General features: G+C 60.0%; 51 protein-coding genes. 30 read left to right on the forward strand and 21 right to left on the reverse strand.

Annotated elements, in window-relative coordinates:
* Positions 1–26: 26 nt before the first annotated feature.
* The 4 genes from AC3WMT_RS24060 to AC3WMT_RS24075 all read right to left on the reverse strand — a co-directional run bounded on the left by AC3WMT_RS24060 (position 27) and on the right by AC3WMT_RS24075 (position 3,946).
* Positions 27–644, reverse strand: a complete 618-nt coding sequence (locus AC3WMT_RS24060; RefSeq protein ID WP_103306615.1) for a C40 family peptidase — start codon at positions 642–644, stop codon at positions 27–29.
* A 226-nt stretch (positions 645–870) separates the two neighbouring features.
* A complete protein-coding gene (gene hda, locus AC3WMT_RS24065; RefSeq protein ID WP_003223042.1) occupies positions 871–1,575 on the reverse strand; it encodes a DnaA regulatory inactivator Hda in 705 nt (234 codons plus the stop codon).
* Positions 1,576–1,782: 207 nt separating this feature from the next.
* Positions 1,783–2,856: an AI-2E family transporter gene (locus AC3WMT_RS24070; RefSeq protein ID WP_103306614.1), complete on the reverse strand. Its 1,074-nt coding sequence runs from the start codon at positions 2,854–2,856 to the stop codon at positions 1,783–1,785.
* Positions 2,857–2,890: 34 nt separating this feature from the next.
* Complete coding sequence (locus AC3WMT_RS24075; protein ID WP_103306613.1) at positions 2,891–3,946, reverse strand: DUF2066 domain-containing protein; 1,056 nt, start codon at positions 3,944–3,946, stop codon at positions 2,891–2,893.
* Between the two features lie 373 nt (positions 3,947–4,319).
* On the opposite strand from AC3WMT_RS24075, the gene purM reads away from it, so the two are divergent.
* Genes purM through AC3WMT_RS24090 form a run of 3 tightly spaced genes read left to right on the forward strand, consistent with a single transcriptional unit; the run spans position 4,320 to position 6,750 of the window.
* Positions 4,320–5,378 carry a phosphoribosylformylglycinamidine cyclo-ligase gene (gene purM, locus AC3WMT_RS24080; RefSeq protein WP_103306611.1) on the forward strand — a complete coding sequence of 353 codons (1,059 nt, stop codon included), beginning with the start codon at positions 4,320–4,322 and terminating at the stop codon, positions 5,376–5,378.
* Complete coding sequence (gene purN / locus AC3WMT_RS24085; RefSeq protein ID WP_103306610.1) at positions 5,378–6,028, forward strand: phosphoribosylglycinamide formyltransferase; 651 nt, start codon at positions 5,378–5,380, stop codon at positions 6,026–6,028. The genes purM and purN overlap by 1 nt, the downstream gene beginning before the upstream one ends.
* An 8-nt stretch (positions 6,029–6,036) precedes the next feature.
* On the forward strand, positions 6,037–6,750 hold the full coding sequence (locus tag AC3WMT_RS24090; RefSeq protein WP_103306609.1) for a DUF3108 domain-containing protein: 714 nt from the start codon (positions 6,037–6,039) through the stop codon (positions 6,748–6,750).
* Between the two features lie 286 nt (positions 6,751–7,036).
* Here the strand turns inward: AC3WMT_RS24090 and AC3WMT_RS24095 are convergent, their stop codons facing one another.
* Positions 7,037–8,662, reverse strand: a complete 1,626-nt coding sequence (locus tag AC3WMT_RS24095; RefSeq protein ID WP_103306608.1) for a methyl-accepting chemotaxis protein — start codon at positions 8,660–8,662, stop codon at positions 7,037–7,039.
* Between the two features lie 130 nt (positions 8,663–8,792).
* Positions 8,793–9,848 carry an amidohydrolase family protein gene (locus tag AC3WMT_RS24100; RefSeq protein WP_103306607.1) on the reverse strand — a complete coding sequence of 352 codons (1,056 nt, stop codon included), beginning with the start codon at positions 9,846–9,848 and terminating at the stop codon, positions 8,793–8,795.
* 129 nt (positions 9,849–9,977) lie between these two features.
* Between AC3WMT_RS24100 and AC3WMT_RS24105 the strand changes: the two genes are divergently transcribed.
* Both AC3WMT_RS24105 and AC3WMT_RS24110 read left to right on the forward strand, forming a co-directional pair.
* Positions 9,978–10,394: an OsmC family protein gene (locus tag AC3WMT_RS24105; protein WP_103306606.1), complete on the forward strand. Its 417-nt coding sequence runs from the start codon at positions 9,978–9,980 to the stop codon at positions 10,392–10,394.
* Between the two features lie 61 nt (positions 10,395–10,455).
* Positions 10,456–11,319, forward strand: a complete 864-nt coding sequence (locus AC3WMT_RS24110) for a pirin family protein (RefSeq protein ID WP_103306605.1) — start codon at positions 10,456–10,458, stop codon at positions 11,317–11,319.
* Positions 11,320–11,382: 63 nt separating this feature from the next.
* Here AC3WMT_RS24110 and AC3WMT_RS24115 read toward each other — a convergent pair whose 3' ends face one another.
* Positions 11,383–12,477, reverse strand: coding sequence for a PLP-dependent cysteine synthase family protein (locus AC3WMT_RS24115; protein ID WP_103306617.1), 1,095 nt, complete (start codon positions 12,475–12,477; stop codon positions 11,383–11,385).
* A gap of 252 nt (positions 12,478–12,729) precedes the next feature.
* Here AC3WMT_RS24115 and nhaA point away from each other — a divergent pair, with 252 nt between their 5' ends.
* The 4 genes from nhaA (at position 12,730) to AC3WMT_RS24135 (ending at position 15,765) form a co-directional block, all read left to right on the forward strand.
* Positions 12,730–13,917 carry a Na+/H+ antiporter NhaA gene (nhaA, locus tag AC3WMT_RS24120; protein WP_103306604.1) on the forward strand — a complete coding sequence of 396 codons (1,188 nt, stop codon included), beginning with the start codon at positions 12,730–12,732 and terminating at the stop codon, positions 13,915–13,917.
* Positions 13,918–14,093: 176 nt separating this feature from the next.
* Positions 14,094–15,284: a colicin E3/pyocin S6 family cytotoxin gene (locus AC3WMT_RS24125; RefSeq protein ID WP_103306603.1), complete on the forward strand. Its 1,191-nt coding sequence runs from the start codon at positions 14,094–14,096 to the stop codon at positions 15,282–15,284.
* The gene (locus AC3WMT_RS24130) at positions 15,281–15,511 is read left to right on the forward strand and encodes a DUF7683 domain-containing protein (RefSeq protein WP_103306602.1); all 231 of its coding nucleotides are present in this window, start codon (positions 15,281–15,283) and stop codon (positions 15,509–15,511) included. Before AC3WMT_RS24125 ends, AC3WMT_RS24130 begins: the two co-directional genes overlap by 4 nt.
* Positions 15,508–15,765 (forward strand): DUF7683 domain-containing protein, encoded by a 258-nt coding sequence (locus AC3WMT_RS24135; protein WP_249412104.1) that lies wholly within the window; start codon positions 15,508–15,510, stop codon positions 15,763–15,765. The genes AC3WMT_RS24130 and AC3WMT_RS24135 overlap by 4 nt, the downstream gene beginning before the upstream one ends.
* Positions 15,766–15,825: 60 nt before the next feature.
* On the opposite strand, the gene AC3WMT_RS24140 is transcribed toward AC3WMT_RS24135, so the two are convergent.
* Positions 15,826–16,290, reverse strand: a complete 465-nt coding sequence (locus AC3WMT_RS24140) for an outer membrane lipoprotein (protein WP_007969461.1) — start codon at positions 16,288–16,290, stop codon at positions 15,826–15,828.
* Positions 16,291–16,466: 176 nt separating this feature from the next.
* Here AC3WMT_RS24140 and AC3WMT_RS24145 point away from each other — a divergent pair, with 176 nt between their 5' ends.
* A complete protein-coding gene (locus AC3WMT_RS24145) occupies positions 16,467–16,703 on the forward strand; it encodes a hypothetical protein (RefSeq protein ID WP_103306601.1) in 237 nt (78 codons plus the stop codon).
* Positions 16,704–16,708: 5 nt separating this feature from the next.
* Here the strand turns inward: AC3WMT_RS24145 and pdxH are convergent, their stop codons facing one another.
* The 5 genes from pdxH to dinG form a co-directional block, all read right to left on the reverse strand.
* Positions 16,709–17,356: a pyridoxamine 5'-phosphate oxidase gene (pdxH, locus tag AC3WMT_RS24150; RefSeq protein WP_103306600.1), complete on the reverse strand. Its 648-nt coding sequence runs from the start codon at positions 17,354–17,356 to the stop codon at positions 16,709–16,711.
* A gap of 24 nt (positions 17,357–17,380) precedes the next feature.
* Complete coding sequence (locus AC3WMT_RS24155) at positions 17,381–18,478, reverse strand: OmpA family protein (protein WP_103306599.1); 1,098 nt, start codon at positions 18,476–18,478, stop codon at positions 17,381–17,383.
* A 113-nt stretch (positions 18,479–18,591) separates the two neighbouring features.
* The gene (locus AC3WMT_RS24160; protein WP_103306598.1) at positions 18,592–19,737 is read right to left on the reverse strand and encodes a serine hydrolase domain-containing protein; all 1,146 of its coding nucleotides are present in this window, start codon (positions 19,735–19,737) and stop codon (positions 18,592–18,594) included.
* Between the two features lie 142 nt (positions 19,738–19,879).
* Complete coding sequence (locus AC3WMT_RS24165; protein WP_103306597.1) at positions 19,880–22,375, reverse strand: beta-galactosidase; 2,496 nt, start codon at positions 22,373–22,375, stop codon at positions 19,880–19,882.
* Between the two features lie 93 nt (positions 22,376–22,468).
* Positions 22,469–24,613, reverse strand: a complete 2,145-nt coding sequence (dinG, locus tag AC3WMT_RS24170) for an ATP-dependent DNA helicase DinG (RefSeq protein WP_103306596.1) — start codon at positions 24,611–24,613, stop codon at positions 22,469–22,471.
* A gap of 365 nt (positions 24,614–24,978) precedes the next feature.
* Here dinG and AC3WMT_RS24175 point away from each other — a divergent pair, with 365 nt between their 5' ends.
* Positions 24,979–25,443, forward strand: a complete 465-nt coding sequence (locus AC3WMT_RS24175; RefSeq protein WP_103306595.1) for a DUF2269 family protein — start codon at positions 24,979–24,981, stop codon at positions 25,441–25,443.
* Between the two features lie 154 nt (positions 25,444–25,597).
* Here the strand turns inward: AC3WMT_RS24175 and AC3WMT_RS24180 are convergent, their stop codons facing one another.
* From AC3WMT_RS24180 to AC3WMT_RS24195, 4 genes are all read right to left on the reverse strand, one after another.
* Positions 25,598–26,356 (reverse strand): hypothetical protein, encoded by a 759-nt coding sequence (locus AC3WMT_RS24180; RefSeq protein ID WP_103306594.1) that lies wholly within the window; start codon positions 26,354–26,356, stop codon positions 25,598–25,600.
* On the reverse strand, positions 26,349–26,630 hold the full coding sequence (locus AC3WMT_RS24185; protein ID WP_103306593.1) for a DUF1145 domain-containing protein: 282 nt from the start codon (positions 26,628–26,630) through the stop codon (positions 26,349–26,351). The genes AC3WMT_RS24180 and AC3WMT_RS24185 overlap by 8 nt, the downstream gene beginning before the upstream one ends.
* Positions 26,631–26,791: 161 nt before the next feature.
* Positions 26,792–27,514, reverse strand: coding sequence for a PA1041 family peptidoglycan-binding anchor lipoprotein (locus tag AC3WMT_RS24190; protein WP_103306592.1), 723 nt, complete (start codon positions 27,512–27,514; stop codon positions 26,792–26,794).
* 89 nt (positions 27,515–27,603) lie between these two features.
* The gene (locus AC3WMT_RS24195) at positions 27,604–28,299 is read right to left on the reverse strand and encodes a PA1041 family peptidoglycan-binding anchor lipoprotein (RefSeq protein ID WP_103306591.1); all 696 of its coding nucleotides are present in this window, start codon (positions 28,297–28,299) and stop codon (positions 27,604–27,606) included.
* Positions 28,300–28,498: 199 nt separating this feature from the next.
* Between AC3WMT_RS24195 and AC3WMT_RS24200 the strand changes: the two genes are divergently transcribed.
* The 4 genes from AC3WMT_RS24200 (at position 28,499) to AC3WMT_RS24215 (ending at position 30,286) form a co-directional block, all read left to right on the forward strand.
* Positions 28,499–28,996 carry a DUF6231 family protein gene (locus tag AC3WMT_RS24200; RefSeq protein WP_103306590.1) on the forward strand — a complete coding sequence of 166 codons (498 nt, stop codon included), beginning with the start codon at positions 28,499–28,501 and terminating at the stop codon, positions 28,994–28,996.
* 4 nt (positions 28,997–29,000) lie between these two features.
* Positions 29,001–29,477 carry a YchJ family protein gene (locus tag AC3WMT_RS24205; RefSeq protein WP_103306589.1) on the forward strand — a complete coding sequence of 159 codons (477 nt, stop codon included), beginning with the start codon at positions 29,001–29,003 and terminating at the stop codon, positions 29,475–29,477.
* 114 nt (positions 29,478–29,591) lie between these two features.
* The gene (locus tag AC3WMT_RS24210) at positions 29,592–30,086 is read left to right on the forward strand and encodes an LEA/WHy family protein (protein WP_103306588.1); all 495 of its coding nucleotides are present in this window, start codon (positions 29,592–29,594) and stop codon (positions 30,084–30,086) included.
* The gene (locus AC3WMT_RS24215; RefSeq protein ID WP_003198420.1) at positions 30,083–30,286 is read left to right on the forward strand and encodes an SEC-C metal-binding domain-containing protein; all 204 of its coding nucleotides are present in this window, start codon (positions 30,083–30,085) and stop codon (positions 30,284–30,286) included. The genes AC3WMT_RS24210 and AC3WMT_RS24215 overlap by 4 nt, the downstream gene beginning before the upstream one ends.
* Positions 30,287–30,528: 242 nt before the next feature.
* Here the strand turns inward: AC3WMT_RS24215 and AC3WMT_RS24220 are convergent, their stop codons facing one another.
* Entirely contained in the window at positions 30,529–31,086 is a 558-nt protein-coding gene (locus tag AC3WMT_RS24220) for a cysteine hydrolase family protein (protein ID WP_103306587.1), read from the reverse strand.
* A gap of 335 nt (positions 31,087–31,421) precedes the next feature.
* On the opposite strand from AC3WMT_RS24220, the gene AC3WMT_RS24225 reads away from it, so the two are divergent.
* The 10 genes from AC3WMT_RS24225 to pdeM all read left to right on the forward strand — a co-directional run bounded on the left by AC3WMT_RS24225 (position 31,422) and on the right by pdeM (position 44,845).
* Positions 31,422–33,872, forward strand: a complete 2,451-nt coding sequence (locus tag AC3WMT_RS24225; RefSeq protein ID WP_103306586.1) for a penicillin acylase family protein — start codon at positions 31,422–31,424, stop codon at positions 33,870–33,872.
* 365 nt (positions 33,873–34,237) lie between these two features.
* Positions 34,238–35,272: a ligase-associated DNA damage response exonuclease gene (locus AC3WMT_RS24230; RefSeq protein WP_103306585.1), complete on the forward strand. Its 1,035-nt coding sequence runs from the start codon at positions 34,238–34,240 to the stop codon at positions 35,270–35,272.
* Positions 35,269–36,957, forward strand: coding sequence for an ATP-dependent DNA ligase (locus AC3WMT_RS24235; RefSeq protein ID WP_103306584.1), 1,689 nt, complete (start codon positions 35,269–35,271; stop codon positions 36,955–36,957). The genes AC3WMT_RS24230 and AC3WMT_RS24235 overlap by 4 nt, the downstream gene beginning before the upstream one ends.
* Positions 36,958–37,347: 390 nt before the next feature.
* Positions 37,348–38,130 carry a transporter substrate-binding domain-containing protein gene (locus AC3WMT_RS24240; RefSeq protein WP_008083900.1) on the forward strand — a complete coding sequence of 261 codons (783 nt, stop codon included), beginning with the start codon at positions 37,348–37,350 and terminating at the stop codon, positions 38,128–38,130.
* A gap of 56 nt (positions 38,131–38,186) precedes the next feature.
* Positions 38,187–38,915, forward strand: coding sequence for an ABC transporter permease (locus tag AC3WMT_RS24245; protein WP_103306583.1), 729 nt, complete (start codon positions 38,187–38,189; stop codon positions 38,913–38,915).
* A complete protein-coding gene (locus AC3WMT_RS24250) occupies positions 38,912–39,622 on the forward strand; it encodes an ABC transporter permease (protein WP_103306582.1) in 711 nt (236 codons plus the stop codon). Before AC3WMT_RS24245 ends, AC3WMT_RS24250 begins: the two co-directional genes overlap by 4 nt.
* A gap of 11 nt (positions 39,623–39,633) precedes the next feature.
* A complete protein-coding gene (locus AC3WMT_RS24255; RefSeq protein WP_103306581.1) occupies positions 39,634–40,752 on the forward strand; it encodes a succinylglutamate desuccinylase/aspartoacylase family protein in 1,119 nt (372 codons plus the stop codon).
* Positions 40,753–40,765: 13 nt separating this feature from the next.
* Positions 40,766–41,530, forward strand: coding sequence for an ABC transporter ATP-binding protein (locus AC3WMT_RS24260; protein ID WP_103306580.1), 765 nt, complete (start codon positions 40,766–40,768; stop codon positions 41,528–41,530).
* Positions 41,531–41,702: 172 nt separating this feature from the next.
* Complete coding sequence (locus tag AC3WMT_RS24265) at positions 41,703–44,192, forward strand: ligase-associated DNA damage response DEXH box helicase (protein WP_103306579.1); 2,490 nt, start codon at positions 41,703–41,705, stop codon at positions 44,190–44,192.
* Positions 44,189–44,845, forward strand: a complete 657-nt coding sequence (gene pdeM / locus AC3WMT_RS24270) for a ligase-associated DNA damage response endonuclease PdeM (protein ID WP_103306578.1) — start codon at positions 44,189–44,191, stop codon at positions 44,843–44,845. The genes AC3WMT_RS24265 and pdeM overlap by 4 nt, the downstream gene beginning before the upstream one ends.
* A gap of 46 nt (positions 44,846–44,891) precedes the next feature.
* On the opposite strand, the gene AC3WMT_RS24275 is transcribed toward pdeM, so the two are convergent.
* Together AC3WMT_RS24275 and dcd are read right to left on the reverse strand one after the other, a co-directional pair.
* Positions 44,892–45,101 carry a hypothetical protein gene (locus AC3WMT_RS24275; protein WP_103306577.1) on the reverse strand — a complete coding sequence of 70 codons (210 nt, stop codon included), beginning with the start codon at positions 45,099–45,101 and terminating at the stop codon, positions 44,892–44,894.
* Positions 45,102–45,208: 107 nt separating this feature from the next.
* Positions 45,209–45,775 (reverse strand): dCTP deaminase, encoded by a 567-nt coding sequence (gene dcd, locus AC3WMT_RS24280; protein WP_007904652.1) that lies wholly within the window; start codon positions 45,773–45,775, stop codon positions 45,209–45,211.
* 352 nt (positions 45,776–46,127) lie between these two features.
* Between dcd and AC3WMT_RS24285 the strand changes: the two genes are divergently transcribed.
* Positions 46,128–46,337, forward strand: coding sequence for a cold-shock protein (locus AC3WMT_RS24285; protein ID WP_002554837.1), 210 nt, complete (start codon positions 46,128–46,130; stop codon positions 46,335–46,337).
* A gap of 118 nt (positions 46,338–46,455) precedes the next feature.
* On the opposite strand, the gene AC3WMT_RS24290 is transcribed toward AC3WMT_RS24285, so the two are convergent.
* Positions 46,456–47,463: a DUF481 domain-containing protein gene (locus tag AC3WMT_RS24290; RefSeq protein ID WP_103306576.1), complete on the reverse strand. Its 1,008-nt coding sequence runs from the start codon at positions 47,461–47,463 to the stop codon at positions 46,456–46,458.
* Between the two features lie 165 nt (positions 47,464–47,628).
* Between AC3WMT_RS24290 and AC3WMT_RS24295 the strand changes: the two genes are divergently transcribed.
* From AC3WMT_RS24295 to AC3WMT_RS24310, 4 genes are all read left to right on the forward strand, one after another.
* The gene (locus tag AC3WMT_RS24295) at positions 47,629–47,982 is read left to right on the forward strand and encodes an MGMT family protein (protein WP_103306575.1); all 354 of its coding nucleotides are present in this window, start codon (positions 47,629–47,631) and stop codon (positions 47,980–47,982) included.
* Positions 47,983–48,025: 43 nt separating this feature from the next.
* Positions 48,026–49,585, forward strand: coding sequence for an AmpG family muropeptide MFS transporter (locus AC3WMT_RS24300; RefSeq protein WP_103306574.1), 1,560 nt, complete (start codon positions 48,026–48,028; stop codon positions 49,583–49,585).
* A 129-nt stretch (positions 49,586–49,714) separates the two neighbouring features.
* Positions 49,715–51,430, forward strand: a complete 1,716-nt coding sequence (locus AC3WMT_RS24305; RefSeq protein ID WP_103306573.1) for a proline--tRNA ligase — start codon at positions 49,715–49,717, stop codon at positions 51,428–51,430.
* Positions 51,431–51,447: 17 nt separating this feature from the next.
* Positions 51,448–52,401 (forward strand): hypothetical protein, encoded by a 954-nt coding sequence (locus tag AC3WMT_RS24310; RefSeq protein WP_103306572.1) that lies wholly within the window; start codon positions 51,448–51,450, stop codon positions 52,399–52,401.
* Positions 52,402–52,588 lie beyond the last annotated feature (187 nt).

Below are 52,588 nucleotides of genomic sequence, written 5' to 3' on the forward strand. Positions count from 1 at the left end.
CCACGGACGTGGCCACAACCGGGAAATTACTTGCGCGCGGTGACCACGGTCGGGGCCATGGCGAGTGCACGCTTGGCTTCGATGAAGGTCTTGCTCCAGTAGCTGTCACCCAGGCTGTCGATGCGAACACCGCCGCTGCGACGACTGCTGGAATGGATGAACTGATTGTCACCGAGATAGATCCCGGCGTGGCTGACACGACCGCGACGACCGTTGGTGGCGAAGAACAGCAGATCGCCCGGCTCGAGGTTGCTACGCGATACCAGCGGCGCATCCACGTTGATCATTTCGCGAGTGGAGCGTGGCAGGTTCATGCCGGCCTCTTCGCGGAACAGATAGCCGATGAAACCGCTGCAATCGAAACCGGCTTCAGAGGTACCACCGAAACGGTAACGGGTACCGATCAGGGACATGCCGCGTTCGAGGATGCTGTCGGCCAGAACTGGAAGCTGGTAAGGCTTGTTGCCGTTGAAGTCCGACAGTTCTTTTTCGGTGTCCAGCTCTTCCTGGTAAATAACGGAAGACTGGGCAGTGGCAGAATTTTTAACCTGTTGTGGCTGCTCTTGAACTGGAGAATTAGCAGCGCAACCGAACAACAGGGTGAGGAGTGCGAGAGGCACGAGGGGTGCGAAGCGCTTTAGCATGGGCACGACCGTGGCTGATAGTTGTAAAGAAGCCGAGACTATGCCCGCTATCGACCTCATTTGCAAATTCAATCGATCTTTTTGTGACTTCTCGGTTTCTCGTTTACATCTAAGCGCTTAAGCCCATTTGAACGAATACGCGACCTGCAAGCGGTGCAGGAACGCGGATTTTCTGGCGCCTGAAATATGCCGAAACACGCTGAAAGCCGCAGAACCAAAGGGATGGCTACCAGCCGAGGGTTTCTTTGAGGAAGGGAATGGTGAGCTTGCGTTGCGCCTGCAACGAGGCCTGATCGAGCTGTTCGAGCAAGTCGAACAGTGCACTCATGCTGCGGGTGCCGCGAGTCAAAATAAAATGCCCGACTTCGTCAGTCAGGTGCAAACCACGACGCGATGCGCGCAATTGCAAAGCACGCAATTTGTCTTCATCGGAGAGTGGGCGCATCTGAAAGATCAGCGCCAGGGTCAGACGCGATTTCAGGTCAGCCAGTTTGACCGGCAATTCACGCGGCGAGGTCGAGGCAGCAATCAGCAGGCGCCGACCGCTGTCACGCAGACGGTTGAACAGATGAAACATCGCCTCTTCCCAGTCCGCCTTGCCGGCAATCACCTGCAAGTCGTCCAGGCAGACCAGTTCGTACTGCTCAAGATTGTCGAGAATTTCGATACCGCGATCCATCAACTCGGCCAACGGCAGATACACCGCCGGCTCGCCCATCTGCTCGAAACGCAGACACGCGGCCTGTAACAGATGCGTACGCCCTACGCCGTGTTTGCCCCACAGGTAGATCAGGCTTTCTGTCCAGCCGGCGTCGGCTTCGCATAGGCGCTCGACATAGCCGAGTGCAGCGGCATTGGCGCCTGGGTAGTAGTTGATGAAGGTGGCGTCGTCACGCAGACGCACACCTAGGGGCAGCTGAATCGGTTTCATGCTGACTGAACAGTTCCCAAGGAACCGTTAGTGGCCTCTGTGTAAAGTTTGCGAAGTTTATACCCGTGAAGCTGAGCGCACAATGCAACAGAGTCCAGCCAAATCAAAGGTTTGCGTTAACACACTGGTTTTATGACAGATTCTCTGACGCCAACACCTGCATGACACGGGCCAACCCGGCGATTTGCCGGGTGGCCGTCACTGCCACTACAACTCGGGCTCGTCCGCCCCGCTATAGATGTCGGAGTCCTTGTACAAGTCGTGTACGTGGCGCACCAGCACCATGATCACCGCCGCCACTGGCAACGCCAGCAGTACCCCGGTAAACCCGAACAACTCGCCACCGGCCAGAATCGCAAAGATCACCGCCACCGGGTGCAGACCAATGCGGTCGCCCACCAGCAAAGGCGTCAGCACCATGCCTTCCAGCGCTTGGCCGACCATGAACACCGCAACAATCCCGATCATCGGGTAAAGATCACCGCCGAACTGGAACAACCCGGCAATCAGCGCCGCGCCGATGCCGATCACGAAGCCCATGTAAGGCACAATCGCCGCAAGGCCCGCGATCAGACCGATCAACAGCCCCAGTTCCAGACCGACAATCATCAAGCCCGCCGCATAGATCACGCCCAGCGCCAGCATGACCAGCAATTGCCCGCGCACGAACGCACCCAGCACCTCATGGCACTCACCGGCCAACGAGACGATGGTTTCTTCACGATCGCGCGGCAGCAGGCTGCGGATCTTGGCCATCATCACGTCCCAGTCGCGCAGCAGGTAAAAGCTCACCACCGGGATCAGCACCAGATTGGCCAGCCAGCTGATCAGCGCCAGGCTCGACGCCGTTGCCTGACTCAGCACCACACTGACAATGTCAGTGGTCTGACCCATGTGCTCGCTGATCGCCGCCTTGACCTTGTCGAACTTCCAGAAGCCATCCGACAGCCCGAGCTTCGCCTGCGCCCACGGCAACGCCGTGTGCTGCAACCAGTCGAGCATCTGCGGCGCCAGTTCGTACAAGCGCAGCAACTGTTTGGCGAGCATCGGCACCAGCACCAGCAACAGCGCCGTGACGATCAGGGTGAACAAGGCAAACACGGCAATCACGCCCCAGGTGCGCGACAGACCGAGGCGCTCCAGACGATCCACCAGCGGATCGAACAGATACGCCAGCAGCAACGCCACCAGAAACGGCGTGAGGATCGGATGCAACAACCATACAAACGCGCAAAGCAGGACTACCCCACCGAGCCAGAACCAACGCCGCGTATCGGCCATGTACCACTCCTGTTGCTTCTATATAAGGAAAGACTTACCAGCGAAACCGCAACGACGGGGCCGCCGGTGTCGGGGCCGGAGCCACAACGGGCGGAGCACCTGCTACTGCCGGCTGTGGCACCACCGGGGCTGGCGCTTCGGCGGGCAGTTCCTGCAACTTCGCCAGCGACAACTGCGCACGCATCTGATCAGCACTGCCATTGACCCGATAGACGATGCGATCGCCATCGACACTTTGCAGACGCACGCCGAACGGTTCGAGTAACCGCAGCAGCGTGGCGTAATACTCAAGATTCATGCCCTGCACTTCCAGGGTCTGCTGCCCCGACGCCCCGGGTTTGGCAACAAAACGTGGCGCCAGACGCTCGGCCACCGCCAGCATCACCGCATCGGCCACGGCGGCCTGATCGGCGCCCTGCACGCTGCCCGCTTCTTTTTGATCGCCCAGCCACAAGTGCCATTTGGCTTGCCACTGCCCGCCCTCTTCGCGCGCATGCACGGCCAGCAGGGCATCCGCGTTGTAGCGCTCCGAAGCCCCACGCAATGGCGCCGGATCATTACCTTCCAGCGCAGGTGCCGTGGCAACCAGCTGCTCACTCAGATCGGCCAGCGGCAAACGCAGCGGCAAACCACGGTGCTGAGCAGCCGTACGCAACGGCGCGGCCGCGGCCTGACCGTCACCGACCAGACTCGAACCTTCGGTGGAATCGTTCAGCCACCAGCTCAGAATCGAAGGTCGACTGGCGCCCCACAAGGACAACCCGGCACGGCGCAGGGCCTGTTCGGTGGTCGCCGGATCGAAGTCGACCTTCAGCATCTCCGGCGGCCCGGCATCAAAACCGAACTGGCTGATGATCTGCTGCGGATCTTTGCGAATCGCCGCCAGCCCTGGACTCTGCGGGGCTTTTGGGTCGCCGGTCAGGCGCAGGACCAGCGTATCCAGCGCAGCCTGAGTCGCGCGATCACGTTCTTCCGGTGCCTGGCCGTGGACCGGCTCACGTACTTGATAGAGGCCTTTGAGGTTTTCGGCATGACTCGCCAGGCTGACCACAGACAAACAGCCCACAAACAACAATTTACAAAAACGCATGGAAAATTCCCGTCGACAGGAGCGGCTGGAACAGGCCGCGTGAACCGGTTGAGCAAGGCTGTGACCCTCGGCCGTTGCAAAACATTCACACGGCGGCGGTAAGTTTTTGCACAGTGATAACGATAGACGGTTAATTGCCACACCTTATACAGGCACCCGTGCGCCTCAATTGCAAAAAATTTCCGCCGATATGGCCCTGCCCGTCGGTGCGAGGATGGCCGCTGCCCCTCAAGCCTGATAAAATCGCGCGCCTTCGCAGACCGGCAACAGCCGGGCACCTCGAAACTCGCGTGAGGCCATCGCCCCCTCGATTTCGATGTTCCCGCTGAACTCGGTCGTTACCCCTGAATCCCCTCCCCTAAAGGCCTGGATCATGAGCAAGCAACCCTCCCTGAGCTACAAGGACGCCGGTGTAGACATCGACGCCGGTGAAGCATTGGTCGAACGCATCAAGAGCGTCGCCAAGCGCACTGCGCGCCCGGAAGTCATGGGCGGCCTGGGCGGTTTCGGCGCCCTCTGCGAAATCCCGGCCGGCTACAAGCAGCCTGTACTGGTTTCCGGCACCGACGGCGTCGGCACCAAGCTGCGTCTGGCGCTGAACCTGAACAAGCACGACAGCATCGGTATCGACCTGGTTGCGATGTGCGTGAACGACCTCGTCGTTTGCGGCGCTGAGCCACTGTTCTTCCTCGACTACTACGCCACCGGCAAACTCAACGTCGACACCGCTGCCCAGGTGGTTACCGGCATCGGCGCTGGCTGCGAACTGTCCGGCTGCTCGCTGGTCGGCGGCGAAACCGCTGAAATGCCAGGCATGTACGAAGGCGAAGACTACGACCTGGCCGGCTTCTGCGTCGGCGTCGTGGAAAAAGCCGAAATCATCGACGGCTCGAAAGTCGCCACCGGTGACGCCCTGATCGCGCTGCCATCGTCCGGCCCGCACTCCAACGGCTACTCGCTGATCCGCAAGATCATCGAAGTGTCCGGTGCAGACATCGAAACCATCCAGCTCGACGGCAAACCGCTGACCGACCTGCTGATGGCTCCGACCCGCATCTATGTGAAGCCGCTGCTCAAGCTGATCAAAGACACCGGCGCGGTCAAAGCCATGGCCCACATCACCGGTGGCGGCCTGCTCGACAACATCCCGCGCGTTCTGCCAAAAGGCGCTCAGGCCGTGGTTGACGTGGCCAGCTGGACTCGCCCGGCCGTCTTCGACTGGCTGCAAGAGCAAGGCAACGTTGACGAGACCGAAATGCACCGCGTCCTGAACTGCGGCGTCGGCATGGTCATCTGCGTGGCTCAGGAGCACGTTGAAGTCGCCCTGAACACCCTGCGTGACGCTGGCGAGCAGCCTTGGGTCATTGGTCAGATCGCTGTAGCTGCCGAAGGCGCTGCTCAGGTCGAACTGAAGAACCTTAAGGCTCATTAATGTCCGCAACCTGTGATGTCGTGGTGCTGTTGTCCGGCACCGGCAGTAACTTGCAGGCTTTGATCGACAGCACGCGGACCGGCGACAGCCCGGTTCGCATCGCTGCGGTGATTTCCAACCGTGCCGACGCCTACGGCCTGCAACGCGCCAGTGACGCGGGTATCGCCACCCGCTCGCTGGATCACAAGGCATTCGAGGGTCGCGAGGCCTTCGACGCTGCCTTGGTCGAACTGATCGACGAATTCAATCCGAAGCTCGTGGTGCTGGCCGGTTTCATGCGCATTCTCAGCGCTGATTTCGTTCGCCACTATCAGGGTCGCCTGCTCAATATCCATCCGTCGCTGCTGCCCAAATACAAAGGGTTACACACTCATCAGCGCGCGCTGGAGGCCGGCGATACGGAACACGGCTGCTCCGTACACTTCGTCACCGAGGAACTCGATGGCGGACCACTGGTCGTACAGGCAGTATTACCGGTAGAGTTGCACGACACGCCGCAGAGTCTGGCGCAGCGAGTGCATGTTCAGGAACACCTGATCTATCCGATGGCGGTACGCTGGTTTGCCGAAGGGCGACTGGCACTCGGTGAGCAAGGTGCTTTACTGGATGGCCAGTTACTCGCGGCCAGCGGCCACTTGATTCGACACTAGGAGATATTATGCGTCGCGCCCTGCTCTTCGCTTGCGCACTGCTCGCCCTGCCTTTTGCGCAGGCGGCAGACCTTCAACCGTTCTCCGCCAGCTACACCGCCGACTGGAAGCAGCTGCCCATGAGCGGCACTGCCGAACGCAGCCTGACCAAAGGTGCCAACGGCGTCTGGACGCTCAGTTTCAAGGCCTCGATGATGATCGCCAGCCTGACCGAACAAAGCACCCTGACCCTGGACAAGGACACCTTGCTACCGCAGTCCTACCACTTCGAACGTGGCGGTCTGGGCAAAGCCAAGAAAGCTGATCTGGATTTCGACTGGAACAGCAAAATGGTCACCGGCACCGACCGTGGCGACGCGGTGAAAATCCCGCTGAACCGTGGCATGGTCGACAAGTCGACCTATCAACTGGCACTGCAACATGACGTGGCTGCCGGCAAAAAGACCATGAGCTATCAAGTGGTCGATGACGGCGAAGTCGATACCTATGACTTCCGCGTGCTGGGTTCGGAAAAAGTCGAGACCAAGGCTGGCAAGATCGATGCGATCAAGGTCGAGCGCGTACGCGACCCGACACAAAGCAAGCGCATCACCGTCCTGTGGTTCGCCAAGGATTGGGATTACCTGCTGGTCCGCCTGCAACAGGTTGAAACCGACGGCAAGGAGTACAACATCATGCTCCAGGACGGTACGGTCAACGGCAAGGCTGTCAAAGGTAGCTGATCCGATCGATGTGAAAAGCCCCGCAGATGCGGGGCTTTTTATTGCCTGCGTTTAGCCCGAGTTTTTGTGTCACATTCACCCCCTCACCCCAGCCCTCTCCCGAGGGAGAGGGAGCCGACCGAGATGTCTGGCGCCATGAATCGACCTGAAAGATCGAGTCGATTATGGATTCACTAACGAACGCTCAAGTCAGCGTAATTCTCTAATTTCCCACGATCAGTCCCCTCTCCCTCTGGGCGGCCCGACGTTTCGGGAGGGTTAGGGTGAGGGGCTTTTCAGCCAAACCTCAAACCGAGAATTTGGCCACCATATTGTTCAAATCCACCGCCAACCGTGACAACTCCTGACTCGCCGCACTGGTCTGATTCGCCCCCGCCGACGTCTGCATGGCCAGATCGCGAATATTCATCAAATTGCGATCCACCTCCCGCGCCACCGCCGCCTGCTCCTCCGATGCACTGGCGATCACCAGGTTGCGCTCATTGATCAGCGTAAACGCCGAAGCGATCTCCTCCAGCGCAGTCCCGGCAGCCTTGGCCAGTTCCAGCGTCGAGCGCGCTCGAACATTGCTCTGCTGCATCGAACTGACCGCCGAATCCGTTCCTTGCTGGATCCCGCCAATCATCTGCTCTATTTCCTGTGTCGATTGCTGCGTGCGATGCGCCAGTGCCCGCACTTCGTCCGCCACAACCGCAAACCCGCGCCCGGCATCACCGGCGCGCGCGGCCTCAATTGCCGCGTTCAGCGCCAACAGGTTAGTCTGCTCGGCAATCGACCGAATCACGTCCAATACCTTGCTGATGCCATGAACCTTCTGTGCCAGGTCTTCCACCTGACTGGCATTGCTGGTCACATCCTCAGCCAGAAACTCAATCGACGACACCGTCTGCTGCACCTGCTCGCGGCCGTGCTGGGCAATCCGATCGGATTCACGCGAGGCCTCGGAGGTCGCCACCGCATTGCTGGCCACCTCCTCCACCGCTGCGGTCATCTGATTCACCGCCGTGGCCGCTTGCTCGATCTCCAGACTCTGTTGATGCAATCCGCGCGTGGCGTCTTCGGTGACGCAACTCAGCTCTTCCGAGGCCGAGGCCAGTTGGCTGGAAGACTCCGAGATCTGCCGGATCGTCTCACGCAGATTGTGCTGCATGCTTTTCAGCGCATGCAGCAGCCGCGCCGGTTCATCCTTGCCGGAGATCGTGATGTCGCCAGTCAGATCGCCGCCCGCTACCACTTCCGCGACACCTAGCGATTGCGCCAGCGGCAGCACGATGCTGCGGGTCAACAGCAGCGCCAGCCCGATGGTGATCAGTGCAGTGACAGCGATCATGACACCGACCCACACCCGCGAATTGATGAAAACCAGTCGTGCAGCCTCGGTCGCGAGATTCGCATTGTGCTTATTGAGCTCGACTAGTTCACGAAGGGTGACCGCCATGTCGTCGGCCAATGGACTCATCTCGCCATTGAGAATCGCAGCAGCCTCCTCGACTCGATCCTGAGCAGACAACTGCATCACCTGCGCTTGGAACTCCAGATACTTGTGCTCGGCGACTTTGAAGCGATCAAACAGCTTGCGCTCCTCGGGCAACACGATCAGCACGTCATAACGCTGCTGGGCTTCACTCAGCACGCCGCGTAGTTCATTGAGCTTGGCGACGTTCTGCGCCAATGCCTGCGGATCGCGATTAAGCAACAGACGCATGGTCAGCGCCCGCAGGCGCAGCATGTCCTGACTCATCTCGCCGACGGCCATCACGCTGGGCAGCCAGTTGTTGTCGACCTCATCAGACTGCGCGCGCATGTTCGACATTTGCAGCAGGGCGAACGCGCCGAGGGCAAATACCATCAGGGCCAACAGGCCAAAACCCAGTCCGGCGCGCGGGGCAATATTGAGACTACGGATACTCATTGCTCTGGTTCCTTCCAAAAGCGCTGCATCAACCCTGCAGCTGGTTGCTGTAGAAGGTATCGGCCCGGCGAGAATTTGCGTAAGACGAAAAAGTGATATCAAAAGGCCTTAATACTTCGAACGCTCGGCATTAACGATTCAGCGCGGTTTTGCCGGACTTGAACTCCATTCGCGGCAAGATCGCCAAAAAGTTATCTCGCGAAACTTTGCGGGCAACGTCTTCCGGCAATGCGTCGAGGAATGGCCTGAAGCTATGCATTTCCTGCCCAAGTTTGTTGAAACGCCCCACGACGTCTGAACCGAGCATGAAGCGCTCCGGGTATTTCTCCACCAGCGCAAGCCATTCCGGACGCGGCTTGCCCTGTTCGTCCAGCAGATAGGGCGTGAGCATGCTCCACGACAAGTCGATAAACAGATTGGGGTAAGCCTCAAGCATGCGCGTGAGGGTGGGCAGGAGAAAATCCAGTTGCGTCTGGTGTCGATGAATCTCGGCGCTGGTACCGGCGTGGGCCCAGATGAACCGTGTGTGCGGGTGATTACGCAGCGGCTCCTCGATTTCCTTCAGGTACAGCGGATTCTTCTCACGCTTGGAGGTGATGTTGGAGTGCAGCATCACCGGTAAATCGTTTTCCGCCGCCAGGTGATAAATCTTGGTCATGGCCTCATTGTTGGCGCGCGGCGTGTCACCGGAAGTCAGCGCCGTAAGATCGTCATGTCGGGTAAATACTTCGCCAATGCCCTGCCATAACCCCGGATACAGATCGAGCATGCGCTGAATGTGCGCGGCGGAGTTCTTGTCGTTGGGGTTGAAGCCGGAAAGGAATGGATGAAAGTACGGACGCTTCTCAGGTGTCAGTTTCTGTACGGCGTCGGCGACGATCACGTCGGTGGCGCTGTACCAATAGGCATCAGCGTCATCGCCGGCGTAATAACGTGGCCGCTTGGGTTCGTCTTCGTGCCACTTCTTCGCTACAGGGATGCCGGAAATCATCACATGCTCGATGGAGCTTTCCTTCATCGCCGTCAGCAGTTTCGCCATGCCGGCGGTTTCCTGGAAAAAATCCACGTAGTGCAGGTGTGCATCGCTGTAAGTGTATTCGCGGGCGCTGGCAGTACCGGCGAACACCAGGAGGCAGGCGAGACTCAAACGAAACAAAGACACAATTAATCTCCGACAAGTAGGCATAGCCTAGACCCCGCCCTGATGACAAGGGTTCATCCCGCAGGAAAGTGGAACGCGTACCGGTGGGAATGCTCTATAACTGCAAGGTCTTTTTTGATCGAACGACTTTTTCCTACTGCTTGCGAGGTTCCCATGACCGTTACCGTCAATACCGTCTCCGCTGAAGGTTTTCGTCACACCGTACAGATTGATGACCACGAACTGTTTGCCGACGTACCGAAATCCGCCGGTGGCGAAGGCTCGGCACCTGAGCCGCACGACTACTTCGATGCCGCCCTCGGTGCCTGCAAAGCGCTGACCCTGAAGATGTACGCGAAGAAAAAAGACATCCCGTTGACCGGCGTCGGTGTCGAAGTGAAACGCGACAACAGTGAGGAGCAGAAAGGCAAATACGCCCTGCACGTCACCCTCACCCTCAAAGGCGTGTTGACCGATGCCCAGCGTGAAGAATTGCTGCGCGTCGCCGACCGCTGCCCGATCCACAAACTGATGACCACCAGCGAAGTGACCATCGAAACCCACGCCCCACAAGGCTTTGACAGCCAGTAATCACTACAGCGCCAGCGGCGGGTTATGCTTCTGGCATCACCCGCTCAGCCTGGAATGCACCATGGACACGCAACCTCTGATCATCCGCCCGCGCGCCGAAGACGTCGAAGGCCAGCCGATTCTGCGCCCGTTGCCGTCAGCCAAATGCCGTAGCGTCGGGCCTTTCGTGTTTTTTGATCACATGCTCGAAACCGTGTATCCGACCGGCAAAGGCATGAACATCCGACAGCACCCGCACATTGGTCTGTCGACCCTCACGTATCTGTTTGAAGGGCAGATCCAGCACAAGGACAGCCTCGGCTCCGATCAGGTGGTCAGCGCTGGCGATGTCAGCTGGATGACTGCCGGCAGCGCCATCGCTCATGTTGAACGCACACCTGAGCCGCTGTGGGAGCAGAGCTTCACGATGCACGGCCTGCAAATCTGGCTGGCCTCGCCCAAGGATCACGAGCAGGGCCCCGGACATTACAGCCATCACCCGGCAGCGACCTTGCCGGTCAGCGATAACCTCGGCGTGCAGATTCGCATGATTGCCGGGTCAGGCTTTTGCCTGGAATCGCCGGTACCGGTGCTTTCTCCTACGTTGTATGCGCAAGTGAAGATGCAAACCGCGACCACGCTGCTGATTCCCACCGAACATGAAGAGCGGGCGGTATATGTATTGAGCGGTGATGCGCAGTTGAATGGCGAAGCGATTGAACCGCACGCACTGGTGGTGTTGCCGGCCGGGGCAGAGATGAGCCTGTTTGCCGACAGCGATTTACATGCAGTGATATTCGGCGGCGCACCGCTGGACGGGCCTCGGCGGATCAACTGGAATTTTGTGGCGAGTGATCCGGCGGCAATTGATGAGGCGCGGCGCAAGTGGGCGGCCGGGGATTGGCCGACGGTGCCGGGGGAAGTTGAGCGGATTGAATTGCCTTAGTTCTGTCTCGCCTGTGAGTCAGTCATCGCTGGCAAGCCAGCTCCCACATTTGATTCAGGTGTGTCAGATATTGGCGCGCAACACTGAAGTCGGCAGCGCCTCACCGCGTTCGGCAGTCGCCACTACCGCCGCGATCAACCCACTCAACTCATACCCCTGCACCTTGAGCCAGTCCTGATCGTAATAAGTGTCGGCATAACGTTCGCCGCCATCGCACAAAATCGCCACGATCGACCCCGACTCCCCCGCCACTTTCATCTGCTGCGCCGCCATCAGCGCACCGATCAGATTGGTCCCGCTCGACCCGCCGACATGCCGCCCCAGACGCTGCGCCAAATAGTGCATGGCTGCCAGTGACAAGGCGTCCGGCACCTTGACCATGGCATCGATCACTTTGGGCAGGAACGACGCCTCCACCCGTGGCCGTCCAATACCCTCGATCCGCGAACCGCAATCCAGGCGCAGACTGGCATCGCCGGTCTGGTAGTAATCGAAGAACACCGAACGCTCGGCATCCGCGCACAGTACGCGGGTGCAGTGCTGGCGATAACGCACGTAGCGGCCGAGGGTCGCGGTGGTGCCGCCGGTACCGGGGCTGGAAATCAGCCAGCTCGGCTCGGGATGCTTCTCGTAGCGCATCTGCTGGAAGATCGATTCGGCGATGTTGTTGTTCGCTCGCCAGTCGGTGGCGCGTTCGGCGTAAGTGAACTGGTCGATGAAGTGACCGCCATGCTCGCGCGCCAGGCGCTCGGATTCGGCGTAGATCTGCGTCGGATCTTTCACCAGATGACTCTGACCACCGTAGAAAGCAATCTGGGCAATCTTCTCCTTCGACGTGGTCGCCGGCATGACCGCTATGAACGGCAGACCGAGCATGCGTGCGAAATAGGCTTCGGAAATCGCCGTTGAGCCGCTGGACGCCTCGATCACCGGCGCGCCGGGTTTGAGCCAGCCATTACACAGCGCATACAGAAACAGCGAACGGGCCAGACGGTGCTTGAGGCTGCCGGTCGGATGACTGGATTCGTCCTTGAAGTACAACTCGATGCCCGGGAAACCCGGCAGCGGCAAGGGGATCAGGTGGGTGTCGGCGCTGCGCTGGAAATCCGCTTCGATGATGCGAATGGCTTCGCGTGCCCACTGTCGGTTGTCGCTCATGGTCATGATTCTCGTTGGATCGCGGCGGGAGATCAGCCTCCCTGGAAGGCTCATCCGTCAGCTTAGGAAAAATCCTGCAGCGCGCACAGATACAGCTGAGTCTCAATGTGTCAGGCAACTGCTAGGCTCAGCGTGACTTGAGCCAGACACCTTGTAACGACATATAACAAAAAAGAATATAACTTTTGTTTTAACAACTAACAGTACGGGTTAGGGTGTTCCACCTTTTTGACGATTCGATGGAGAGCGACCTTGCCTCTGCGTAGCACTTTCACGCGTTTCTTTCAGTTGGAAGCTGCCAGCGGTCTGTTATTGATCGCCGCGGCCATTCTGGCTTTGATTATCAACAACTCGCCCCTGTCGTGGCTGTACACCGGCCTGCTCGACACGCCAGTGGTAGCACAGATTGGCGCGCTGAAAATCGCCAAGCCCTTGCTGCTGTGGATCAACGACGGCCTGATGGCACTGTTCTTCCTGCTGATTGGCCTGGAAGTGAAGCGCGAAGTCCTCGACGGTCAGCTGTCCAAGCCATCGCAGATCGTGTTACCTGGCGCGGCCGCTATCGGCGGCATGCTGGTGCCGGCGCTGATCTACTGGTTCCTCAACCGCGACAACCCGGCAGCGCTCGACGGCTGGGCCATCCCGACCGCCACCGACATCGCCTTCGCCCTCGGCGTGCTGGCCCTGCTGGGCAAGCGCGTGCCGGTATCGCTGAAGCTGTTCCTGATGACCCTGGCGATCATCGATGACCTTGGCGCCATCGTGATCATTGCGATTTTCTACTCGGGTGAATTGTCGACTCTGTCGCTGGGTCTGGCGGCGGCGTGTATAGCGGCGCTGGTGGCAATGAACCGGCTCGGCGTGGCCAAGCTTGGGCCGTACATGATCATCGGCCTGATCCTGTGGGTGTGCGTTCTCAAGAGCGGTGTCCATGCGACGCTGGCCGGCGTGACTCTGGCCTTCTGCATCCCGCTGCGGACGAAAAACGCCGAACCTTCGCCACTGCTGACGCTGGAACACGCGCTGCATCCTTGGGTGGCCTACGGCATTCTGCCGCTGTTCGCCTTTGCCAACGCTGGCCTGTCGCTGAGCGGTGTCACCGTGGAAAGCTTTACCCACCACGTACCGATGGGCATCGCCGTCGGCCTCTTGCTGGGCAAGACCGTCGGCGTGTTCGGCCTGACCTGGCTGGCCGTGAAGATCGGCATCGCTTCCCTGCCCCAGGGTGCCAATTGGGGTCAGGTGTTGGGCGTCGCCATCCTCTGCGGCATCGGCTTCACCATGAGCCTGTTTGTCGGTTCGCTGGCGTTTGAACCGGGCGTGAGCGACTACGCCGGCATGGATCGAATGGGCATTCTGACCGGATCGTTGTTTGCCGCGTTGATCGGTTATGCGGTGACGGCGGCGGCGAGTCGCAAGAACACAGCCTTACCGGCATAGAACCGTGTGGTGAGGGGGTTATCCCCTTCACCACCGTTCAGTTCCAATCCCGCCTCGATACATAGCGAACAATCCCACGTCTTTAGAGACGCGTCCTACAGCCACATCTTTCGCGCTTCGTTAACGTCGCACAGCCCTTTCAAGGGGCTGTCGATGGATAAGCGAAAGGACGATCAGTGGCTCGCAACAAGGACATTCCCCGGGTTCCCAACCCACCGGCGGGCGACGGGCACCTCGTTACTCACCGATACATGACGGCCAGCGAACTGACCGCTCGCGAATCCAGACAAAACGCTTATGACGCCATGTTGGCGCGGCAGGAGGCTTTTGAGCGCACCCGCGAAGTGGCTGCGACAAAGTCTGAGGTTCCGCGCGCTGGGTGCGTGTTCGCCAAGTCCTGCAAGTTGCCGGACGCCATCATCGACTACTCGAATCCTTCGGGCATGGTGCCGACCGACAGCCTGAAGGATTACGGTGAAATGGCGTGGCTCGGCGCTCGCGAAGTCGATGCCGCGGGCGTGCTGAATCTGCAAGCGATCAGCGGCGACACGGTTTCACTGGGCGTCGGGCGCATCGCAATACGCATGCCCGCCCTCACCGCTAGCACTATCACATCAATTGGCGCGGTGGGTGCTGCCGCTCTCTCGGCAGTGGTCGCGCTGTTCTGGACGCCCACCCTCGGCGACAGCGCGCTCTACACCGAAGATCAACTGCGTGCCCTGAAACAAGCCCGTACCCGCGTGCGCCTGCGCGTTGAACAACAGGCCGACGGCAGCCTCAAGGGCTACGGCTTTTACACCGGCAAGAACCGCGATTGGGAAATGGTCGATGTCGTGCAGTTCAGTGCGCGTGGCAGCCAGTTCATCGCGGATCTTGGTGAAGGCGTCGAGCTGATCTGGACACCGGCGGTGGATGGCTCGGACATCCTCGGCATTCCTGCCTTGGAGGCTGCACCGCAGGCGCCGCATATCTGGGTGTATCCGCCGACGAAAGCGGCGGATGGGATTCTGGTGAATCCGGTTTATCCGCCGGAGTATCGGGATTTTATTCTGGTCTTTCCGGCGAGTTCGGGGGTTAGGCCGGTATATATAGTCTTAAACGTCCCTAAAGATTTCAAATACCACCCCGCCCCTGTTTCGCTGCCGGCGTTTCCAGACGTGAAACCTGCACCACTAAAAACCTCCGTTCGCGGTGGAGGGAAAAAGCGAAGACGTTGGAAAGATGCATCGGGGAAAATTTACGAATGGGACTCTCAGCATGGCAAGGTTGAGATGTACACCAAGCAAGGAAAACACCTTGGAGAATACGACCCGAAAACAGGGAAACAAACAAAGCCTGCCGATTCCACAAGGAGAGTAGAAAAATGAAGCATGTAATAGAGGTATTCGATCGAAAGACTGAGGATTTGCTCCTAAGCGTGGAGATCGCGTCGCATCACGAGGAAGCATTGAAGGTGCTGATGAACTGGCAACATCCTGAAGATGAGTTCGATGGCTCTGATTTAGACGAAGAGCAGATCAAAGTTTTGGAGGACTGGACTGGTGAAAAGCTCTTGGACGCTACTCATATAGTTCAGTTGGTGTGCATCGAATGACTTATGGCAACTTCAAGCTGAAACACACCATCGAGGCATTTAATAAACGCACAGCTCGGTTAGTTTTCGAGATCCCAGTTCCCGATGGAAACATTGAGCGGCTCAGAATAATCATGCATTGGGTCAATCCCGAAGACGAAATCTTTGGTTATGACCTCGACCAAGAGCAGATAAAGCAATTGGAAGCTTTAATCGGTCGAGCTTTCTACGACTCTAAATACGATTTTCAAATGGGTTGTCATGGAAGCGAGTAAATACCTTAAAAAAACCCCGACCAGTCACCTGATCGGGGTTTTCTTTACCCTAAATCCCGCTTAGTGCGAAACGCGGCTGGTCCCGCCAACGGTGGAGATGCGTACACGTTCACCAACACGGAACACTTCATTCTCCTGAACCTGCTGCACATAGGCGCGCATGCTGCCGTCGTCTTCGCGCACGGTGATTTCCACGCCTTGGGTACGGGTCAGGCCTTCTTCGGTAGCCGAGCCGATCAGACCGCCCGCCACTGCACCGATGACCGCAGCCACGATGCTGCCTTTGCCGCCACCGATGGCGCTGCCGCCGACACCGCCGACCACTGCGCCTGCAGCGCCGCCGATTGGGGTTTTGGTGCCTTCGATCTTGACCGGACGCAGGGATTCGATGGTGCCCATGCGAATCGTCTGCACGCGACGCGCTTCGTCACGGGAGTAGGAGTCACCGGTCAGGCTCGATTGGCAGCCGGTAAGCAACATCGCCATCGTGGAAAAGGAAGCAACCAGCAGAACAGACTTACGCATAGCATCAACTCCAAAGAAACATATATTCATTAAACTCCGTGGCTTGACGCCTGTCACGACACCGCCCGGACAAATTGGCTTTCATTCAGGCGCGGTACAGACACCTGCTTTACCAGAGGTAGCCACTACAGTAGCGCCAAATTACCGATTCTGCGCCACGGACACCAAGGATTTTCATGGATTACTTCATCATTGCCGTTACCACCGTCGCCGGTTTGTACTTCCATGGGTGGCTGTACGTACGGATCAAACGCTGGATAGATCGCGATCTGGCGTTGTCACTGGCCGGCAAGGACGAAGGTAAACGCGCCTTCATGCTCGAACAATTGGCCCGCGCTCAGGCGCAGAAGATCAAGCGTCGAGACCTGCCGAAGTGGCTTGAGGCCGCTGCGGCAGGCTATCTCGCTCGGTAGACTGCTTAAGGTGCCAGACGTTCAAGAATCCAGTCGGCGCCCTGCACTCGGTAGTTGAGGCGATCGTGCAGACGGCTCGGACGGCCCTGCCAGAACTCGATGCGCTCGGGCAGCAAGCGGTAACCGCCCCAGTGTTGCGGGCAGTCAGGCTGGGTGTCGCTGAAACGTTGTTCGGTCGCCTTGAGCAGATCTTCCAGCTCTCCCCGCCCGTTGATCACCCGGCTCTGCGGCGATGCCCAGGCGCCCAGACGACTGCCCAGCGGTCGCACCTGATAATAGGCATCGGACTCTTCAGGCGTGACCTTCACTACCCGGCCTTCGATGCGCACCTGGCGCTCGAGGGTCGGCCAGAAGAAGGTCATGGCGGCAAACGGATTGGCCGCCAGATGCTGGCCCTTGGCACTGTCGTAGTTGGTGAAGAAGGTGAAGCCCTGCTCGTCCAGGCCCTTGAGCAGCAGAATGCGGCAATGCGGACGCCCATCCGCATCGACCGTGGCCAGGGTCATGGCGTTGGCTTCCACCGGCGCCTGTTCGGTTTTCACCGCATCGGCGAACCATTGGTGGAACAGCGCGAACGGCTCGGCCGGGGCCTGCGCCTCGGTCAAACCATCCCGGGTGTAATCACGACGCATATCTGCCAGAGCCTGGGTCATGGCGCAGTCCTTTTCGTTAGCGGATCACTTTTTGGTGGCGTCGGCAGCGGCGACTTTCTTGTCGGTCGCAGCGGCTTTGGCGGGTGCGGTTTTCTTCGCCGGAGCCTTGGCTGGCGCTTTCTTCGCAGGTGCTTTGGCAGCGGCTTTCTTGGCGGGTGCCTTTTTGGTGGCCGGTACGGCAGCTTTCTTCGCGGCTGGCGCCGGGGTGACTGGTTTGGCCACTGGCTTGACGTCCTGCGCAGCGACCATGGTCACTGGCTTCGGCGCCGGCATGTTGTATTTGCTCAACAGCGCAACCATGGTGTTCTGCGGGGTCACTAGCATTTCCACGCGACGGTTCAGGGCACGGCCTTCAACGCTGTCGTTGGCGGCACGCGGGGCTTCGGAGCCCATGCCGCGCAGCATCAGGCGATCACGCTGCAAGCCGCTGAGGCGGAAGATCGCCGCAATGGCCTGAGCACGTTCTTGACTGAGTTTGATATTGGCTGGCGCAGCACCGCTGGAGTCACTGTGGCCAAGTACCAACACCGCAGTTTTCGGGTCGGCTTCGAGGATTTTCGCCACGCGGGTGAACGGGCCGAGGGTCACTGGCAGCAACATCGCCGGGCGATCCGGGTTGAACGAGCCTTCTACCGGCGCGGTCACGACCAGCACGTTGTCACGGCGTTCGAGTTGCAGATTGCTGTCCTGGATCGCGGTACGCAGGCGTGGTTCGTAGTCGTCGAGCCAGGCTTGAGTGACTTTCGGGTCCGGCATCGGCACGACCTTGGCGGTGTCCTGATCCTTGCCGCCGAACGGCCACCACCATTTGCCGCCCTTGTCGGCCTCGGCTTTGGCCACTTCAACCGGTTTGGCTTCGGGCTTCACTTCCGGCTTGGTGTCGGCCTTGGCGGTCGAATCGTCCGAGCCAAAAGGCCAGTACCATGGGCTGCTGCTTTCAGCCTTGGCTACCGGAGCGGCGGCAGCGGGTTTCAACGGAGCCGGGGCAGGCTCTTTGGCCGCCACCTTGTCGGAGGACCCGAACGGCCACCAGCTACCGCCGTCGGCATCGTTTTTCGGAGTCTGTGCACAACCGGTGATCGCAACACACAGGGCCAGGGCGAGAGTCGTTTTAGCTGACATTGAAAATCCACAAAATGAAGTAATGAAAAATCAGAGCACTTTCGCCCGGATAAACAGACGCTTTGAATCGAAAAACCTGTCGAGGTTCCGGCCCTGGAACCTCTGATGACGCTTTACAGACAAGTGGCAAGCACCCGCGCGAGCTTCTGCGCACGCGGATCCATCAAGACGTACGGCCCTAGGGTATTTGTCACAAAACCAAACGCGACATCATGCTCAGGGTCAGCAAAACCGATCGAACCGCCTGCGCCCGGATGGCCGAACGCCCGTGGGCCGAGGCCGTAAGTGGCGTTGGGCACGTCCGGTTGATCGAGCATGCAGCCCAGACCGAAACGGGTGCGGGTCAGCAGGGTCTTGTCTTCGCCGAGGCTATGCTCGCGGGTCAGCTCTTCGAGCATGTCGCTTTCAAGCAGGCTGCCGTCGAGCAAACCGGCGTAGAAACCAGCGAGGCTGCGCGCGTTGCCGTGGCCATTGGCTGCCGGTTGTTGCATGCGCCGCCATTCCGGTTTGTTGGTGCTGGTGAGCACCGACGGTGGGTTGGTGAAGGCGCGGGTGGTCATGGCGGTCGGTTCACGCATGGTCACTTGCAGAAGACGCTGAGCGGCGGCGTCGCCCGCATTGCCCTTGCCCCGGGCGATATGTGCGACACGGTGAAACTCTTCGTCGGCCAAACCGACATGGAAATCCAGACCCAGTGGCTTGGCGACACGGGCGACGATGGATTCACCCGGTCCGCGACCGTCGGCGCGGCGTAACAACTCGCCGATCAGCCAGCCGTAAGTGATCGCGGCATAACCGTGGCCAGTGCCCGGCGTCCACCACGGCGCCTCAGCCGCGAGAGCGTCGACCATGGTTTGCCATTCATAAAGGGCTTCAGGCGCCAGCAACTCGCGCAGGGCCGGCAGACCGGCCTGATGGCAGAGCAATTGGCGTAGGGTCACGGCCTCTTTGCCGGCGGCGGCGAACTCCGGCCAGTAGCGGGCGACCGGAACATCCAGTTGCAACTTGCCCTCGGCGACCAGTTGCAGCGCAGTGACGGCGGTGAAGGTTTTGGTGCAGGAGAACAGATTGGCGATGGTGTCGCTGTGCCAGGCCTCGGCGCCATCCTTGTCGGCGGTACCGGACCAGAGGTCGAGGACGGTTTCTCCGCCGACCTGAATGCACAAGGCTGCGCCGCGTTCCTGGGGATCGTCGAACAGTGCGGCGAAAGCTTCGCGCACCGCTTCGAATTGAAGCTCGTAATGTCCCTGAATCTGCACCCGCAACTCCCCCGCGAAAACGCTCTACAAAGTGGCCCGCATTGTTCCAGCCCTTGAGGGATTTGGGAACAGCTGCGGGCTGGACGGTTGAATCGGATTTTTGGGTGTGGCGAGGGGGCTTGCCCACTCGCCACAGTGTCAGTCAGTGACCATTGCCCGAATGCCCACCCGCATGCCCTGCACCCGGGCCTTTGCCGGCTTCGCCCTTGCGCCCGCCTTCAGCCTCATGACCGGCGACCGCTGCGGCTTTCTCCGCCTCTTTGCCAAGCTGATCAACCGCCTGCAAATTGCTCTTGCGCACCGTTTCGACAAAGCCCTGATACGGCAGATCGGTCACGCCGACCAAACCAAAGTGCCCGTTCTCGCCATCCAGCAGACGCCCGGTCACCGGTTGATCCAGATACTGGAACCAGTGCACGCCGACAATCGACGGTTCACTCAAGGCCTGTTTGAGGAAGTTGGCATACGCCGCACCGCGATCCTCTTCCTTGGCCAGTTGCGTCACACCGCCCCAGAACGGGCCGCGATCAGTGGAGCCGAAGTTGAACTCGGTAATCAGCACCGGTTTGTCCAATGCATTCAAAGCGGCAAAGTCATAACCATCCTGCGGTTTGAGCGTGTACATGTTGAAACTCAGCACATCGCAATATTGCGCGCAGGACGCCACGGCTTCCGGGGTGCTGATGGCGAAGCGGCCGCCGAGCAGCAACTGGTTCGGCGCATGCCATTTCAGCGAGTCGGAGATGGTCTTGAAATAGGTGTCGGCGAAGACCTTCTGGAAGTATTTGAAGTCGGCCTCGATTTCCGGGTGTTCCGGGTTCGGCAGCGGCGGGACGAAACCCGGATCTTCCATCAATTCCCACGCCGGCAGGTCGATGCCCCAGGCTTTCGACAGCCCCGCCTGATTACGGTATTTGTCACGCAATTGCTTGAGAAACGCGCGTTTGGCCGGCACGTCGGTGGTCATTTTCAAGGTGCCGTACGCCAGCGCGTAACGGGATTTCGGATCGTCGCCGGGACCGGCCCACGCCAGTTCGTTATCGGCGAAATAGCCAATCAGCCACGGATCATCGCGATGATCGCGGGCAGCGATGGCCACGGCGCGTTCGGTGGCCATGGCGAAACGCGGATCGAACGGGTCGGGCATACCGCCCCACCAGTCGCTGCCGGTGCTGATGCTGGTGTAATCGCCGACGATCGACAACGGCAAGGTGTACGGCACGCGGTCGGCGTCAGCCAGCGCATCGGCACTCCAGTTGCCGATCGTGTTGAAACCCCAGGCTTGCAAGCGATCAAGGGTATGGCTGGCCCACTGCTGCTCATCGACCGTGGCTTTGCACGGAGCCGTGACGGTTTGATCGGCAGCTTTTTCAGCAGTCGTTGCCACCGCGTCGGTTTTCGCCGCTTCGGCGACACCGGACTTCGCTTCGCTGGCGCCTGCTACAGGCTCTGCGGCTTTCGCTGCCGTTTCTTCCACCGCGCCAGCCTTGGCCGCTTCAGCGATCCCGGCCTTGCCGTCGCTGTCCGGCGCGCAAGGCTCGCCGTAGACCCGCTGCAGGTTGGCGGCATAGAAGTCGTACCAGCGCCCATTGCCGTAGCCCCGGCCCTGATCGGCACCGTTGCCGCCACGGTTGTCGCCTTCACCGAAGTGAATGGCTAGGGGCTCGCCGGTTTTTGGCAGGGATTCGAACATGTATTCGCGACCCGCCACGTAGGTCTGGTTGACCTCGGGGCTGATGGTGTTGACGCCGAGGGAGTAAAACGGATGCCCTTCTGGCGTCACCAGATACCAGCGACCGTCGCGTTTTTCCGTGCGGAAGAAGCCGCTGGCCTTAAAGACCGGGCCTTTGCTCCAGCCGCCGAACTTGTCCAGCAAGGACTTCTCGCGCTCGGCCAGCCAGGTTTTCAGCTGTTGCTGTGCCTTGGCGGCGGCAGATTTGAGTTGTTCGTCAGTGGCGATTTTTTCCGGCCATTTGCTGCGGGTCGACTGACCATAAGCGTCGACCAGATTGCCGTACACCGCTTGCGTGACCGCCTCGCCGTCCTGCACGCCAAAGCGTTCGAGCAGCAGGCTCTGGGCAACTTTCGGCTGATCCATCGACAGACTCACCGATACGATTTGGCTGCGATCAATCTCGCCGCTACTGCTGGCCAGCAAAATGCGTTGACCATCGATGGTCATCGGCATCGGCGGCCCGGCCTTCATGCCCTGGCTCAGTGGCGTGGCCGCTACCAACGGCACCAGCAAGGTTTGCGCCGGGCCGGCCGGCAGGTCGACGCGACTGGTCAGCGTCTGGCCATTGTTGCTCTGGATCTGCACATAGACCGTCACGGCCCAGTTCATCGCACTCTGCAGGCGCAGGCTCATCATTCCGGACTGCGACCAGTCCCAGGCACCGGTCTGCGGAGTCAGGCGCAACGTCGGGCGGGCCACCGGGTTGAACGTCACCCGGCGCAGCACTTCACCCTCAGGGGTTTGTTCGGCGTTGGCTTGCGGCAGGTCGGCGTTTTCCGTGGTGATTTTCACCACGTCGGCGGGACGGACAAAGTTGAACAGCGTCTGCTGGCCAGCAGGCGCCGCCAGCAACGGGGCGGCGAAGATCAAGGCAAACACGGCAGGCAATGAACGGCGGATCATAAGAACGGAGTTCTCCCTAACGACCAAAAGGCCAATGGAAAAGCGTTGGCAGAGAGATAGACAGCGCGGCGGGCGAAATTGCCCACCGGTGTCTCAGGATATTTCACGACGGAAAGGAGGCAACGCATTGAGGATCGCCTTGCCGTAGCGCTGGGTGACCAGGCGCCGGTCGAGCAAGGTGATGGTGCCGCGGTCTTCTTCGGTACGCAGCAGACGCCCGCAGGCCTGAACCAGCTTCAGCGAGGCATCGGGCACCGAGATTTCCATGAACGGATTGCCGCCACGGGCTTCGATCCACTCCGACAGCGCGGCCTCGACCGGATCGTCCGGCACCGAGAACGGAATCTTGGCGATCACTACGTGCTCGCAATACGCGCCCGGCAAGTCGACACCCTCGGCAAAACTGGCGAGACCGAACAGCACACTGGAATCACCGCCATCGACCCGCGCCTTGTGCTTGTTCAGGGTTTCCTGTTTCGACAGGTTGCCTTGAATGAACACTTGCTTGCGCCAGTCGCGGTCGAGACCGTCGAACACGTCTTGCATCTGTTTGCGCGAGGAGAACAGCACCAGCGTGCCGCGCGAACCTTCGACCAGATCCGGCAACTCACGGATGATCGCGGCGGTGTGAGCAGCGGCATCGCGCGGGTCGGCTTTCAGATCCGGCACGCGCAACACGCCAGCGTCGGCGTGATGGAACGGGCTCGGCACCACGGCGGTGACGGCTTTTTTCGGCAGGCCGGCACGCATGCGGAAGCGGTCGAACGTGCCCAGCGCGGTCAGCGTTGCCGACGTCACCAGACAGCCGTAGGCGACGTTCCACAGGCTACGACGCAAGGTTTCGGCGGCGAGGATCGGGCTGGCGTTGACCTCGATGTCGAACAATGAGCCGCTTTCGGCCAAGGTCAGCCAGCGCGCCATCGGCGGGCTGTCTTCCGGGTCTTCGGCGGTGAACGCGGTCCATAGTTCCCAGTTGCCGGAGGCACGGGACAACAGGCTGCCGAACAGCGGATACCACTCTTCGGCCTGATTGCTGGCGATGCCGATGTTGACCTCGCCGTCCATGCCTTCCTTGAGCAGGTCGGTCAGGCGCGTGAACAGGTCATTAAGACGGGCGAAGCCTTTCTTCAGCTCAATGCCCATTTCGCGCATGTGTTCGGGAATGACCCCGGCAACAAAGCGATGGCGAGGCCGCTCACGGCCCTCGACGTCTTCGCCGGGTTTGAAATCGGCAATCTGCTCGCAGGCCGTAAACATGAACTGCTGCTGGGTCTTGATCTCGCGCGCCAGCTCCGGCACTTGCTCGATCAACTTGCCGAGATCTCCCGGCAGCGGATGCTGGGCCAGCAACTTGGTGAGGTTCTTGGCGGTGGTTTCCAGCCAGTCGGCGGTGGAACGCAGGCGTGTGTAATGGGCGAAGTGGCCGATTGCCTTGTCCGGCAGGTGATGACCTTCGTCGAACACGTAAATGGTGTCGCGCGGGTCGGGCAACACCGCGCCGCCGCCGAGCGCCAGGTCAGCCAGAACCATGTCGTGGTTGGTGACGATCACGTCAACCTTGCCCATGCCCTCGCGGGCCTTGTAGAAGGCGCACTGGCCGAAGTTCGGGCAATGGCGGTTGGTGCATTGGCTGTGATCGGTGGTCAGGCGCGCCCAGTCGGCGTCTTCCAGCGCATTCGGCCAGCTGTCGCGGTCGCCGTCCCATTTATTGCCGGCAAGCTTTTCGATCATGCTGGTGAACAGCTTCTGACTGGCCTCATCGACCTCGATCTTGAAGCCTTCCTCTTCGAACAGCTGGGCCGTGGCGGTTTGCGCGTGACCTTCCTGCAAAAGCATGTCGAGCTTGGACAGACACATGTAACGGCCACGGCCCTTGGCCAAAGCAAAGCTGAAGTTCAGCCCGCTGTTGCGCATCAGGTCGGGCAAATCCTTGTAGACGATCTGCTCTTGCAGCGCGACGGTCGCGGTCGCGATCACCAGACGTTTGCCCGCCAGTTTGGCAGTAGGGATCGCCGCGAGGCTGTAGGCCACGGTTTTACCGGTACCGGTCCCGGCTTCCACCGCGACAATCGCGGGGTCGCCACTGCGCCGGCCTTCGTCATCGGTATCGATATCTCCGAGGACTTTGGCGATTTCAGCGATCATCAGGCGCTGGCCGTAACGCGGCTTGAGGCTCTTGGCCTCTAGAAAACGCGAGTAGGCGCCCTGGATCGTGGTTTTGAGTTCAGTGCTGATCATTGAGTGTCGGGCGCAAAAACGCTGGATAAATTTTCAGTGGTTCAGGGGGGCGTTCTCGATCAGTTTCCACGCCGCGTTGTCGCCTTAAAGCGGACCAGGCAAGGCGCAGGCCGCTGGAAATGGTTGTTCCCTTTCCAAGGCCTGCAACGCAGGCTGGCCCGCTTTAAGGCACAACCCGAAGGGCCGCGCCTGCTGTTGTGCAGGGCTGCGTTGCTCGAAGCTTATTTGGAATGACCAAACCACGCTTCTCGCGCCTTGCCCTGCACAACAGCAGGCGCGGCGCGGCGCGGAAACTGATCGAGAACGCCCCCCAACGGCGGCTATCATACCCCGCGAATCGATCCCGCGCAGAACGGAGTACCCCAATGACACCTTTTAGCCTCGTTTACCCCCTGCATGTCCTGTCCGCACTCGTGTGGGTCGGCGGCATGTTTTTCGCCTGGATGGTCTTGCGTCCCGCGGCTGTGAAGGCCCTCGACGGCCCTGCCCGACTGACACTGTGGGTGGAAGTGTTTCAAGGTTTTTTTCGCTGGGTCTGGGTCGCGGTGATCATCTTGCCGATCAGCGGCGTAGGCATGTTGCATCTGCAGCAGGTCGGTTTTGAGACCGCACCGAAATATGTGCAGGTGATGATCGGGTTATACGTGGTGATGACGGCGCTGTTTATCCGGATTCAGGGGTTGATGCTGCCAGAGCTGCGCAAAGCGGTTGAAGCAAAGGACTGGCCGACAGGTGCGGCGGTGCTCGGGCGTATTCGCCGGGTGGTGGGGATTAATCTGATTGTCGGGTTGCTGCTGGTGGCGATTGCGGCGGCGCGGCCGATGTTCTGAGCCACAGCATTTTTTGAGCTGTGAACACTGCTGTGGCGAGGGGATTTATCCCCGATGGGTCGCGAAGCGTCCCCGCTCTTTAATCCAAAAGCGGGGACTGCTACGCAGTCCATCGGGGATAAATCCCCTCGCCACAATTGAGCCTTGCTGTTCTTTAGAAGCGCTGCACGGTCACGGCACCCGCCGCGCCGACCGGTCCAGGCTGACCATCAGCGCCGGCCTTGCCATTCTTGCCGCCATCGGCGCGATACACCAGGCAGCCCTTGGACTTGCCGCCCTTGCCGGCCTTGCCGCCAACGCCCGCCGGGCCACCGGCACCGCCGGCCACGTTGACCTTGATCAGCTCCGCCGGAAACTCACGCGGCACTTCAAGGCGTACCAGCCCACCCGGAGCACCGGGTTGACCGTCACTGCCGTCACTGCCATCAGCACCGTGCCCGGCCGAGCCATAAGTGCAGCCCGGATCTTCACCGTTGCCACCGTCCAGTCCGACAAAACCAGGCGCACCGGTGCCGCCACGGGCATCGACCAACAGTTGCGGCGCGTTCAATGCCTTGAACTGCAGATTCAGATTGCGCCCTGCCCGGGCGGCTTTTTCGTAGGTGCCCGGTGCACCGCGTGCGGTGATCTGGCTGCCTTCGCCGAGTTCTGCGCGAGCAACCTTCATGTCCAACGCCTGTGCCCCCGGCACGATGGCGATTCGAGCTTCGTGACCGAGGCGCAATTCACCGACACTCAGTTCAGTGACGTTGGCGGGAATCAGCAAGGTGCCGTAATCGGCCACGTCCAGACGCTCAAGCTGCAAAGTGCCGGTGTTATTAGGCAACCGCATAAGGGAGTTGGGTTCGACGCTGACCACTTGGGCACAGGCCAATGGGCTGATGAATGCAGCGAGCAAGCAGAGTTTACGCATGGGAAGAAGCCTCCGGAGCGGCCGGGGCCGGGATGGTTTGCAGGTGGAATACGCCGAACAGCAGGATGCGGCCACGGTCACGCCAAGGGTGCGGACGTCCCTTGAGGCTGCGATTGCACAGCAGCACTTCGAGCACATGAACCGTTAACAGCAGACCGCCGGCCAGATTGACCAACAGATGCAGCGGATGAACAAAGGGTACAAGCTGATTGGCCAGCACCACACAGCAGAACAGCAGGGTCAATAACCGCCCCAGCCCCCAGAACACTTTCATACGCCCCCCCGTGTTGCGAATTATTCTTTGGGCGCACAGTAACGGCTTCTGCGGGGGATAAGCCAGAGGCAAAAATGAAAAAACCTTGCCGAGCCGCCAAATGGCTGCCGGAGCGACGATGATCGCCCCGGCAGCTCTAGCTCGCGGACTACAGACACATCCTAGCGATTGATGTGCAGCTCCACTCTGCGGTTTTGCGCGCGCCCTTCGTCGGTCGCGTTATCCGCCACCGGCTCGCTTTCGCCACGCCCTTCACTCGTCAGTTTGTTCGGCGCCAGGCCCTGACTCAGCAGATAAGCCGCGACGCTGCTGGCGCGTCGTTCGGAAAGCGCCTGGTTGTATGCATCCGATCCTTTGCTGTCGGTATGGCCGATGACTTTGATGCTCACCACGTCGGCATTGCGCAGTTTGTCCATCAACGTATCGAGCTGGGCCTTTGCCGCTGGCGTCAGGTCAGACTTGTCGAAATCGAAGAGCACGTTGCCGGCATCGCTCAAGGTGATGACTTCGGTTTGCGGAGCCGGTTCGACCGGTTTCTGTGCCACCGGGTACTGCGGCAGTGGACAGCCACGGTGATCGACCGGGGTGTTGGCCGGGGTATCGGGGCAACGGTCACGGCGGTCGAATACGCCGTCGCCGTCTTCATCGCCGTCCTGGGCATAACAGATCAGTCCGCCGGTAAGAATCCCCAGCGCCGCGCCGCCACCGGCCCAGCCGCCACTTTCGATGGCGCCGAGACCGCCACCGACCAGCCCGCCGATAAGGCTGCAGATCGGCCACGTACGTTGATTGAGGGGTGCAGTGCCATCGCTGTGGGTGGCGCAACCGGTGAGCAAGCTGCCTAGCAGCAGCACCGGCAAGACGGACCTTGAGAAAACAGTCATTGTGAAAGCTCCTGTGTCACCGGCCCATACCGGTTACACAGGAGTAAAGACCCGCATCCGCGACTGCACAAGCCGCGGATGCGAGAGGCCTAGCGGACGATTTTGATTTCGGTACGACGGTTTTGCGCACGACCGTCAGCAGTTTTGTTATCGGCAACAGGCTGGCTTTCACCCAGACCGGACACCGAAACGAAGCTGGCACGTGGCACACCTTGCTGGATCAGGTATTCCACCACCGAGTGCGCACGACGGTCCGACAGTTTTTTGTTGTAGGCATCGCTGCCCACGCTGTCGGTATGACCGGTCACGGTCAGTTGTGCGGTCGAGGATTCCTGTTTCAGGCGTGTGGCGACTTTGTCGAGCACTTGCTTGTCGGGGCCGGTCAGCGTGGCTTTGTCGAACTGGAAGTGCACATCACGAATAACGATGGTTTCTTCCTTGACCACTACAGCCTCTTCAACCACTGGTGCAGGGGCGGGTGGAGGGCAACCGTCAGCGTCGACCTGTACACCTTTAGGCGTGTGCGGGCACTTGTCGCGACTGTCCGGCACACCATCGCCGTCTTCGTCGCCATCACCGTGTACCCAGCAATAGGCCGCTGCCGTACCACCGACCACCAACGCGCCATAGCCGGCCCATGCCGAACTCTCGGTCGCGCCGAGGCCGGCACCGACAACACCACCGACCGCCGCACAGGTCGGCCAGTCGGTTTTCTGCAAACCTGCGCAACCAGTCAACACACTGGTTAGCAGAATCAAAGGTAATGCTGTCCGAACTATGCTCATCTGGTTTTCTCCTGAGGGATCGGCTTAGAACCGATTCAGGGAGTAAAGACCGGAGTTTTAATCTCCGCCAGCAATAGGCCACTGCTGTTTGCGACCGTGTTCACAGGACTTTGGCGCATTTGTCGCAAACCTGCGCGGCAGGGCTCTTTGCCGCCGCAGTCAGGCAGGCTAGTCTTGGCGGTCTGATTGAGGAGCTTCGATGAACGTCGCCATTTCTTCCCGTACGCCGCAACAGGCGTTGGCCGCTTTGCTGGATCGCTACGCGCCGGCGCGTCTGCTGCTGATCGGTGCCACTGAATTCCCCGCGCTGAGCGCTTTCAAACAAGCGCATCCAGACACGTGCGTGGCCCACGCCGCGCCCGGCGCCTTGCCGGCGGAACTGGCGGCGCGGCGTTTCGATCTGGCGCTGGTAGTCGACTGCCTGGAGCATTTGCCCAAGCGCGACGGCCTTAACCTGCTGGGCGGTATTCGCAATCTCAACGCCAGCCGCATCGCAGTGCTGGCGGACCTTTCGGCCAGTGGCTGGCAGGAAACCGATTTCTACTCGCTGGCGCTGCAAGCCAGCGAACGCTTCCAGCGTGACGAACAGGTGTTGACCCTGTTTACCTACGATCTGCTTGACTACAAACAAGTCCCCGACTGGCTCAACTCGCGGTTCTGGGCCAATCCGGAAAACTTCGGGAAATACTGGTGGTAATGCAATGAGTACAGCCATTTGCCCTTGCGGCAGCGGCAATCTGCTGGATGCCTGCTGCGGTCATTATCACGAGGGCCATCCGGCCCCGTGTGCCGAAGCCCTGATGCGTTCGCGCTACAGCGCCTATGTGCTCGGGCTGATCGACTATCTGGTGGCGACCACCCTGCCCGCTCAGCAATCGGGTCTTGATCGGCAGTCGATCAGTGCCTGGAGCGCGCAGAGCACCTGGCTCGGCCTTGAGGTCGAAAGTTCGGAAGTCTTCGGCGGCCAGCCGGAACACGCCTTCGTTACCTTCACTGCGCGCTGGCACGACGACCAGGGCGAACACAGCCACCGTGAGCGCTCATCGTTTGTGCAGAACGCCGGCCGCTGGTACTTCATTGATCCGACCGTGCAGTTGAAGCTGGGGCGCAACGACAGTTGCCCATGTGCCAGTGGGCAGAAATTCAAGAAGTGCTGCGCGGGATACTTTGGCGCTTGAGATTAAAAAATCGCAGCCTTCGGCAGCTCCGGCACGGGATTTCGTTCACCCCATAGGAGCTGCTGAAGGTTGCGATCTTTTAGCGTCTAGACTGGCAGCAAAGGGAGTCAATCCATGCTCGGTCACTGGCGCACACTGAAAACCCTCACCCTGCTGCTGTTTCTCGGGCTCAGCGGCTGCGCCTCATGGTTCAGCGACGACACCCGCGACCCCGCCGTGCACCTGGTAAAAGTCGAAGTGGTACGGGCCAAACTGCTCGAGCAGAAATTCATCCTGCACTTTCGCATCGACAACCCCAACGACAGCGACTTGACCGTGCGCGGTCTGGAGTACCGCATTCATCTGGCCGACATGCTGCTGGCCGAAGGCGAGTATGAACACTGGATCACCGTCGGGCCGAAGCGCAGCGCCTTTTATAAGGTGCCGATTCGCACCAATCTTTGGCCGCAGGTGAAAGAGGTGGTGAAAATGCTGAAAAGTCCAAATCAGCAGATTCCCTATCGGTTACAAGGCGAAATGGAAACCGGTTTATTCATCGCCCACTACGTGCACCTTGAGCGCAATAGCGTGATAATCCCGGCCGATTTAATTCCGGAGCAACACCGATGACTCAGCAACCTCATGTCCATGGCCCTGACTGCAATCACGATCATGACCATCACCACGATCACGATCACGGCCATGTCCACGGCCCGAACTGCGGCCACGCCCACCAGGAACCGGTGCGCAACGCCCTGAAAGACGTCGGCCGCAACGACCCTTGCCCATGCGGCAACGGCAAGAAATTCAAGAAGTGCCACGGCGCTTGATGCCTTGGGCGAAGAGCCTCTTCGCCTGACACACCGCCTTCGCGAGCAGGCTCGCTCCCACATTTGAACGCACCGTGATACCTGTGGGAGCTGGCTTGCCAGCGATGAAGCCGGCACCTTCAACATTGCTGGCGCCTGACACACTGCTATTGCTGGCAAGCCAGCTCCCACAATGGCCGGTGTTTCAGCAATATGGGAGCGAGCCTGCTCGCGAAGGGGCCGGCACATTCAATGAAAGCTTTTCAGCCTGCCGCCAGAATCCGCGCCGAACTGACCACCGTCGCATACTCCCCATGCAAATTCCCCAGCGACATCCCGTGCACGTCTTCAGCCGTACGCAACGTGCCGAAGTAATCGGCCTTGTCGAAGGTGAAGCACGCATCCTCTGCCACCCACGTATCAAACCCCAGATTGCCCGCCGTGCGCGCCGTGGCCTCCACCGAGTTGTGGGTCGCCACGCCGACGATGACCAATTGCCCGATCCCCGCCTCACGCAACCGCGCCGCAAGCCCGGTGACACAGAACGCATCCGGCACTTGTTTCTGGATCAGCCACTCACCGTCCCGGGGCAAAAACCTTGGCTGAAACTCCACCCCTTCCTGTTCGGGCCAGAACACCGAGTCCGGTTCACGGGATAGATGCTGCACATGGATGACCGGCCGCTCGCTGTGCCGCCAAAGCCCCAGCAGATCGAGGATTCGCTCCTCAGCCTGCGGATTGTTACGCCGCCCCAAGCGGGGGTGCAGGATGCCTTTTTGCTGGTCGATGATGATCAGTGCAGCGTTGGCCTCAAGTTCCATGGCGGTCTCCTCACGCAAAGTCATTGAATGTGCCGCAGTTTACGCGTGGAGTTGAGATTTTGCGGCGAGGGAGCTTGCTCCCGCTCGGCTGCGCAGCAGTCGCAAGTCCAGACAACGCATTTTTTTGATAAATGGCTATGCAGGGTCTGGGAGTGCTTCGCACTCCAGCGGGAGCAAGCTCCCTCGCCACAAAAACCCGGTTATCCCTGAAGATTTGCAGTTGGTCAGGCAAATCGAGAAATAACCGCTCGCCCCGCTTGCGCGCCCACCTCCTGCTCACTAACGTAGCGGCTTTATTGCGCCCCCAGCCTCTACACCCCCGCAGGAGCTTTGCCATGGCCTCGCCAGCCCTCACACATTTTCTTCCCCGGTTCGGCGTTGCCGCAGCAGTGACCGGTGTCTTGAGCCTGTCCGGTTGCCAGACCTGGAACGCTCAGGACACCCTCCCGCCCACCTCCGGCGTGCAACCGCTCAAGGGCCTGGCGCAGAACGTTTCGGTGCGCCGTAACGCCATGGGCATGCCGTTGATCGAAAGCAACAGCTTCCACGACGCGCTGTTTACCCTCGGTTACGTCCACGCCAGCGACCGCATCAACCAAATGGTCACCCTGCGCCTGCTGGCTCAGGGCCGTCTGGCGGAAATGTCTGGCGCCTCGATGCTCGACGCCGACCGTTACATGCGCGCCGTCAATCTGAAGAAAAGCGCCGCCGAACTTTACAAGGCTTCGTCGCCACGGCTGAAACGCTTTTTCGAAGTCTATGCCCGGGGCGTCAACGCCTACCTGTTCCGCTACGCCGACAAGTTGCCGGGCGACCTGGCCACAAGCGGCTACAAGCCTGAATACTGGAAACCGGAAGATTCGGCGCTGATTTTCGCCCTGCTGAATTTCAGCCAGTCGGCCAACCTGCCGGAAGAAATCTCTTCACTGGTGCTCGCGCAAACCGTGACCACCGACAAGCTCGCCTGGCTGACCCCGTCCGCGCCGGACGAGAGTCTGCCGCTGGCCGAAGCCGACAAGCTGCAAGGCCTCAAGGTCAACGGGCAAATCCCCGGCCTGAACGAACTGAGCAACGCCAGCCAGCAACTGTCGACGCTGAACCTGCTCGGCACCACGTCTTCGAACAACTGGGCCATCGCCCCGCAACGCAGTCGCAGCGGCAAGAGCCTGCTCGCCAGCGACAGCCATGGGCCATTGGCCGCGCCGTCGCTATGGAGTTTCGTGCAGATCCGCGCGCCGAAGTATCAGGCGGCAGGTGTGACCGTCGCCGGTTTGCCAATGGTGCTGGGTGGTTTCAACGGTAAAGTGGCGTGGAGCATGACCAGCGTACTCGGCGATAACCAGGACCTGTTCCTGGAAAAAATCCGCCGTCAGGGCAGCAGCCTGACTTACGAGGTCAACGGCAAATGGCAGCCGCTGGGCGTGCGCAACGAAACCTATTTCGTCAAAGGCCAGCGGCCGATTCGCGAAGCGGTGTACGAAACCCGCCACGGTGCGTTGCTCAACAGTGCTCAGGCTGCGGCGCAAGGCAACGGTTTTGGTCTGGCCCTGCAAACACCGAGCTTCACCGACGACAAATCCCTGGACGCGTTTTTTGATCTGAGCCGAGCGCAGAATGTTGAACGCGCCTCGGACGCGAGCCGCGAGATCCGCGCCATCGCCCTGAACCTGGTCTTCGCCGATGCCAGCAATATCGGCTGGCAAGTCACCGGACGTTTCCCCAATCGTCGTGAAGGCGAAGGCTTGCTGCCGTCGCCGGGCTGGGAAGGTCGTTACGACTGGGACGGTTACGCCGACCCGATGCTGCACCCCTACGATCAGGATCCGGCGCAAGGCTGGCTCGGCACCGCCAACCAGCGCGTCATCCCTCACGGTTACGGCATGCAACTGTCCAACTCATGGGCCGCGCCGGAACGTGGCGAGCGTCTGGCGGAACTGGCTGGCAGCGGCAAACATGACAGCCGCAGCGTGATCGCCATGCAGTACGACCAGACCACGACTTTCGCCGCCAAGCTGAAGAAAGTCTTCGAAGCACCGGGCATGAAGCAGCCGCTGAAACAGGCAATCGATGCATTGCCGGAAACCGATCGCAGCAAGGCTCGCGAGGCGTTTACCCGCTTGATGGCGTTCGACGGCAAGCTCAGCCCGACTTCGGCGGATGCAGCGATCTATGAACTGTTCCTGCAAGAAAGCATGAAGCAGATCTTCCTCGACGAACTCGGCCCGGAATCCAGCCCGGCGTGGAAAGCGTTTATTGCCAACGGTGATTTGTCCTACGCAGCGCAAGCGGATCATCTGCTGGGAAGCGAGGACAGTCCGTTCTGGGACGACATCCGTACGCCGCAGAAAGAAGACAAGGCAGTGATTCTCGCCCGCAGTTTTGCGGCAGCCATCAGTGCTGGCGACAGTCAGTTGGGCGGCGATCACAAAGCCTGGCAGTGGGGCAAACTGCACAGCTACACCTGGAAAAACAGCAATGGTCAGACCGTTCGTGGACCACTGGCGGCGGGAGGCGATCACACGACGTTGAACACCGCAGCGTTTGCCTGGGGTCAGGATTTCACCACTACGCGTGCGCCATCGATGCGCTTTATCGTCGACTTCGGTCAAGCCGAACCGCTGATGGGGCAGAACGGTACGGGGCAGTCTGGGAATCCGGTCAGCCCGAATTACCTCAATGGCATTGATCAGTGGTTGAAAGGGCAGTACATCGGCTTGCCGATGCAGCCGCAGAACTTTGATCGGGTTTACGGGAAGACGCGTCTGACCCTCACCCCGGGGAAATGAGTTCAAAGATCAAGAGCCCCTCACCCTAACCCTCTCCCGGAGGGAGAGGGGACTGATTGGGGGATGCTGCAGACTTACGCCGACCTGAAGGTGCTGCGCCGAATCCGGAGTTAACTCGGTTCGTACTGTGCCGAATCCTGAGTCAAGTCGGTTCGTGCACTGCCGAATCATGAGTCAAGTCGGTTCGTGCACTGCTGAATCCATAATCGACTCGGTTTTTCAGGTCGATGTCCCCTGCCAGACACCTCGGTCGGCCCCATCTCCCTCCGGGAGAGGGCTGGGGTGAGGGCGTTTGTAAAAATCCATAGAACTTCTGAACCCGCGCAAACCTCATAGCTAACAAGCCCCCCATTTCTGGTAACGACATGGATCTTGTTATCGCCCGCCCCGAAGGTTTGTACTGCCCCGCCGGGGATTTTTATATCGACCCCTGGCGTCCCGTCGAGCGCTCGGTGATCACCCATGCCCATGGCGACCACGCTCGCACCGGCAACCAGCACTACCTTTCCAGCAGCGCCAGCGAAGGGATTTTGCGCGCGCGTCTGGGGCAGGACATCAACCTGCAAACCCTCGCCTACGGCCAGCGCTTGACCCACCACGGTGTCACCTTGAGTTTTCACCCCGCTGGCCACGTGCTCGGCTCGGCACAGGTGCGTCTGGAATACGGTGGCGAAGTCTGGGTCGCTTCCGGCGATTACAAGATCGAGCCGGACGGCACCTGCGCGCCGTTTGAACCGGTGCGCTGCCACACCTTCATCACCGAATCGACCTTCGGCCTGCCGATTTACCGCTGGCAGCCACAGGCGCAGGTGTTCAGCGAAATCAATGAATGGTGGAAAGCCAATATCGCCGCTGGCAAAGCCAGCGTGTTGTTCTGTTACTCCTTCGGCAAGGCCCAGCGGATCCTCCACGGCATCGACGAAACCCTCGGCCCGATCCTCAGCCACGGCGCCGTAGAGCCGTTGAACCGCGTCTACCGTGATGCCGGCGTGTACCTGCCGCCAACAATCTATGCCGGTGACGTGAAAAAAAGTGACCCGATCATGCGCCAGGCGCTGGTGATCGCCCCGCCCTCGGCCGGTGGCAGCACCTGGATGCGGCGTTTCGGCGATTTCAGCGATGCCTTCGCCAGCGGCTGGATGCGCCTGCGCGGTACGCGTCGGCGGCGCGGGGTGGATCGCGGCTTCGTGCTGTCCGATCACGCCGACTGGCCCGGCCTGCTCTGGGCGATCAATCAGACTGGCGCCGAACGGGTGATGGTCACCCACGGTTCGATTGGCGTGCTAGTGCGCCATCTGCGCGAACAGGGGCTCGATGCACAGGGCTTCAACACCGAATACGGCGATGACGAAGAAGAAAACATCGCCTCTCAACCGACCATCGCCGAGATGCCCGCATGAAAGCCTTCGCCGAGTTGTACGCCGAACTCGACGCCACCACGTCCAGCAACGCCAAACTGGCGGCCATGCAAGCTTATTTTGCCCAGGCCGAACCGCAGGACGCCGCTTGGGCGGTGTACTTTCTGTCCGGTGGCCGGCCCCGGCAACTGGTGCCGGTGCGGATCCTGCGCGAACTCGCTGTCGAGGTGTCCGGGTTGACGCCGTGGTTGTTCGAGGAGAGCTATCAGGCCGTCGGCGATCTGGCGGAAACCATTTCGCTGGTGCTCCCGGAAAATCTGCACAGCTCCGATGCCGGCCTCGCCGAGTGGATTGAAGACAAACTGTTGCCACTGCGCGGTGAAACTCCGGAATTCCTCTCACGGCAACTGCCGGCACTGTGGGCGCAGCTGGATCGGCCGAGCCTGATGCTGTGCATCAAACTGATCACCGGAAGCTTTCGTGTCGGCGTGTCGAAATTGCTGGTGACCCGCGCACTGGCCTCGATGGCCGGGCTCGACAGCAAACGTGTCGCCCAGCGTCTGGTGGGTTACACCGACCTGTCCAATCGGCCGAACGCTGCCAGTTATCTGAAGCTGATCGCCGCCGAATCCGCCGACGAACACTCCCAGCGCGGTGGCCAGCCGTACCCGTTTTTCCTCGCACATGCCTTGTCGCAACCGGTTGAAGAGTTCGAGGCGATGATTGGCCCGGCGAGCGACTGGCAAGTGGAATGGAAATGGGATGGCATCCGTGCGCAAGTGGTCAAGCGTGAAGGGCGGTTATGGGTGTGGTCGCGGGGTGAAGAACTGGTCACCGAGCGCTTCCCCGAACTCGATGTGCTGGTCCACGGTTTGCCGGACGGCACGGTGATCGACGGTGAGATCGTGGTGTGGAAAAGCACCCATCCACGCACCGAGGACGCTTTTGATCCGCAATCGCCAGAGCCGCCCGCGGTGCAACCGTTCGCGCTGCTGCAACAGCGGATCGGTCGCAAAACCCTCGACAAGAAAATCCTCGAAGACGTGCCGGTGGTGGTGCTCGCCTACGACTTGCTTGAATGGCAAGGCGAAGACTGGCGCAATCAGCCGCAGGCCAAGCGTCGTGCGCAACTGGAAGAGGTCATCGCCCGCTGCAACAGCCCGGTGCTGTTGGCCTCCCCCGTATTGACCGGCTCAGACTGGTTCGACTTGGCCCATCAGCGTGAAGCGTCCCGGCGCCTGGGCGTCGAGGGCATGATGCTCAAGGCCCGTGACGCCTTGTATGGTGTGGGCCGGACCAAGGACATGGGGGTGTGGTGGAAATGGAAGGTCGACCCGTTCAGTGTCGATGCGGTGCTGATTTACGCTCAGCGCGGGCATGGTCGCCGCGCCAGTCTGTACAGCGACTACACCTTTGCCGTGTGGGACGGCCCGCCCGAATCCAGTCAACGGGCATTGGTGCCGTTCGCCAAGGCCTATTCGGGGCTGACCGATGAGGAAATGCGCCAGGTCGACAGCATCGTACGCAAAACCACGGTGGAGAAGTTCGGCCCGGTGAGCAGTGTGAAACCGAGTCTGGTGTTCGAACTCGGTTTCGAGGGGATTGCCTTGTCGCGGCGGCACAAAAGCGGGATCGCCGTGAGGTTTCCACGGATGCTGCGCTGGCGGCAGGACAAGACTGTGGATGAGGCGGATAGTCTTGCTACTTTGCAAGATCTGCTGGCTTGACCCCCTTTCCAGGGACACTGGTCATTTGAATTGAATGACTACCTGTGGCGAGGGGATTTATCCCCGATCGGCTGCGCAGCAGTCGCAAAATCTGAACATGCAATTATCCCTGATGAATGCCGGGGGCTGCTTCGCAACCCATCGGGGATAAATCCCCTCACCACAGTTATCGCAGCCAGCCAAAAACCTCTACGCCGAGCCGAAATGGTGCAGCGCATTTTCGGCGCCCGTTTCCGTGCACCAATCCCCTCCTCATCTATCAATCCCCGCCTTTTAAAACACTTGTTCGGGACTCTGGTTCGGAAATTGCTACTTTCTATAGGTCGTACGCGTTCCAGTAACAATAATTCTGCGCCACAAGCGCTCATATTGGTTCTTAGGGATTGAATAATGAAAAAAGCATTGCTGACCCTTTCTGCACTGGCGTTGTGCATGGCCGCTGGCTCCGCGCTGGCCAAGGAATACAAAGAGCTGCGCTTTGGCGTTGACCCTTCGTACGCACCGTTCGAGTCGAAAGCGGCCGACGGCAGCCTGGTGGGCTTCGACATCGATCTGGGCAACGCGATCTGCGCCGAACTGAAGGTCAAGTGCAAGTGGGTCGAAAGTGACTTCGACGGCATGATTCCGGGCCTCAAGGCCAACAAATTCGACGGTGTGATCTCGTCGATGACCGTGACCCCGGCCCGCGAAAAAGTCATCGACTTCTCCAGCGAGCTGTTCTCCGGTCCGACCGCTTACGTGTCGAAAAAAGGTTCCGGCATCACTGCCGACGTCGCGTCGCTGAAAGGCAAAACCGTCGGTTACGAGCAAGGCACCATTCAGGAAGCCTACGCCAAAGCCGTGCTGGACAAGGCTGGCGTGAAAACCCAGGCCTATCAGAACCAGGATCAGGTGTATTCCGACCTGACCTCCGGCCGTCTCGACGCGGGCATTCAGGACATGCTGCAAGCCGAACTGGGCTTTCTGAAGTCGCCACAGGGCGCCGACTATGACGTCAGCAAGCCAGTCGACAACGAATTGCTGCCAGCCAAAACCGCTGTCGGTATTAAGAAAGGTAACACTGAGCTGAAGGCGCTTTTAGATAAAGGTATCAAAGCGTTACACGATGACGGCAAATACGCCGAGATTCAAAAGAAACACTTTGGCGATCTGAATCTGTACAGCGGCAAATAATGCCCCGGCGCCCATCCTCGATGGGCGCCTTTTCCATCCGCTCAGGTTGCTGATTTATGTTCGAAACCCTCTTACAAAATCTGGGGCTCTCCGCCTTCAGCCTCAAGGGCTTTGGCCCGTTGCTGTTGGAAGGCACCTGGATGACCATCAAATTATCGGCGTTGTCGCTGCTGGTGGCCGTGTTGCTCGGCCTGCTCGGCGCCAGTGCCAAACTGTCAAAAATCAAACTGGTGCGCCTGCCCGCCCAGCTCTACACCACGCTGATTCGCGGGGTGCCGGACCTGGTGCTGATGCTGCTGATCTTCTACAGCCTGCAAACCTGGCTGACGACGCTCACCGACTACATGGAATGGGAATACATCGAGATCGACCCGTTCAGCGCCGGGGTGCTGACCCTGGGCTTCATTTATGGCGCGTATTTCACCGAGACTTTCCGCGGGGCGATCCTCGCCGTGCCGCGCGGTCAGGTCGAAGCGGCCACCGCCTATGGCCTCAAACGCGGCCAGCGCTTTCGTTTTGTGGTGTTCCCGCAAATGATGCGTTTCGCGTTGCCGGGCATCGGTAACAACTGGATGGTGATGCTCAAGGCCACCGCGCTGGTGTCGATCATCGGCCTCGCCGATCTGGTCAAAGCCGCGCAGGACGCCGGTAAAAGCACTTATCAACTGTTCTATTTCCTGGTCCTCGCCGCGTTGATTTATCTGCTGATCACCAGTGCCTCGAACTTCATCCTGCGCTGGCTCGAACGCCGCTACGCTGCCGGTGCCCGGGAGGCCGTACGATGATCGAACTTCTGCAGGAATACTGGCGAGCTTTCCTTTATACCGACGGCCAGAACATCACTGGTCTGGCGATGACGATGTGGCTGCTCAGCGCCTCGATCTTCATCGGTTTCCTGGTGTCGATTCCGCTGTCGATCGCCCGGGTTTCCAGCCACTTCTACGTGCGCTGGCCGGTGCAGTTCTACACCTACCTGTTCCGAGGCACGCCGCTGTATATCCAGCTGCTGATCTGCTACACCGGGATTTACAGCCTCGCGGCCGTACGTGCGCAGCCGATACTCGACAGTTTCTTTCGCGATGCGATGAACTGCACGATCCTCGCTTTCGCCCTGAACACCTGCGCGTACACCACGGAGATTTTTGCCGGGGCGATCCGCAGCATGAACCACGGCGAAGTCGAAGCGGCCAAGGCTTATGGTCTGACAGGCTGGAAGCTGTATGCCTACGTGATCATGCCGTCAGCCTTACGCCGTTCGTTGCCGTATTACAGCAACGAAGTGATCCTGATGCTGCACTCGACCACCGTGGCCTTCACCGCGACCATCCCCGACATTCTGAAAGTCGCCCGGGACGCCAACTCGGCGACCTTCCTGACCTTTCAGTCATTCGGCATCGCCGCGCTGATCTACCTGACCATTACCTTTGCGCTGGTCGGCCTGTTCCGTCTTGCCGAACGCCGATGGCTGGCCTTCCTCGGGCCGACACACTAGGAAACCTTGTAATGCGACACCAGATCCATGACCTGCTGGCCCCGCTGCCGGGGACCGCACGACAGATCCACAGCTTCCACTTCGGCCCGGCGCAGGCCAAGGGCAAGGTCTACATCCAGTCTTCGCTGCACGCCGATGAATTGCCCGGCATGCTCGTCGCCTGGCACCTCAAGCAGCGTCTGGCGGAGCTGGAAGCCGCCGGGCGCCTGCGCAGCGAAATCGTGCTGGTGCCGGTGGCCAATCCGGTCGGCCTCGAACAAGTGCTGATGGACGTGCCGCTGGGCCGTTACGAACTGGAGAGCGGGCAGAACTTCAACCGCTGGTTCGTCGACCTCAGCGAAGAGATCGGCAACGCCATCGAAGGCAAGCTGGGCGACGATCCGCAGCACAACCTCGAACTGATCCGCGCCAGCCTGCGCAACGCCCTCGCCCGCCAGACCGCCAGCACGCAACTGCAATCCCAGCGCCTGACCCTGCAACGGTTGGCCTGCGATGCGGACATGGTGCTGGACCTGCATTGCGATTTCGAATCGGTGGTTCACCTCTACACCACGCCCGAAGCGTGGCCGCAGGTCGAGCCACTGGCGCGCTACATCGAAGCCCAGGCCAGCCTGCTGGCCACCGATTCCGGCGGCCAGTCGTTCGACGAATGCTTCACGCTGCTGTGGTGGCAATTGAGGGAGCGCTTTGGCGAACACTTCGAGATTCCGCTGGGCAGTTTCTCGGTGACCGTCGAGTTGCGCGGTCAGGGTGACGTCAACCATCCGCTGGCCAGCCGCGACTGCCAGGCGCTGATCGACTATCTGATCCAGTCCGATGCGATCGTCGGCGAGACCAAACCGCAGCCGTCGCTGCCCTACCCCGCCACGCCGCTGGCGGGTGTGGAGCCGGTGACCACCCCGGTCGGCGGCCTGCTGGTGTACACCGCCACGGCGGGGCAATACCTCGAAGCCGGGCAGCAGATCGCCGAAATCATCGACCCGATCCACGACCGGGTCACCCCCATTCATTGCACCAGCGCCGGCGTGATGTACGCCCGTTCGCTGCGACGCATGGCCACTGCCGGCATGGTCATCGCCCACGTCGCGGGCGCTGAAGCCTATCGCAGCGGCTACCTACTTTCGCCTTGAGGATGTCTGTCCTATGTACAAACTGACCGTTGAAGGCCTGCACAAAAGCTATGGCGACCATCAGGTGCTCAAAGGCGTTTCGCTCAAGGCCAAGACCGGCGACGTGATCAGCCTGATCGGCGCCAGCGGCTCGGGCAAAAGCACCTTTTTGCGCTGCATCAACTTTCTCGAACAACCCAACGACGGTGCGATGAGCCTTGATGGCCAGAAGATCCGCATGGTCACCGACCGCCACGGCATGCACGTCGCCGACGCCGATGAACTGCAACGTCTGCGCACGCGGCTGGCGATGGTGTTCCAGCACTTCAACCTGTGGAGCCACATGACCGTGCTGGAAAACATCACCATGGCCCCGCGCCGGGTGCTCGGTTGCAGCAAGCAGGAGGCCGAAGACCGCGCCCGCCGTTACCTCGACAAGGTCGGTCTGCCGGCGCGGGTGGCCGATCAATATCCGGCGTTTTTGTCCGGCGGCCAGCAACAGCGCGTGGCGATTGCCCGGGCGTTGGCGATGGAGCCGGAGGTGATGCTGTTCGATGAGCCGACCTCGGCGCTCGATCCGGAACTGGTCGGGGAAGTGTTGAAGGTGATTCAGGGTTTGGCCGAGGAAGGCCGGACCATGATCATGGTGACCCACGAGATGAGCTTCGCCCGTAAAGTTTCGAGCCAGGTTCTATTCCTGCATCAAGGTCTGGTCGAGGAAGAAGGTGCGCCCGAAGATGTCCTCGGCAACCCGAAAAGCGAACGCCTCAAGCAATTTCTCAGCGGCAACCTGAAGTAACGTCGTACACAACCCCCTGTAGGAGTGAGCCTGCTCGCGATGGCGTCATTACATCCAACACTGATGTGACTTACGCACCGCTATCGCGAGCAGGCTCACTCCTACAAAAATCAAACTTGTCCGCCCACCGCGTGGTCACTGGAATAACCCCTCCAGAGCGCGCGCAGCCCGCATGGCGAAATCCTCCGACCTCGCAAAAACCTGGTTCAGCGCTCGCGGCTGGAAGCCGTTCGCCTTTCAGAAACAGGTGTGGGCTGCGGTAAAAAACGGTGAATCCGGAATGCTGCACGCCAGCACCGGCGCCGGCAAAACCTATGCGGTATGGTTTGCCGCACTCAACCGCTTCGCCCGAACAGCTCCCATCGTTGAAACTTCACGTAAACGCAAACCGGTTGCCGAACCACTGACCGTGCTGTGGATCACGCCGATGCGCGCCCTCGCTGCCGACACCGCACGCGCGCTGCAAACTCCCGTGACGGACCTGGAAATCCCCTGGAGTATCGGCCTGCGCACCGGTGACACCAGCAGCAGCGAGCGCGCCCGGCAGAGCCGACGCCTGCCGACCACGCTGATCACTACACCCGAAAGCCTGACCCTGCTGCTCGCCCGCGCCGACGCGCAAACAGCGCTGGCGACACTGCGCATGATCGTCGTCGATGAATGGCACGAGCTGCTCGGCAATAAACGCGGCGTGCAGCTGCAACTGGCCCTCGCCCGCCTTCGTCACTGGCAGCCCGAATTGATTGTCTGGGGCGTGTCCGCCACGCTCGGTAATCAATCCCACGCCGAACAGGTGCTGATCCCACATGGCGGTGGCGTCAGCGTCCAGGGTCAGAACGAAAAAGCGCTGGCGATCGACACCCTGCTCCCACCCACCCTCGAACGATTTCCGTGGGCCGGACACATCGGTTTGAAGATGCTGCCGCAAGTGGTCGCCGAACTCGATGTCTGCGCCAGCAGCCTGGTGTTCACCAACACCCGGGCACAGTCGGAAATCTGGTATCAGGCGCTGCTTGAGGCGCGACCGGACTGGGCCGGGCTGATCGCGTTGCATCACAGTTCGCTGTCACGCGACACCCGCGACTGGGTTGAGCAGGCCTTGAAGGACGGGCTTTTGAAAGCAGTGGTCTGCACCTCCAGCCTGGATCTGGGGGTGGATTTCCTGCCCGTGGAGCGTGTGCTGCAAATCGGTTCAGCCAAGGGCGTCGCCCGTTTGATGCAACGCGCCGGGCGCTCCGGCCATGCCCCGGGCCGTAACTCGCGGGTGACGCTGGTGCCGACCCACAGCCTTGAAGTGATCGAAGCCGTCGCCGCCCGTGATGCCGTGGAGCAGCGACGCATCGAACCGCGCCTGTCGCCGAATAAACCGCTGGATGTGCTGGTGCAGCATTTGGTCAGCATGGCGCTGGGCGGCGGATTTTTACCCGATGAGCTGTACGAAGAAGTCCGTGGCGCCTGGGCCTATCGTGACCTGACACCTGCCGATTGGGCGTGGGCGCTGGCTTTCGTACGCCATGGCGGCATGTCTCTGACGGCTTATCCGGATTACCGTCGAGTCGAGCCCGACGAACAAGGTGTCTGGCGCGTGCCCGATGCGCGGCTGGCACGCCGGCATCGCATGAGCATCGGCACCATCGTCAGCGACGCGAGCATTCAGCTTAAATTCTGGAGCAAGGGTGGCGGCGGCAAGCAGTTGGGCAGCGTCGAGGAAGGCTTTATTGCACGGCTCAAACCGGGCGATGGCTTTCTGTTTGCCGGGCGTTTGTTGGAACTGGTACGAGTGGAAAACATGACCGCCTACGTCAAACGCAGCACGGCGAAGAAAGCCGCCGTGCCGCGCTGGAATGGCGGCCGTATGCCGCTCTCCAATGAACTGGCGCAAGCGGTGGTGACGCGCTTCACCGCTGCCGCACAGGGTGAGTTTACCGGACCGGAAATGCAGGCGTTACGGCCTCTGCTGGACACCCAGGCGCGCTGGTCCGGTTTGCCCACAACCAACGATTTACTGGTCGAGGTGCTGAAATCCCGCGAAGGCTGGCACCTTTTTCTCTACCCGTTTGCCGGACGGCAGGTGCATCTGGGGCTCGCCAGCCTGTTGGCGTGGCGGGTCAGTCAGCGTCAACCGGTGACGTTCTCGATTGCGGTGAACGATTACGGTCTGGAGTTGCTCAGTGCCACGCCAGTGGATTGGTCGCAACAACTCGATACCGAACTGTTCAGTGCCGATCACTTATTGCGCGATGTTCTCGCCAGCCTGAACGCGGGCGAACTGGCCTTGCGGCGCTTTCGCGAAATCGCCCGAATCGCCGGACTGGTGTTTTCCGGTTACCCCGGCGCGCCGAAAAGCACCCGGCAAGTGCAGGCCTCTAGCGGCTTGTTCTTCGAAGTGTTCAAGCAATACGACGCCGATAACCTCCTGCTGGCTCAGGCCGGGGAAGAGGTCCTACGGGAAGAACTGGATATTCGCAGGCTGGAACAGACGCTACAGCACATCAAACAGATGAATCTGCAAGTGCATCAGATCAAACGTCCTACACCGCTGGGGTTTCCACTGTTGGTGGAACGCATGCGCGAGAGCATGAGCTCGGAAAAACTGGCTGACCGCATCAGAAGGATGGTTGGTGATCTGGAAAAGTCCGCTGACAAGGGTAGCTCTGCATGAACGCGCCCTATCCTGTGCGCCTGGCCGGAGAGGAGTTGTGGCTGCTGCCGGAAAAAGCCTTGTATTGGCCGGCGCAGCAAGCCTTGCTGATCGCCGACGTGCATTTCGGCAAAGCGGCCGCCTATCGCAGCCTTGGCCAGCCCGTCCCTCAAGGCACAACGGCGAGCAATATCGCGGTGATTGATCGACTGCTGGCGAAACTGCCCTGCCGCCAGCTGATATTTCTCGGTGACTTTCTGCATGGCCCCGGCTCCCACGCGGTGGGCACGCTGAGCGCACTGGCCGAATGGCGCTCGCGCCACGTTGATCTGCCGATGACGCTGATTCGCGGCAATCACGACAAACGCGCGGGTGATCCGCCGGTATCGCTGAACATTCGCGTAGTGCCAGAACCGCTATTGCTCGGCCCATTTTCGTTACAACACGAACCCGATCCGCACCCGGAGCGGCATGTACTGGCTGGCCATGTGCATCCGGTTTATCGGCTGCAGGGCAAGGGGCGGCAGAGCTTGCGGCTGGCGTGTTTCAGATTGGCCGAGCGCATCAGCCTGATGCCCGCGTTTGGCGCGTTTACCGGTGGTTATCCGGTTGAGCGTGATGATAGCTGCAGGATTTTTGTCATCGGCGACAACGAAATATGGCCAGTCAGTTGAAGTCTTGGCGGACTTCAACTGACTGGCCATTCAATTCCCATAGGGATCAGGCAACAGGTGCCGGTGGTGGCTCGTCAGGCAGAGTCGGCTCACCCGGCTCGGTCGGTTGTTCGTTGGGGGTATCGGGATCAGGCTGACCCGGAATTCCGCCAGCCAGGCTGATGGACGGGTGTGCCAGCAAGGACCAGGCTAAAACGCCAATCTGATTGGGCTCAAGCCTTGCCAGTTCGGCAGTGATATGCGGATCGATCTTCATAGGGCACTCCTCGGCGAAGGCCCGTTTCGGCACAAGCAAAAACGGGCAGTACACTCCATAGAGTGCCTGCCCGCCAAAGAATTCCCGACATCTGCCGGATGGACGACTCAGGTACGCGGCAGAGTCACGCCACGCTGGCCCTGATACTTGCCGCCACGATCCTTGTAGGAAACTTCGCATTCCTCGTCGGATTCAAGGAAGAGCATCTGCGCCACGCCTTCATTGGCGTAGATTTTCGCCGGCAGGTTGGTGGTGTTGGAGAACTCCAGGGTCACGTGACCTTCCCACTCAGGCTCAAGCGGCGTCACGTTAACGATAATGCCGCAGCGAGCGTAGGTGCTTTTACCCAGGCAAATGGTCAGTACGTTGCGTGGAATACGGAAATATTCGACGGTGCTGGCCAAGGCGAAGGAGTTCGGCGGAATGATGCAGACGTCGCTGTGGATGTCGACGAAGCTGCCGGCATCAAAATTTTTCGGATCAACTATGGCCGAATTGATGTTGGTGAACACCTTGAAGTGGTTGGTGCAACGCACGTCGTAGCCGTAGCTCGACACACCGTAGGAGATCACTCGGCTGTCATCGCTGCCGCGCACCTGGCGCTCGACGAACGGTTCGATCATGCCGTGTTCCTGCGCCATGCGGCGAATCCACTTGTCCGATTTGATGCTCATGGCGGGTTTCCTGAATAGCGAGGTGAAAAATTCTGTCCGGCATCTTACCGGTCGCGCCGCCCGCTTCAAAGTGCGCGCTGCAATTCTCGCCGAACACCCCGTAATTACGCGGTATGACGACGAACCGTCACACCGCCGATCCTTAAAACAGAGAAACCTTTGCAAGAAGCATTGGCACGTTCAGGAAAAAGGGTTAAGGTGGCGTCACTGTGTTGCTTGTGTCACTGAGAATCTCTACACGATATGTTGAATTTCGATCCAACCATCTACAAGAATTTTTCCTGCTCTTTGCACTCAGTCTCGGCCAGGGTTCTTCCTGTTCCGCAGTTATCTTTGTTCAAGGAGTTACACCATGTCTAATCGCCAAACCGGTACCGTTAAGTGGTTCAACGATGAAAAAGGCTTCGGCTTCATCACCCCACAATCCGGTGACGATCTGTTCGTTCACTTCAAAGCTATCCAATCCGACGGCTTCAAAAGCCTGAAAGAAGGCCAACAGGTTTCTTTCATCGCTACCCGCGGTCAGAAAGGCATGCAAGCTGAAGAAGTACAAGTTATCTAACTTGTAGCTTCTTTAGAAAAGAGCCCCGCCCTTAAAAGCGGGGCTTTTTTGTGGGCGCCTGTTTTGTTCAGGCAAAAAAAATCGCAGCCCGTCAAGGCTGCGATTTTTTGTGGGTGGCTTACCAGGCCACGCCAAATCCTGCGGTGTAGCGGGTCTTGTTCAAATCCGCATCGTTGGTGCCACTGATGATGTCGCGCTCGGCCTTAAGGTTGAGCGAGGCCCAATCGGTCACCTTGTAACGCAGCCCCATTTCCGCATCCAGCGCGTAATTGGCCACGTCGGATAGCGGCTTGCCGATTTCACCATTGGTGAAGAACTCGACTTTCTTGCCGATCAGGTAACGGTTGTAATCCCACTTCATGGCCACGGAATAGAAATTGTCCTTGCTGCCATCGCGATACTCGTAATCGGTGCGGTTGAACAACGAGCCCAGCGAGAATGCGCCCAGCTCATCATCCCAGAACTGGTAGCCGGGACCGGTACCGACCACGCGCTGACGCGCCAGCTCTTCGATGTGATCACGCTTATAGTTCAGACGGCCCTGCCAGAACCATTGATCAGTGAGGAAGCGGTCGAGTGCGTACTCGGCGCGCCAGTTGTCCGTGGTGGTTACGTCGTCCTGCACTTCACGGTTGTATTCGCCCTCGGCGGTGTGACGCCAACGGCCATGACGCGCCGAGGTCTTGAAGCCAATGTCGTAGTCGTCGGTGTCTTTTTCCGCACGCTGATAATCCAGCGCCAGATCGACATTACCCTTCCACACCAAATCCTCGACCACCGGCTTCGGCTTGAGGATTTGCTGAATACTGGCCAGCTCCACAGTTTTCGGCGCTTCACCGTTGGCGAGGGTGACCTTGCCATCTTCGGCCGCCGTCAGCGACTTGGAGACTTCACCGCTGTAGGCATCCTGCTTGACCAGCAAGTGCTGATCGCTGTCCAGCGTCTTGACCTCTTTCCAGTCAATGGTGACCGCACCGGCATATTTGGTCTGGATCAACAGCTTGCCGCCATCGAACACGGTGATGGTGCCGCTCAACTTGTCACCGTTCTTCAACCACACGGTGTCGGCAAGCAAGGGCGTGGACGCACTGAAAACAGCAAGGCACAGCAAGGATCTGGACAACATAAGCGAATCGAAGGCTCAAGTTTGCGAAAAAGGGGTCGGCATTATCCGTGGGAATAATTCCCTGACAAGGACTGACCGGACTATTTCTATTGAGTTCATTTCTCAACTGCCCGATGAGGGATTACGCTTAAGGCAATCAAACGATCATGTTCAGGAACCGTGTACGTGACAGACCCGATCCACGAAGTCGACAGCGAAGCGCAAATCCGACGCACGGCGCTCTACTCGACCCTGGCACAAGTGCCCGAAGGCAAAGTCGTCAGCTATGGTCAATTGGCTGATCTTGCCGGGCTGGGGCGCGCCGCCCGCTGGGTCGGTCGCACCTTGAGTCAGTTACCCGGCGACACCAAGCTGCCCTGGCACCGCGTGTTGGGCGCCGGTGGTCGGATCAGCCTGCCAGTGGGCAGTCCATCCGGGGATGAACAACGGGCGCGATTACGCATGGAAGGCATCACCGTCCTGAACAATCGTGTGGATATTCAGCGCCATGGCTGGCGTCCGGTAGAGCACAGCGGTTAGAGTGCGCGCTTTGTTTCCGCAATCTTGAGGCAGACTTCAGCCCATGCCCCGTAAAACCTGGCGCGCCGCGCTCGCCGCCTATGCCAGTCCTTCGACGCTCGTGCTGTTGTTGCTGGGTTTCGCCGCCGGCCTGCCGTACATGCTGGTGTTTTCAACGCTTTCCGTCTGGCTGCGTGAAGCCGGTGTGGCCCGGGAAACCATCGGCTACGCCAGCCTGATCGGCCTCGCCTACGCGTTCAAATGGGTCTGGTCACCGCTGCTCGACCAATGGCGCCTGCCGTTGCTGGGTAAACTTGGCCGTCGCCGCTCGTGGCTGGTGCTCTCGCAGGCATTGGTGATTCTCGGTCTGATCGGCATGGGTTTCTGCGATCCGCAGAAGCATCTGTCGTGGTTGATCGCCATCGCCGTTGTTGTCGCATTCGCCTCCGCCACTCAAGACATCGCGGTGGATGCCTATCGCCTGGAAATCGCCGAAGACAACCGCCAGGCCGCCCTCGCCGCCAGCTACATGTCCGGCTATCGCGTGGCGGCACTGCTGGCCACTGCCGGCGCCCTGTTCTTCGCCGAAGGCTTCGGCTCTACAGGCTTCAACTATCAGCACTCGGCCTGGGCCGGCACTTACGCGCTGTTCGGGGCGCTGATGATTCCCGCGCTGCTGACCACGCTGCTGATGCGCGAGCCGCCCGTGCCGCTGCGCACGCAATTGCAGGCCGGGCGCTACACTTTTATGCATCAACTGATGTCGGTGTTTGTGCTGATCATCCTGCTGGTCTCGGTACCGGCGATGTTCACCCAGCTCTACAACACCGATTTCGCCAGCGTGCTGTTCGGCGCTATGAGCCCACTGGATCTGCTGCTTGAAGACCGTGCCTTCCTGCGCGCCATTCTCTATACGCTGCTCACCGGCCTGTGCCTGTCGACCATGGGCCGTCGTGGCCTCGCACCGGTGCTGACGCCGGTCAACGACTTCATTCTGCGCTATCGCTGGCAGGCACTGCTGCTGCTCGGTCTGATTGCCACGTATCGGATGTCGGACACGGTGATGGGCGTAATGGCCAACGTGTTCTACATCGATCAGGGTTTCACCAAGGATCAGATTGCCAGCGTCAGCAAGATCTTTGGTCTGATCATGACCCTCGTAGGCGCCGGCATGGGCGGCCTGCTGATCGTGCGCTTCGGCATTCTGCCAATTCTGTTCATCGGCGGCGCGGCCTCGGCGGCCACCAACCTGCTGTTCGTGATGCTCGCCGACATGGGCCCGAACCTGCAGATGCTGGTAGTGACCATTTCCCTCGACAACTTCAGCTCGGGCCTGGCGACGTCGGCGTTCGTGGCCTATCTGTCGAGTCTGACCAACCTCAAATTCTCCGCTACGCAATACGCCCTGCTCAGCTCGATCATGCTGCTGCTGCCGCGTCTGATGGGCGGTTACTCCGGGGTCATGGTCGAGAAGTTCGGATATCACAGCTTCTTCCTGATCACGGCCTTGCTCGGCGTGCCGACGCTGTTGCTGATCGCCTTGCACTGGTTCCAGGAAAGTCGCCGCGAAGGCCCGACACCCACGCCCGAGCCTGTGCCGACGCCGGTCGCAGAAGAGTCGTAAGACAAATCGCCAATGGCGGGAGGAATCCCGCCATTGGACCCCTCCGCTGGCCACACTTCTGTACGTCAGCAAAACTCGCCGGTACACTGCTCCGTCATTTCCAGTCATAGCAACCGACAACGGCCAACCATGCGCACCAGTCAATTTTTGCTCGCCACACAGAAAGAAACGCCTTCCGACGCGGTCGTGATCAGCCACCAGCTGATGCTGCGCGCCGGCATGATCCGCAAACTTGCCTCGGGCCTGTACACCTGGCTGCCGATGGGCTTGCGAGTCATGCGCAAGGTTGAAGCCATCGTTCGCGAAGAGATGAACGCCGCCGGCTCTCTGGAAGTGTTGATGCCGAGCACCCAACCGGCCGAGTTGTGGCAGGAATCGGGGCGCTGGGAAGAATACGGCCCTGAGCTGCTGCGCATCAAAGACCGCCACGGTCGCGACTTCTGCGCGGGCCCGACCCACGAAGAAGTGATCACCGATCTGATGCGCAACGAGTTGAGCAGCTACAAGCAGCTGCCGATCAACCTGTACCAGATCCAGACCAAATTCCGTGACGAAATCCGTCCACGCTTCGGCTTGATGCGCGGCCGCGAATTCATCATGAAGGATGCGTACTCGTTCCACGCTGATCAGGCGTCGCTGCAGGTCACTTACGACCGCATGCACGAAGCGTACTGCAACGTGTTTACTCGTCTGGGCCTGAAATTCCGCCCTGTTGAAGCCGACAACGGTTCGATCGGTGGCGCAGGCTCGCACGAATTCCACGTACTGGCCGAGTCCGGCGAAGACGATATCGTCTTCAGCAATGGCTCCGACTACGCAGCGAACATCGAAAAGGCCGAAGCTGTGCCTCGCGAAACCTCGCGTCCAGCACCAGCCGAAGAGTTGCGCCTGGTTGATACACCAGATACCAAGACCATCGCGGCACTGGTGGAAAAATTCAATCTGCCGATTGAAAAGACCATCAAGACCCTGATCGTGCACGCGGAAGAAGAAGGCAAGCTGATTGCCCTGATCATCCGTGGCGACCACGAACTCAACGAAATCAAAGCGGCCCAGCAACCAGGCGTGGCCAGCCCGCTGGTCATGGCTTCCGATGCCGAACTGCGCGACGCCATCGGCGCCGGCGCCGGTTCGCTCGGCCCGCTGAACCTGCCGCTGCCGATCATCATCGACCGCTCGGTCGAGCTGATGAGCGACTTCGGTATCGGCGCGAACATCGACGACAAGCATTACTTCGGTGTGAACTGGGAGCGTGACCTGCCGGTTCCGACCGTGGCTGACCTGCGCAATGTCGTGGCCGGCGACCCAAGCCCGGACGGCAAAGGCACTCTGGAAATCAAGCGCGGCATCGAAGTCGGGCACATCTTCCAGCTGGGCAACAAGTACAGCAAGGCGATGAAGTGCGAAGTGCTGGGCGAGAACGGCAAGCCGGTTACCCTGGAAATGGGTTGCTACGGCATCGGCGTTTCCCGTGTGGTAGCGGCTGCCATCGAGCAGAACAACGACGCCAACGGCATCATCTGGAGCGACACCCTGGCGCCGTTCCAGATCGCCCTGGTACCGCTGCGTTATGAAACCGAGCAGGTTCGCGAAGCCACCGACAAGCTGTACGCCGAACTGACAGCGGCCGGTTTCGAAGTGCTGCTGGACGATCGCGACAAGAAAACCAGCCCCGGCATCAAGTTCGCGGACATGGAGCTGATCGGCATTCCACACCGGATCGTGGTCAGCGACCGCGGCCTCGCCGAAGGCAACCTGGAATACAAGAGCCGTACCGAAGGCGAGGCGCAAGCGCTGCCGGTGGCTGACGTATTGTCCTTCCTTCAGGCCCGTATCCGCCGCTGAAACCAGATAGAGACGTCATGTTCAAGCGAAACACCTTAGGCCTCGGAGGCGCCACCCTGTGTGGCGCCCTGCTGGTCAGCGGCTGTGCCAATCACATGTCACAGCGCAGCGAGCACGAAGAGCGGGTCGAGCGAAAGTTGCTCGATCACAGCCTGCAGATCGATGTCGGTGAGCCTAAGGAGCTTGAGCTGCCGCAGCGACGCGTGAAGATCAACGAGCAGAAGACGTTCGAAGTCACTGAATTTGAAGTCACTCGTCGTTACGATCGCTATACGCCTTACCAACCCTGGCGCGAAATCTACGAGATTCCGCTGGGCGCGGTGGCGGTGGTCGGCGGCGTCGGCGCGAACGTGGTCAACGTCTTCGCCCTCGGCAATTTGCCGGACAGCGTGACCAAGGACTGGCTGAGCTACGGTTTCGCCGGGCTCAACCCGTTCATGAACGTGCAGTCCAACGGTCGTGCGCAACAGAACCTGGCCGGCATCGATGAAGTCCAGCGCGACAAGCGCACGGAGTATTCGAGCCTGCCATGGAGCGAGCGTCCGGTGCAGGTCAAGGCCGGCAAGCAGACCTTCGACATGACCACCGATCGTAATGGTGTGCTGCGTCTGAACCTGCTGGACAGTCCGTTTGCCGAAAATGACCTCAATCATGTCGGCAAATTGCAGATCAGCGTCGAAGACGCCAAGGATGACGTGCATTCCGACTCATCCCTGCTGATCAGTAGCCACTTGCGCGGCAAGTTGCTGGAAGCGCACGGGCTGATTTACGACGATCTGGAGGATGACGAAGTGAGCCAGTGGGTTCACCGGGTCAAACGCCTGTCCGAGCTGGGCCTGGAAGAAGAAGCCAGCGAACTGGAACAAAGCCTGATCGAACTGACACGCAACGATCCTGAGTTGCAGACTGAGTTTCTCAAGTCTTTGACCAAGGATGCCGGGCGTCTGGTGGCGGATCCAGGACCGAACTAAAAGCTGAAAGCATCGCGGGCAAGCCCGCTCCCACAGTGTTCAACGGTGAAACACAGATTGTGTGGACCCCAAAGTTCCCTGTGGGAGCGGGCTTGCCCGCGATGACCCTCTGGAATTTGTCGCAAAATTAACGCTCAAACAACTCCATCTGCTCAAACCCACCCCGCAAATCCTCCAGCCTCACCCC

It is taken from the genome of Pseudomonas sp. FW305-7 (assembly GCF_058786735.1).

Coding starts and splice junctions, on each gene's coding strand:
- AC3WMT_RS24060 (WP_103306615.1), bottom strand. CDS start 644: ATGCTAAAGCGCTTCGCACCCCTCGTGCCTCTCGCACTCCTCACCCTG.
- hda (WP_003223042.1), bottom strand. CDS start 1,575: ATGAAACCGATTCAGCTGCCCCTAGGTGTGCGTCTGCGTGACGACGCC.
- AC3WMT_RS24070 (WP_103306614.1), bottom strand. CDS start 2,856: ATGGCCGATACGCGGCGTTGGTTCTGGCTCGGTGGGGTAGTCCTGCTT.
- AC3WMT_RS24075 (WP_103306613.1), bottom strand. CDS start 3,946: ATGCGTTTTTGTAAATTGTTGTTTGTGGGCTGTTTGTCTGTGGTCAGC.
- purM (WP_103306611.1), top strand. CDS start 4,320: ATGAGCAAGCAACCCTCCCTGAGCTACAAGGACGCCGGTGTAGACATC.
- purN (WP_103306610.1), top strand. CDS start 5,378: ATGTCCGCAACCTGTGATGTCGTGGTGCTGTTGTCCGGCACCGGCAGT.
- AC3WMT_RS24090 (WP_103306609.1), top strand. CDS start 6,037: ATGCGTCGCGCCCTGCTCTTCGCTTGCGCACTGCTCGCCCTGCCTTTT.
- AC3WMT_RS24095 (WP_103306608.1), bottom strand. CDS start 8,662: ATGAGTATCCGTAGTCTCAATATTGCCCCGCGCGCCGGACTGGGTTTT.
- AC3WMT_RS24100 (WP_103306607.1), bottom strand. CDS start 9,848: ATGCCTACTTGTCGGAGATTAATTGTGTCTTTGTTTCGTTTGAGTCTC.
- AC3WMT_RS24105 (WP_103306606.1), top strand. CDS start 9,978: ATGACCGTTACCGTCAATACCGTCTCCGCTGAAGGTTTTCGTCACACC.
- AC3WMT_RS24110 (WP_103306605.1), top strand. CDS start 10,456: ATGGACACGCAACCTCTGATCATCCGCCCGCGCGCCGAAGACGTCGAA.
- AC3WMT_RS24115 (WP_103306617.1), bottom strand. CDS start 12,477: ATGAGCGACAACCGACAGTGGGCACGCGAAGCCATTCGCATCATCGAA.
- AC3WMT_RS24130 (WP_103306602.1), top strand. CDS start 15,281: ATGAAGCATGTAATAGAGGTATTCGATCGAAAGACTGAGGATTTGCTC.
- AC3WMT_RS24135 (WP_249412104.1), top strand. CDS start 15,508: ATGACTTATGGCAACTTCAAGCTGAAACACACCATCGAGGCATTTAAT.
- AC3WMT_RS24140 (WP_007969461.1), bottom strand. CDS start 16,290: ATGCGTAAGTCTGTTCTGCTGGTTGCTTCCTTTTCCACGATGGCGATG.
- AC3WMT_RS24145 (WP_103306601.1), top strand. CDS start 16,467: ATGGATTACTTCATCATTGCCGTTACCACCGTCGCCGGTTTGTACTTC.
- pdxH (WP_103306600.1), bottom strand. CDS start 17,356: ATGACCCAGGCTCTGGCAGATATGCGTCGTGATTACACCCGGGATGGT.
- AC3WMT_RS24155 (WP_103306599.1), bottom strand. CDS start 18,478: ATGTCAGCTAAAACGACTCTCGCCCTGGCCCTGTGTGTTGCGATCACC.
- AC3WMT_RS24165 (WP_103306597.1), bottom strand. CDS start 22,375: ATGATCCGCCGTTCATTGCCTGCCGTGTTTGCCTTGATCTTCGCCGCC.
- dinG (WP_103306596.1), bottom strand. CDS start 24,613: ATGATCAGCACTGAACTCAAAACCACGATCCAGGGCGCCTACTCGCGT.
- AC3WMT_RS24175 (WP_103306595.1), top strand. CDS start 24,979: ATGACACCTTTTAGCCTCGTTTACCCCCTGCATGTCCTGTCCGCACTC.
- AC3WMT_RS24180 (WP_103306594.1), bottom strand. CDS start 26,356: ATGCGTAAACTCTGCTTGCTCGCTGCATTCATCAGCCCATTGGCCTGT.
- AC3WMT_RS24185 (WP_103306593.1), bottom strand. CDS start 26,630: ATGAAAGTGTTCTGGGGGCTGGGGCGGTTATTGACCCTGCTGTTCTGC.
- AC3WMT_RS24190 (WP_103306592.1), bottom strand. CDS start 27,514: ATGACTGTTTTCTCAAGGTCCGTCTTGCCGGTGCTGCTGCTAGGCAGC.
- AC3WMT_RS24195 (WP_103306591.1), bottom strand. CDS start 28,299: ATGAGCATAGTTCGGACAGCATTACCTTTGATTCTGCTAACCAGTGTG.
- AC3WMT_RS24200 (WP_103306590.1), top strand. CDS start 28,499: ATGAACGTCGCCATTTCTTCCCGTACGCCGCAACAGGCGTTGGCCGCT.
- AC3WMT_RS24205 (WP_103306589.1), top strand. CDS start 29,001: ATGAGTACAGCCATTTGCCCTTGCGGCAGCGGCAATCTGCTGGATGCC.
- AC3WMT_RS24210 (WP_103306588.1), top strand. CDS start 29,592: ATGCTCGGTCACTGGCGCACACTGAAAACCCTCACCCTGCTGCTGTTT.
- AC3WMT_RS24215 (WP_003198420.1), top strand. CDS start 30,083: ATGACTCAGCAACCTCATGTCCATGGCCCTGACTGCAATCACGATCAT.
- AC3WMT_RS24220 (WP_103306587.1), bottom strand. CDS start 31,086: ATGGAACTTGAGGCCAACGCTGCACTGATCATCATCGACCAGCAAAAA.
- AC3WMT_RS24225 (WP_103306586.1), top strand. CDS start 31,422: ATGGCCTCGCCAGCCCTCACACATTTTCTTCCCCGGTTCGGCGTTGCC.
- AC3WMT_RS24230 (WP_103306585.1), top strand. CDS start 34,238: ATGGATCTTGTTATCGCCCGCCCCGAAGGTTTGTACTGCCCCGCCGGG.
- AC3WMT_RS24235 (WP_103306584.1), top strand. CDS start 35,269: ATGAAAGCCTTCGCCGAGTTGTACGCCGAACTCGACGCCACCACGTCC.
- AC3WMT_RS24240 (WP_008083900.1), top strand. CDS start 37,348: ATGAAAAAAGCATTGCTGACCCTTTCTGCACTGGCGTTGTGCATGGCC.
- AC3WMT_RS24245 (WP_103306583.1), top strand. CDS start 38,187: ATGTTCGAAACCCTCTTACAAAATCTGGGGCTCTCCGCCTTCAGCCTC.
- AC3WMT_RS24250 (WP_103306582.1), top strand. CDS start 38,912: ATGATCGAACTTCTGCAGGAATACTGGCGAGCTTTCCTTTATACCGAC.
- AC3WMT_RS24255 (WP_103306581.1), top strand. CDS start 39,634: ATGCGACACCAGATCCATGACCTGCTGGCCCCGCTGCCGGGGACCGCA.
- AC3WMT_RS24260 (WP_103306580.1), top strand. CDS start 40,766: ATGTACAAACTGACCGTTGAAGGCCTGCACAAAAGCTATGGCGACCAT.
- AC3WMT_RS24265 (WP_103306579.1), top strand. CDS start 41,703: ATGGCGAAATCCTCCGACCTCGCAAAAACCTGGTTCAGCGCTCGCGGC.
- pdeM (WP_103306578.1), top strand. CDS start 44,189: ATGAACGCGCCCTATCCTGTGCGCCTGGCCGGAGAGGAGTTGTGGCTG.
- AC3WMT_RS24275 (WP_103306577.1), bottom strand. CDS start 45,101: ATGAAGATCGATCCGCATATCACTGCCGAACTGGCAAGGCTTGAGCCC.
- dcd (WP_007904652.1), bottom strand. CDS start 45,775: ATGAGCATCAAATCGGACAAGTGGATTCGCCGCATGGCGCAGGAACAC.
- AC3WMT_RS24285 (WP_002554837.1), top strand. CDS start 46,128: ATGTCTAATCGCCAAACCGGTACCGTTAAGTGGTTCAACGATGAAAAA.
- AC3WMT_RS24290 (WP_103306576.1), bottom strand. CDS start 47,463: ATGTTGTCCAGATCCTTGCTGTGCCTTGCTGTTTTCAGTGCGTCCACG.
- AC3WMT_RS24300 (WP_103306574.1), top strand. CDS start 48,026: ATGCCCCGTAAAACCTGGCGCGCCGCGCTCGCCGCCTATGCCAGTCCT.
- AC3WMT_RS24305 (WP_103306573.1), top strand. CDS start 49,715: ATGCGCACCAGTCAATTTTTGCTCGCCACACAGAAAGAAACGCCTTCC.
- AC3WMT_RS24310 (WP_103306572.1), top strand. CDS start 51,448: ATGTTCAAGCGAAACACCTTAGGCCTCGGAGGCGCCACCCTGTGTGGC.